Annotated in this window: 67 protein-coding genes, 1 tRNA gene and 2 pseudogenes (1 of these 70 cut by a window edge); 44 read left to right on the top strand and 26 right to left on the bottom strand. The window is 64.4% G+C overall.

Annotated features, from left to right (window positions below):
- Positions 1-1,107: the 5' portion of a molybdopterin oxidoreductase family protein gene (locus ABIE45_RS04890; RefSeq protein ID WP_192709725.1), read on the bottom strand. 930 nt of this gene lie to the left of the window's left edge; 1,107 of the gene's 2,037 nt are visible here — the first part of the coding sequence; it begins with the start codon at positions 1,105-1,107; the stop codon falls past the left edge of the window.
- 150 nt (positions 1,108-1,257) lie between these two features.
- On the opposite strand from ABIE45_RS04890, the gene ABIE45_RS04885 reads away from it, so the two are divergent.
- From ABIE45_RS04885 to ABIE45_RS04870, 4 genes are all read left to right on the top strand, one after another.
- Complete coding sequence (locus tag ABIE45_RS04885) at positions 1,258-1,455, top strand: hypothetical protein (protein ID WP_192709726.1); 198 nt, start codon at positions 1,258-1,260, stop codon at positions 1,453-1,455.
- On the top strand, positions 1,452-2,504 hold the full coding sequence (locus tag ABIE45_RS04880; protein ID WP_373622177.1) for an alpha/beta fold hydrolase: 1,053 nt from the start codon (positions 1,452-1,454) through the stop codon (positions 2,502-2,504). Before ABIE45_RS04885 ends, ABIE45_RS04880 begins: the two co-directional genes overlap by 4 nt.
- Before the next feature lie 135 nt (positions 2,505-2,639).
- Positions 2,640-3,671 (top strand): aldo/keto reductase, encoded by a 1,032-nt coding sequence (locus tag ABIE45_RS04875; protein ID WP_192709728.1) that lies wholly within the window; start codon positions 2,640-2,642, stop codon positions 3,669-3,671.
- A gap of 637 nt (positions 3,672-4,308) precedes the next feature.
- Positions 4,309-5,289: a helix-turn-helix domain-containing protein gene (locus ABIE45_RS04870; protein WP_192709729.1), complete on the top strand. Its 981-nt coding sequence runs from the start codon at positions 4,309-4,311 to the stop codon at positions 5,287-5,289.
- A 293-nt stretch (positions 5,290-5,582) separates the two neighbouring features.
- On the opposite strand, the gene ABIE45_RS04865 is transcribed toward ABIE45_RS04870, so the two are convergent.
- Entirely contained in the window at positions 5,583-6,887 is a 1,305-nt protein-coding gene (locus ABIE45_RS04865; RefSeq protein WP_192709730.1) for a tyrosine-type recombinase/integrase, read from the bottom strand.
- 77 nt (positions 6,888-6,964) lie between these two features.
- Here ABIE45_RS04865 and ABIE45_RS04860 point away from each other — a divergent pair, with 77 nt between their 5' ends.
- The 9 genes from ABIE45_RS04860 (at position 6,965) to ABIE45_RS04820 (ending at position 12,664) form a co-directional block, all read left to right on the top strand.
- Complete coding sequence (locus ABIE45_RS04860; protein ID WP_192709731.1) at positions 6,965-7,639, top strand: hypothetical protein; 675 nt, start codon at positions 6,965-6,967, stop codon at positions 7,637-7,639.
- Between the two features lie 12 nt (positions 7,640-7,651).
- Positions 7,652-7,906, top strand: coding sequence for a DNA-binding protein (locus ABIE45_RS04855; RefSeq protein ID WP_192709732.1), 255 nt, complete (start codon positions 7,652-7,654; stop codon positions 7,904-7,906).
- A complete protein-coding gene (locus tag ABIE45_RS04850; protein ID WP_373622176.1) occupies positions 7,903-8,154 on the top strand; it encodes a DUF6074 family protein in 252 nt (83 codons plus the stop codon). The genes ABIE45_RS04855 and ABIE45_RS04850 overlap by 4 nt, the downstream gene beginning before the upstream one ends.
- The gene (locus ABIE45_RS04845; RefSeq protein WP_192709733.1) at positions 8,151-8,654 is read left to right on the top strand and encodes a helix-turn-helix domain-containing protein; all 504 of its coding nucleotides are present in this window, start codon (positions 8,151-8,153) and stop codon (positions 8,652-8,654) included. Before ABIE45_RS04850 ends, ABIE45_RS04845 begins: the two co-directional genes overlap by 4 nt.
- 161 nt (positions 8,655-8,815) lie before the next feature.
- The gene (locus ABIE45_RS04840; RefSeq protein ID WP_192709734.1) at positions 8,816-9,154 is read left to right on the top strand and encodes a hypothetical protein; all 339 of its coding nucleotides are present in this window, start codon (positions 8,816-8,818) and stop codon (positions 9,152-9,154) included.
- Positions 9,151-9,642, top strand: coding sequence for a hypothetical protein (locus tag ABIE45_RS04835; RefSeq protein ID WP_192709735.1), 492 nt, complete (start codon positions 9,151-9,153; stop codon positions 9,640-9,642). The genes ABIE45_RS04840 and ABIE45_RS04835 overlap by 4 nt, the downstream gene beginning before the upstream one ends.
- A gap of 582 nt (positions 9,643-10,224) precedes the next feature.
- Positions 10,225-10,812, top strand: coding sequence for a hypothetical protein (locus tag ABIE45_RS04830; RefSeq protein WP_192709736.1), 588 nt, complete (start codon positions 10,225-10,227; stop codon positions 10,810-10,812).
- 724 nt (positions 10,813-11,536) lie between these two features.
- Positions 11,537-11,890: an HNH endonuclease signature motif containing protein gene (locus tag ABIE45_RS04825; protein ID WP_192709737.1), complete on the top strand. Its 354-nt coding sequence runs from the start codon at positions 11,537-11,539 to the stop codon at positions 11,888-11,890.
- Between the two features lie 231 nt (positions 11,891-12,121).
- Positions 12,122-12,664 carry a hypothetical protein gene (locus tag ABIE45_RS04820; protein ID WP_192709738.1) on the top strand — a complete coding sequence of 181 codons (543 nt, stop codon included), beginning with the start codon at positions 12,122-12,124 and terminating at the stop codon, positions 12,662-12,664.
- 30 nt (positions 12,665-12,694) lie between these two features.
- Here ABIE45_RS04820 and ABIE45_RS04815 read toward each other — a convergent pair whose 3' ends face one another.
- Entirely contained in the window at positions 12,695-13,165 is a 471-nt protein-coding gene (locus tag ABIE45_RS04815) for a hypothetical protein (RefSeq protein WP_192709739.1), read from the bottom strand.
- Between the two features lie 182 nt (positions 13,166-13,347).
- Between ABIE45_RS04815 and ABIE45_RS04810 the strand changes: the two genes are divergently transcribed.
- From ABIE45_RS04810 to ABIE45_RS04765, 10 genes are all read left to right on the top strand, one after another.
- Positions 13,348-13,500 carry a hypothetical protein gene (locus tag ABIE45_RS04810; RefSeq protein ID WP_192709740.1) on the top strand — a complete coding sequence of 51 codons (153 nt, stop codon included), beginning with the start codon at positions 13,348-13,350 and terminating at the stop codon, positions 13,498-13,500.
- A gap of 225 nt (positions 13,501-13,725) precedes the next feature.
- The gene (locus tag ABIE45_RS04805; RefSeq protein ID WP_192709741.1) at positions 13,726-13,965 is read left to right on the top strand and encodes a hypothetical protein; all 240 of its coding nucleotides are present in this window, start codon (positions 13,726-13,728) and stop codon (positions 13,963-13,965) included.
- Positions 13,966-14,242: 277 nt separating this feature from the next.
- Positions 14,243-14,806 carry a DUF2268 domain-containing putative Zn-dependent protease gene (locus tag ABIE45_RS04800; RefSeq protein ID WP_373622175.1) on the top strand — a complete coding sequence of 188 codons (564 nt, stop codon included), beginning with the start codon at positions 14,243-14,245 and terminating at the stop codon, positions 14,804-14,806.
- A 281-nt stretch (positions 14,807-15,087) separates the two neighbouring features.
- On the top strand, positions 15,088-16,500 hold the full coding sequence (locus ABIE45_RS04795) for an ATP-binding protein (protein WP_192709743.1): 1,413 nt from the start codon (positions 15,088-15,090) through the stop codon (positions 16,498-16,500).
- Between the two features lie 354 nt (positions 16,501-16,854).
- A complete protein-coding gene (locus tag ABIE45_RS04790; RefSeq protein ID WP_192709744.1) occupies positions 16,855-17,412 on the top strand; it encodes a recombinase family protein in 558 nt (185 codons plus the stop codon).
- A 122-nt stretch (positions 17,413-17,534) separates the two neighbouring features.
- Positions 17,535-17,864 carry a hypothetical protein gene (locus ABIE45_RS04785; protein ID WP_192709745.1) on the top strand — a complete coding sequence of 110 codons (330 nt, stop codon included), beginning with the start codon at positions 17,535-17,537 and terminating at the stop codon, positions 17,862-17,864.
- Between the two features lie 26 nt (positions 17,865-17,890).
- On the top strand, positions 17,891-18,187 hold the full coding sequence (locus ABIE45_RS04780; RefSeq protein WP_373622174.1) for a hypothetical protein: 297 nt from the start codon (positions 17,891-17,893) through the stop codon (positions 18,185-18,187).
- Positions 18,174-21,503: a phage tail length tape measure family protein gene (locus ABIE45_RS04775; RefSeq protein ID WP_192709747.1), complete on the top strand. Its 3,330-nt coding sequence runs from the start codon at positions 18,174-18,176 to the stop codon at positions 21,501-21,503. Before ABIE45_RS04780 ends, ABIE45_RS04775 begins: the two co-directional genes overlap by 14 nt.
- Before the next feature lie 18 nt (positions 21,504-21,521).
- Positions 21,522-21,722: a hypothetical protein gene (locus ABIE45_RS04770; RefSeq protein ID WP_192709748.1), complete on the top strand. Its 201-nt coding sequence runs from the start codon at positions 21,522-21,524 to the stop codon at positions 21,720-21,722.
- On the top strand, positions 21,691-22,371 hold the full coding sequence (locus tag ABIE45_RS04765; RefSeq protein WP_192709749.1) for a hypothetical protein: 681 nt from the start codon (positions 21,691-21,693) through the stop codon (positions 22,369-22,371). The genes ABIE45_RS04770 and ABIE45_RS04765 overlap by 32 nt, the downstream gene beginning before the upstream one ends.
- A gap of 147 nt (positions 22,372-22,518) precedes the next feature.
- On the opposite strand, the gene ABIE45_RS04760 is transcribed toward ABIE45_RS04765, so the two are convergent.
- Positions 22,519-22,899, bottom strand: coding sequence for a lysozyme inhibitor LprI family protein (locus ABIE45_RS04760; protein WP_192709750.1), 381 nt, complete (start codon positions 22,897-22,899; stop codon positions 22,519-22,521).
- A 379-nt stretch (positions 22,900-23,278) separates the two neighbouring features.
- On the opposite strand from ABIE45_RS04760, the gene ABIE45_RS04755 reads away from it, so the two are divergent.
- From ABIE45_RS04755 to ABIE45_RS04735, 5 genes are all read left to right on the top strand, one after another.
- Complete coding sequence (locus tag ABIE45_RS04755; RefSeq protein ID WP_192709751.1) at positions 23,279-23,449, top strand: hypothetical protein; 171 nt, start codon at positions 23,279-23,281, stop codon at positions 23,447-23,449.
- Positions 23,450-23,499: 50 nt separating this feature from the next.
- Complete coding sequence (locus tag ABIE45_RS04750; RefSeq protein ID WP_192709752.1) at positions 23,500-23,778, top strand: hypothetical protein; 279 nt, start codon at positions 23,500-23,502, stop codon at positions 23,776-23,778.
- Between the two features lie 63 nt (positions 23,779-23,841).
- Positions 23,842-24,315 carry a hypothetical protein gene (locus ABIE45_RS04745; RefSeq protein ID WP_192709753.1) on the top strand — a complete coding sequence of 158 codons (474 nt, stop codon included), beginning with the start codon at positions 23,842-23,844 and terminating at the stop codon, positions 24,313-24,315.
- Complete coding sequence (locus ABIE45_RS04740) at positions 24,302-24,460, top strand: hypothetical protein (protein ID WP_192709754.1); 159 nt, start codon at positions 24,302-24,304, stop codon at positions 24,458-24,460. Before ABIE45_RS04745 ends, ABIE45_RS04740 begins: the two co-directional genes overlap by 14 nt.
- An 87-nt stretch (positions 24,461-24,547) precedes the next feature.
- Positions 24,548-24,694 carry a hypothetical protein gene (locus ABIE45_RS04735; RefSeq protein WP_192709755.1) on the top strand — a complete coding sequence of 49 codons (147 nt, stop codon included), beginning with the start codon at positions 24,548-24,550 and terminating at the stop codon, positions 24,692-24,694.
- Here the strand turns inward: ABIE45_RS04735 and ABIE45_RS04730 are convergent.
- Together ABIE45_RS04730 and ABIE45_RS04725 are read right to left on the bottom strand one after the other, a co-directional pair.
- Complete coding sequence (locus ABIE45_RS04730) at positions 24,669-24,908, bottom strand: hypothetical protein (RefSeq protein ID WP_192709756.1); 240 nt, start codon at positions 24,906-24,908, stop codon at positions 24,669-24,671. The genes ABIE45_RS04735 and ABIE45_RS04730 overlap by 26 nt on opposite strands.
- A gap of 112 nt (positions 24,909-25,020) precedes the next feature.
- On the bottom strand, positions 25,021-25,389 hold the full coding sequence (locus ABIE45_RS04725) for a hypothetical protein (RefSeq protein ID WP_192709757.1): 369 nt from the start codon (positions 25,387-25,389) through the stop codon (positions 25,021-25,023).
- Between the two features lie 170 nt (positions 25,390-25,559).
- Here ABIE45_RS04725 and ABIE45_RS04720 point away from each other — a divergent pair, with 170 nt between their 5' ends.
- The 3 genes from ABIE45_RS04720 to ABIE45_RS04710 are packed head-to-tail and all read left to right on the top strand — an operon-like array spanning position 25,560 to position 27,242.
- Positions 25,560-26,339, top strand: a complete 780-nt coding sequence (locus tag ABIE45_RS04720) for a TIGR04255 family protein (protein ID WP_192709758.1) — start codon at positions 25,560-25,562, stop codon at positions 26,337-26,339.
- Positions 26,339-26,833: a hypothetical protein gene (locus ABIE45_RS04715; RefSeq protein WP_192709759.1), complete on the top strand. Its 495-nt coding sequence runs from the start codon at positions 26,339-26,341 to the stop codon at positions 26,831-26,833. The genes ABIE45_RS04720 and ABIE45_RS04715 overlap by 1 nt, the downstream gene beginning before the upstream one ends.
- 16 nt (positions 26,834-26,849) lie before the next feature.
- Positions 26,850-27,242: a hypothetical protein gene (locus ABIE45_RS04710; RefSeq protein WP_192709760.1), complete on the top strand. Its 393-nt coding sequence runs from the start codon at positions 26,850-26,852 to the stop codon at positions 27,240-27,242.
- A 177-nt stretch (positions 27,243-27,419) separates the two neighbouring features.
- Here ABIE45_RS04710 and ABIE45_RS04705 read toward each other — a convergent pair whose 3' ends face one another.
- On the bottom strand, positions 27,420-27,680 hold the full coding sequence (locus tag ABIE45_RS04705; protein WP_192709761.1) for a hypothetical protein: 261 nt from the start codon (positions 27,678-27,680) through the stop codon (positions 27,420-27,422).
- A 346-nt stretch (positions 27,681-28,026) separates the two neighbouring features.
- Here ABIE45_RS04705 and ABIE45_RS04700 point away from each other — a divergent pair, with 346 nt between their 5' ends.
- Complete coding sequence (locus ABIE45_RS04700) at positions 28,027-28,773, top strand: Crp/Fnr family transcriptional regulator (protein WP_192709762.1); 747 nt, start codon at positions 28,027-28,029, stop codon at positions 28,771-28,773.
- A 227-nt stretch (positions 28,774-29,000) separates the two neighbouring features.
- Complete coding sequence (locus tag ABIE45_RS04695; RefSeq protein ID WP_192709763.1) at positions 29,001-29,240, top strand: hypothetical protein; 240 nt, start codon at positions 29,001-29,003, stop codon at positions 29,238-29,240.
- 40 nt (positions 29,241-29,280) lie between these two features.
- Here the strand turns inward: ABIE45_RS04695 and ABIE45_RS04690 are convergent, their stop codons facing one another.
- The 6 genes from ABIE45_RS04690 to ABIE45_RS04665 form a co-directional block, all read right to left on the bottom strand.
- A complete protein-coding gene (locus tag ABIE45_RS04690) occupies positions 29,281-29,589 on the bottom strand; it encodes a DUF3761 domain-containing protein (protein ID WP_373622173.1) in 309 nt (102 codons plus the stop codon).
- A gap of 143 nt (positions 29,590-29,732) precedes the next feature.
- A complete protein-coding gene (locus ABIE45_RS04685; protein ID WP_192709765.1) occupies positions 29,733-29,906 on the bottom strand; it encodes a hypothetical protein in 174 nt (57 codons plus the stop codon).
- Between the two features lie 139 nt (positions 29,907-30,045).
- On the bottom strand, positions 30,046-30,285 hold the full coding sequence (locus ABIE45_RS04680) for a hypothetical protein (protein WP_192709766.1): 240 nt from the start codon (positions 30,283-30,285) through the stop codon (positions 30,046-30,048).
- A 146-nt stretch (positions 30,286-30,431) separates the two neighbouring features.
- Positions 30,432-30,659, bottom strand: a complete 228-nt coding sequence (locus ABIE45_RS04675; RefSeq protein WP_192709767.1) for a hypothetical protein — start codon at positions 30,657-30,659, stop codon at positions 30,432-30,434.
- Positions 30,660-31,331: 672 nt separating this feature from the next.
- Positions 31,332-31,583 (bottom strand): hypothetical protein, encoded by a 252-nt coding sequence (locus ABIE45_RS04670; protein ID WP_192709768.1) that lies wholly within the window; start codon positions 31,581-31,583, stop codon positions 31,332-31,334.
- Positions 31,584-31,752: 169 nt separating this feature from the next.
- A complete protein-coding gene (locus ABIE45_RS04665) occupies positions 31,753-32,016 on the bottom strand; it encodes a hypothetical protein (RefSeq protein ID WP_192709769.1) in 264 nt (87 codons plus the stop codon).
- 331 nt (positions 32,017-32,347) lie between these two features.
- Here ABIE45_RS04665 and ABIE45_RS04660 point away from each other — a divergent pair, with 331 nt between their 5' ends.
- Positions 32,348-32,575, top strand: a complete 228-nt coding sequence (locus tag ABIE45_RS04660; RefSeq protein ID WP_192709770.1) for a hypothetical protein — start codon at positions 32,348-32,350, stop codon at positions 32,573-32,575.
- Between the two features lie 1,159 nt (positions 32,576-33,734).
- On the opposite strand, the gene ABIE45_RS04655 is transcribed toward ABIE45_RS04660, so the two are convergent.
- The 4 genes from ABIE45_RS04655 to ABIE45_RS04640 all read right to left on the bottom strand — a co-directional run bounded on the left by ABIE45_RS04655 (position 33,735) and on the right by ABIE45_RS04640 (position 35,651).
- Positions 33,735-33,980: a hypothetical protein gene (locus tag ABIE45_RS04655; protein ID WP_192709771.1), complete on the bottom strand. Its 246-nt coding sequence runs from the start codon at positions 33,978-33,980 to the stop codon at positions 33,735-33,737.
- Positions 33,981-34,042: 62 nt separating this feature from the next.
- Complete coding sequence (locus ABIE45_RS04650) at positions 34,043-34,702, bottom strand: carboxymuconolactone decarboxylase family protein (RefSeq protein ID WP_192709772.1); 660 nt, start codon at positions 34,700-34,702, stop codon at positions 34,043-34,045.
- 178 nt (positions 34,703-34,880) lie between these two features.
- Positions 34,881-35,267, bottom strand: coding sequence for a hypothetical protein (locus ABIE45_RS04645; protein ID WP_192709773.1), 387 nt, complete (start codon positions 35,265-35,267; stop codon positions 34,881-34,883).
- A gap of 307 nt (positions 35,268-35,574) precedes the next feature.
- Positions 35,575-35,651 (bottom strand) — tRNA-Arg (locus tag ABIE45_RS04640).
- A 196-nt stretch (positions 35,652-35,847) separates the two neighbouring features.
- Between ABIE45_RS04640 and ABIE45_RS04635 the strand changes: the two are divergent.
- The 8 genes and pseudogenes from ABIE45_RS04635 to ABIE45_RS04600 all read left to right on the top strand — a co-directional run.
- Positions 35,848-36,372, top strand: a pseudogene (locus ABIE45_RS04635) (IS110 family transposase); the annotation flags it as partial.
- Between the two features lie 638 nt (positions 36,373-37,010).
- Entirely contained in the window at positions 37,011-37,274 is a 264-nt protein-coding gene (locus ABIE45_RS04630; RefSeq protein ID WP_373622172.1) for a hypothetical protein, read from the top strand.
- Positions 37,229-37,483, top strand: a complete 255-nt coding sequence (locus ABIE45_RS04625) for a tyrosine-type recombinase/integrase (RefSeq protein WP_373622171.1) — start codon at positions 37,229-37,231, stop codon at positions 37,481-37,483. Before ABIE45_RS04630 ends, ABIE45_RS04625 begins: the two co-directional genes overlap by 46 nt.
- 237 nt (positions 37,484-37,720) lie before the next feature.
- Positions 37,721-38,779, top strand: coding sequence for a L,D-transpeptidase family protein (locus ABIE45_RS04620; protein WP_373622170.1), 1,059 nt, complete (start codon positions 37,721-37,723; stop codon positions 38,777-38,779).
- Positions 38,780-38,904: 125 nt separating this feature from the next.
- Positions 38,905-39,969 carry a transglycosylase SLT domain-containing protein gene (locus tag ABIE45_RS04615; protein ID WP_192711757.1) on the top strand — a complete coding sequence of 355 codons (1,065 nt, stop codon included), beginning with the start codon at positions 38,905-38,907 and terminating at the stop codon, positions 39,967-39,969.
- Between the two features lie 232 nt (positions 39,970-40,201).
- Positions 40,202-40,624, top strand: a complete 423-nt coding sequence (locus ABIE45_RS04610; RefSeq protein WP_192711756.1) for a cupin domain-containing protein — start codon at positions 40,202-40,204, stop codon at positions 40,622-40,624.
- Positions 40,625-40,861: 237 nt separating this feature from the next.
- Positions 40,862-41,518, top strand: a complete 657-nt coding sequence (locus ABIE45_RS04605; RefSeq protein WP_192711755.1) for an HD domain-containing protein — start codon at positions 40,862-40,864, stop codon at positions 41,516-41,518.
- A gap of 280 nt (positions 41,519-41,798) precedes the next feature.
- Complete coding sequence (locus ABIE45_RS04600; protein ID WP_373622169.1) at positions 41,799-42,764, top strand: NADP-dependent oxidoreductase; 966 nt, start codon at positions 41,799-41,801, stop codon at positions 42,762-42,764.
- Between the two features lie 4 nt (positions 42,765-42,768).
- On the opposite strand, the gene ABIE45_RS04595 is transcribed toward ABIE45_RS04600, so the two are convergent.
- The 8 genes and pseudogenes from ABIE45_RS04595 to ABIE45_RS04560 all read right to left on the bottom strand — a co-directional run bounded on the left by ABIE45_RS04595 (position 42,769) and on the right by ABIE45_RS04560 (position 50,460).
- Positions 42,769-43,173, bottom strand: coding sequence for a DUF302 domain-containing protein (locus ABIE45_RS04595; protein WP_192711754.1), 405 nt, complete (start codon positions 43,171-43,173; stop codon positions 42,769-42,771).
- Between the two features lie 472 nt (positions 43,174-43,645).
- Positions 43,646-44,615 (bottom strand): annotated as a pseudogene (locus ABIE45_RS04590) (IS110 family transposase).
- A gap of 369 nt (positions 44,616-44,984) precedes the next feature.
- The gene (locus ABIE45_RS04585) at positions 44,985-46,889 is read right to left on the bottom strand and encodes an ATP-binding protein (protein ID WP_192711557.1); all 1,905 of its coding nucleotides are present in this window, start codon (positions 46,887-46,889) and stop codon (positions 44,985-44,987) included.
- On the bottom strand, positions 46,886-47,881 hold the full coding sequence (locus tag ABIE45_RS04580) for an ATP-binding protein (RefSeq protein ID WP_192711558.1): 996 nt from the start codon (positions 47,879-47,881) through the stop codon (positions 46,886-46,888). Before ABIE45_RS04580 ends, ABIE45_RS04585 begins: the two co-directional genes overlap by 4 nt.
- A 1-nt stretch (position 47,882) precedes the next feature.
- Positions 47,883-48,287, bottom strand: a complete 405-nt coding sequence (locus tag ABIE45_RS04575) for an anti-sigma regulatory factor (RefSeq protein WP_192711559.1) — start codon at positions 48,285-48,287, stop codon at positions 47,883-47,885.
- Positions 48,268-48,669, bottom strand: a complete 402-nt coding sequence (locus ABIE45_RS04570; RefSeq protein ID WP_147029161.1) for an STAS domain-containing protein — start codon at positions 48,667-48,669, stop codon at positions 48,268-48,270. The genes ABIE45_RS04575 and ABIE45_RS04570 overlap by 20 nt, the downstream gene beginning before the upstream one ends.
- 4 nt (positions 48,670-48,673) lie before the next feature.
- Positions 48,674-49,546 (bottom strand): STAS domain-containing protein, encoded by an 873-nt coding sequence (locus ABIE45_RS04565; protein WP_192711560.1) that lies wholly within the window; start codon positions 49,544-49,546, stop codon positions 48,674-48,676.
- A 503-nt stretch (positions 49,547-50,049) separates the two neighbouring features.
- Positions 50,050-50,460, bottom strand: coding sequence for a response regulator (locus tag ABIE45_RS04560; protein ID WP_373622168.1), 411 nt, complete (start codon positions 50,458-50,460; stop codon positions 50,050-50,052).
- Between the two features lie 163 nt (positions 50,461-50,623).
- Between ABIE45_RS04560 and ABIE45_RS04555 the strand changes: the two genes are divergently transcribed.
- Positions 50,624-51,487 carry a transglutaminase family protein gene (locus ABIE45_RS04555; protein ID WP_192711561.1) on the top strand — a complete coding sequence of 288 codons (864 nt, stop codon included), beginning with the start codon at positions 50,624-50,626 and terminating at the stop codon, positions 51,485-51,487.
- A 299-nt stretch (positions 51,488-51,786) separates the two neighbouring features.
- Here ABIE45_RS04555 and ABIE45_RS04550 read toward each other — a convergent pair whose 3' ends face one another.
- Positions 51,787-52,077, bottom strand: a complete 291-nt coding sequence (locus ABIE45_RS04550; protein WP_373622167.1) for a DUF2252 family protein — start codon at positions 52,075-52,077, stop codon at positions 51,787-51,789.
- A 187-nt stretch (positions 52,078-52,264) separates the two neighbouring features.
- Here ABIE45_RS04550 and ABIE45_RS04545 point away from each other — a divergent pair, with 187 nt between their 5' ends.
- Positions 52,265-52,387: a hypothetical protein gene (locus ABIE45_RS04545; RefSeq protein ID WP_373622166.1), complete on the top strand. Its 123-nt coding sequence runs from the start codon at positions 52,265-52,267 to the stop codon at positions 52,385-52,387.
- The last annotated feature ends 565 nt before the right edge of the window (positions 52,388-52,952 follow it).

Below are 52,952 nucleotides of genomic sequence, written 5' to 3'. Positions count from 1 at the left end.
GCCCTGCAGGGGGTCGGGATCGTCGGCGAGGATGGCGCCGATCCGGCTCATGTCGAGCTCGCGCACGCCTGGCGCCTTGACGTCGAGGCCCTCCGTCAGGGTCTTGTCCCAGTTGAAGATCGCGGCCTGCTGCCAGAGGGCGCCGCCGCCTTCGTGCTGCCACGCGCCGGTGACGGTCGGCAGGCAGGTGACCGCGTGGAGGTTCACGGCGCCGTTGCGGCTCCGGGTGAAGCCGAAGCCGCAGCGGATGTAGCTGCGCGGCGTCCGGCCGTAGAGGGCCGCGAAGGCCTCGATCGCGGCGGGCTCGAGCCCCGTGATCGCCGCCGCCCATTCGGGGGTGCGCGACGCGAGATGCGCCTCCAGCGCCGCCGTGTCCTCGGCATGGGCGGCGAGGTAGGCCCGGTCCGCGTAGCCGTCGCGGAACAGGACGTGGAGTACCGCGCAGGCGAGCGCCCCGTCGGTGCCCGGCCGGAGTGCGAGGTGGAGGTCGGCCGCCGCCGCGGTGCCGGTGCGGTAGGGATCGACCACCACCAGCTTGGCGCCCCGGCTCTTCCGGGCGCGGCTAATGTGGGTCATCGCGTTGACCTGGGTGCTCACCGGGTTGCCGCCCCAGACCACGATCAGGTCGGACGACGCCATCTCGCGGGGATCCGGCCCGGCGATCCGGCCGATTCCGGCGCTCCAGCCCGCGATCGCGATCGCCGTGCAGATCGTGCGCTTGCGCCGGGAATAGCCCATCGCGTGGGTCAGCCGGTGGATGCCGTCGCGCTGGACGAGGCCCATCGTGCCGCCCGAATTGTACGGCCAGACCGCCTCCGGTCCCCAATGTTCCGCCGCCGCCGAGAAGGCTGCGGCCAGCCGGTCGAGCGCCGCGTCCCAGGCGATCCGCCGCCACTGCCCGCTGCCCTTCGGGCCGACGCGCTCGAGCGGGTGGAGGATCCGGTCGGGATGGTGGACGCGCTCGCCGTAGCGGCTGACCTTCGCGCAGATCACCCCCGCCGTGTAGGGGTTGTCGCCGCCCCGGACCGAGACGACGCGGCCATCCGCCACCTGCACGTCGAGGCTGCAGGCGGAGGGGCAATCATGCGGGCAGACGGTCCGGACCAAGCGACAAACTCCCGTGGCGCCGGCAGGGATGATGCAAAGCTCGTGCGTTTTTGAGGCGCGCACGGTCCAGGATAGCAAATGGCTTCGGCAGGCGGACGGATTTCACGGGCGCGAAGGTGAAGGCGCTGTCGCGGCGCCCGGATCCGCACCATGGACGACACCGGCCTGACCGACACGCGCCCGACCTTGACCGACGGCCTGATGCGGCTGCTCATAAGGACCATGCCGTTCCACACCGAGCACCACCGCCTGCCGGACACCCATCGGACATGGCGCGCGCGCCACGGCGTGCGGCAGCGGGGCTACGCCCGCCGGCCTGTCGGCTTCGTGCGGGGGCTGCGCCCGTGAGCGGCTGGCCGACGGCCACCGGCAGCTTCGCGCTCGGAGACCTGTCCCTCCAGGCGGGTGATCTCCTGCGGGGCGCCACTCTGCGCTGGAAGAGCCACGGCACCCTCTCTCCTGCGCGCGACAACGTCGTGCTCTACCCGACGAGCTACGCCGCCCAGCACCCCGACCTCGAATGGCTGATCGGACCCGAGGGGGTGCTCGATCCGGCCCGCTGGTTCATCGTCATCCCGGACATGTTCGGCAACGGCCTGTCGTCGAGCCCGTCGAACACGCCGGACTGGCCCGGCCTCGTCACCGCCTGGGACAACGTCCACGCCCAGCGCCGCCTGCTCGCCGAGACCTGGGGCATCGAACACCTGCACGCGGTCTACGGCTGGTCCATGGGGGCGCAGCAGGCCTACCACTGGGCGGCTTTGTTCCCCGATCAGATCGCCCGGGCGGTGATCACTTGCGGCAGCGCCCGGACCGCCACGCACAACCGCGTGTTCCTGAAGGGCCTGATGGCGGTGCTGGAGGCCGCGCCGGAGCATCGCGGCGCCGGCCGCTTCTCGGCCGAGCCCGCCGCCGCGCTCCGGGCCTTCGGGCGCATCTACGCGGGCTGGGCGCTCAGCCAGGACTTCTACCGGGCCGACCTGCACCGCACCGCCCTCGGCGCCCCGGACCTCGACACCTTCCTGCGCACCGACTGGGAGGAGCGCTTCGCCCGCCGCCCGGCGGCCGACCTGTACGCGCAGCTCCGCACCTGGGAGGCGGGCGATATCAGCCGCGACCCGCGCTTCGGCGGCGACCTCGCACGGGCGCTGGGCGCGATCACGGCCCGGCTGCTGCTGATGCCGGGCGAGACCGATCTCTATTTCCGCGTCGCCGACAACGCCGCCGAACTGCCGCACCTGCGCGAGGCCGTCCTGCGGCCGATCCCGAGCGTCTGGGGCCATCGCGCCGGCAATCCCGCGGGCAACCCGGCCGACACCGCCTTTCTCCGCGACACCGTGCGGGCCTTCCTTGAGGCCGACGCCCAACACTCGCGCGGACCGGCTCAGGGCGCCTAGCACCGGGCGGCCGCGACAGGGCCCGGCCCGTCCCCCGCGCACGGCAGGCTTGCCGGCGTGGGGAAAGCCCGGCCGGGCGGCCGTGTTAGACGGAGAGGCGCGCCGCGCGGCGGGCGTGATCGCAGAGAGGTCCCGATGGAATACAGGCAGTTCGGACGCTCCGGCCTCACCGTGCCGGTGCTCAGCTTCGGCACCGGCACCTTCGGCGGGACGAACGCGTTCTTCCAGCGCTGGGGACAGACCGATGTCGCGGAGGCGACCCGCATGGTCGACCTCTGCCTCGATTCCGGGCTCAATTTCTTCGACACGGCCGACATCTACTCGGCGGGCGCCTCGGAGGAGATCCTGGGACAGGCGCTCAAGGGCAAGCGCGACCGGGCGCTGATCTCCACCAAGGCGACGTTCCGCTTCAACGACGACCTGAATCAGGTCGGCTCCTCGCGCCATCACTTGGTCCGCGCCTGCGAGGCCAGCCTCACGCGGCTCGGCACCGACCATATCGACGTCTACTTCATGCACGGCTTCGACGCGCTGACCCCCGTCGACGAGACCCTGCGCGCCCTCGACGATCTCACCCGCTCGGGCAAGATCGGCTATATCGGCGCGTCGAACTTCTCCGGCTGGCAGCTCATGAAGGCGCTCGCCACGTCCGAGCGGTACGGGCTCGCCCGCTACGTCGCCTACCAGGGCTACTATTCCCTGATCGGCCGGCACTACGAGTGGGAGCTGATGCCCCTCGGGATCGACCAGGGCGTCGGCCTGATGGTCTGGAGCCCGCTGGGATGGGGCCGTCTCACCGGCAAGATCCGCCGCGGCCAGCCGAATCAGAGCGGCCGCATCGCGGCGGGCGGCGCCGAGGGCGGTCCGCCGGTCTCCGATGAGTATCTGTTCGGCGTCGTGGATGCGCTCGACGCCGTGGCGGCCGAGACCGGCAAGACGGTGGCACAGGTGGCGCTCAACTGGCTGCTGACCCGGCCGACCGTCTGCAACATCGTGATCGGCGCCCGGACCGAAGACCAGCTGAAGCAGAATCTCGGCGCGCTCGGCTGGACGCTGGCGCCCGAGCAGGTCGCGCGGCTCGACGCGGCGAGCCAGGAGACCCCGATCTACCCCTACTGGCACCAGAAGGGCTTCGACGAGCGCAACCCGAAGCCGACGACCTGGTAGGCGCCAGCCCCGATGGCGCCCGCGCGGGACGCGGGCCGATCGAGAGCCGTGCGGTGCCACCGGCGGCCAAGAGCGCGGGGCGGGTGAGACGTGGCATGCGGTGGCGGTGAGCGGCCGCGCAGGCCGCAACACGCGCCACCGCGAGCCCGGGCTGTCGGAGAGGTCGCGTCGGCGGCCATTCCGCGCCCGGATCCGTCGAACCGGCAGACCGGCCGCGGCGGCGGAGGTCGGCTATTCGGTGATGAGGGGCATCCTCTCCACCCGCGCGCCCCGACCGATCGCGCTTCCAGGCGACGCGGATGTCGTCTGGCCGTCGGCACCCAGGCGTCCGGCGCTGCTCCCGATCGCTCCTGCCGGCCCCGCCGGCAACGCCCCACATCCAGGTCCTATGGTCTTCGATTGCCGCCGATGAAGGCGATCGCGCAATGAGTATTGATCCGAGCAGCGGCGGTCCTTCGCATCTCTGTCGCGAATCCATCCCCCTGTGTTACAGGCCAGTCCGTTGAGGATTCGCATCGCATCGAAACTGATGATTTCAGCTTATGATCGATCAAGCCTTTTGTGCATAATGATACGTAATCCTCGACGACTTTCCTGACTTGAACATTCGCGGCGGCAGGGGCCGCAGAAATTGCCGATGCAGACACTGTTCTCGACCGAGGGCCTCCCCCCGAGGAACGGCTTCAAGCTGTGGCGCGAGCTCCTGGGCGAGCGGCTCGTGCCGATCGAGGTTGAGCGCCTCGACGACGATGGCCCGTTCCAGGGCAGGCTCGACGTCGCCGAGATCGGCCCCCTCCACATCTCGCGTCTGACGCAGAGCGCCCTGCGGTGCGAGACGACGCCCAGTGCGGCGCGGCGCCACGACCGGTCCGGGATGGTCGTGGTGCTGTTCAAGCTCGCGGGCCTGTCGACGAGTCTCCAGGACGGGCGGGAGGCGGTGCAGCGACCCGGCGATATGGTCGTGCTCGACCATCGGCCCTCCGTGCTGACGACCCACGTGAACAGCCAGGCCCTGTTTCTGGAGCTGCCGCGCGAACGCCTGGAGCGCGTGCTCGGCTCGACGCGCCTCTACACGGGGCTGTCCGTGGGGGCGGATCTCGCGTCCACCAAGCTGACGACGACCTTCCTGCATGAGCTGATCCGGGTGCGCCACCAGCTTACACCCGATGCCGCGGAGCGCATGGCGGCGGTCGGCGTCGATCTGATCCTGGCCAGTCTGGCCGAGCGGCTGGCGCGGGAGGCGCCCCGGCCGCTCCACGGCAGCGTCGTGGTCCAGCGCGCCAAGGCCTATGTCGAGGCCAACCTGCAGGACCCAACCCTCGACCCGCCACAGCTCGCTGTCGCGACGGGCGTGTCGCTGCGCCGGCTGCAGGAGCTGTTCCACGAGCGCGGGCAGCACATCTCCGACTGGATCTGGGAACGCCGGCTGGCGATGGCGGCCAAGCGCCTGGCCGATCCGGCCTGCCTTCACCTGCCGATCGGCACGCTCGCGTATGGCTGCGGCTTCACCAGCCAGGCTCACTTCGCGCGCCGCTTCAGGAAGCGCCACGGCCTGACCCCGCGGGAATACAGGGATGCCTCCGCTCTGAAGGGAGCCGGCACCCTGTCGCGTCCGTGAGCGCTGAGAGGACCGGCAAGGATCAGTCCGAACGCCGCAAGCCGCTCACGTTTTGCGTGTCCGACGCCGGGATCCGACAGGCCGGGGGCTGCCGGCCTCTGCTTCACCGCGGCGAACGGCCAGGGAACGGGACGGCGGAAGACGGCCGCAGTCCGAATCGACCGGCCATGTCTCTGGCCCCGCGCCAGATCCCCGAGGCGGCCGACCTCCGCGGCGTCCGGGAACAAGGGCTGGCGACCCCGGTAGGGCTCGAACCTACGACCTGCCGCTTAGAAGGCGGCTGTTGCGGTCGATTAAGCTGTTGCAGATGTGCCGTTTTTCAGCGCGTTGTCGTTGCCGTGTTGCGTTGGTGTTGCCGGCTCGATCGCGCCGAGCACGGAAAGCTCGCCTGCAGTGACGGCTCGGCGGTCCGTCCGACCAGCTTTGAACAGGTGCCCATAGACGCGCTGGGTGAACTCGGGAGACTCGTGCCCGGCCCATTCCGAGACCTGCCCGATCTTCGCTCCCTCATCGATCCAGAGAGAAACGGCGAAATGCCGGAAGCTGTGTGCCGTCCAGCGTGGCGAGCCATCGGCCGCCACGATTCCGAGGGCGATCTGGAGGGGCCCGAGTTGGCGGTTCACGATGTTCGGGTAGCCGATCGGTGTCCCGGTCTCCGATGGGAACACGAGACCGCCCTCCCCTGTCGTCCTGGCTCTCCAATTCGCCAGGATCGTCGCAAGCTGCGGGCCGATCGGCACGCTGCGCAACGCAGCAGCCGTCTTCACGGTGTCTCTGACGTTATAGCGGTCGACGCCCTCTCGCACCTGGAGATGCTCGGACTCGACGCTCGCCCAGGACAGGCCGCGCGCTTCACCGATGCGCAAACCGGCAAGAGCCATCGTGGCAAGGAGTGGCCGCAGCCAGGACGTGGGGCGGAAGGTCTCGACAGCCATCTCCGGGTGCCGCGCGCGGAAGGCACGCGCCTGCCGGATTGGATACTCGGCCGAGACCCGCTGCACCTCGATGACACGAGACCCCTCTCCGCTTCGCACACGAGCGATCAGAAACAGAGCCTCAGTATCGGCGGCTGCAGCGAGCATCGCCCTGACGACCTCGCGTTCGGGGATACGGATCGTCTCCTCGACCTCACGGATCTCTGCGCGCCGGGTTTTCCGCCGGCTCCGAAGCGAGCGGACGGGATTAGCGTGGGCAAGTCGCCGACGGATCGCCTCATCGAAGATCGCACCCAGCACGATCCTGGCACGCCGACACGTGTCGTCGGTGCGTCCCTCAGCCTTGAGCCGCTCGAGCCAGTCACCGACGTCTGCCGGGTGGAGTTTCGGGAGTAGCCGAGCACCCAGGTAGGGCTTCACATGCCCGCCATAGTAGACGCGGTAATTGTGCAGCGTCGCGCCTGCGGCTTGATCCGCCTCAAGAGTCGCGATCAGCATAGCATAGGCTTGATCGACGGTGCTGGCCGCCCGGTCCGGCACATGGCTGCCGGCTGCCACCTCGCTCCGGACTCGGACCATGAAGGCGTCGGCTGCCTTCCGCGTTTCGAATTGCTTGAACCGCCGCTGGCCGGCACCGTCCGTGTAGGCTGCGAGCCATTTCAACTTCCCACTTGGGAGGGTTCGCTTTCGTATCGAAGCCATTGAAATTCCTCGCGTCGCTTTGGACAACCGCACAGCGGATGAAGCGTCGTGCCATTTTATCTGCTACCGTCGCAGATAACGCTTGCGGGCTTCATTCGCAACGGTTACAGATAAAACGGTCGGAAGCAATGGCCCTGCTTAGTACGATGGTGGAAAGGATAGCAGAGGTCGAAGGCGTCGAAACTGCCTATGCCAGTGGCATAGCGCGGTATCTTCGAGAAGCAGGATTGCTGACGCAAGCTGGCCGCGGTCGCGGAGCAGCACACATGACCAGCCTGGATGCTGCGAGGTTTCTGATTGGCCTGAATGCGTCAGCCACTGCCAAAGACGCACCAGAAGCTGTCAAAGTTTTTGAGGCGATTACGAACAACTGGGAAACTCAGTCTGATGTTTCCGGCGTATGCGTTAAGGGCGAAACCTTCCTGTCTGCAGTCGTTGCGCTTTTGGGTCTCTGCGCAGACCCTTCGCTACGAGAAAAGATTGAGTCCGCCGACCTGGAAATCGAAGTGCAATTCATCAGGCCGGTGGCGCATGCGTACATCTTCATAAGCGTTACGCACTGGGACGATCAGGTGCCAGACACCCGACGCATCGCCAAAGCCTTGTACGGCGATACTATGCGCTTATTCAAAAAAGGCGCACCTGACAGACTGGATACCTGCAAGATCAGTCAACGAACGCTGCTCGTCGCGGCTGATGTAATCGCAAACTAATAAAGGACTGAAATGAGTGCTTCATCAGCGCGCCCCTCCGGCGCGAACGATACCGGCTTGCCTCTTGCCGACGACCTCATGACTGGGGCGGAAGCAATCGCGAAATTCATGTTCGGCGACGCGACCGACACGAACAAGCGCCGGGTGTACCACGCGGCGGACAAGCTCGGGCTTCCGACCTTCCGGATCGGCGCAACCCTTTGCGCTCGCCGGACCACCATTCTGACCTGGATCGCTAAGCAGGAGCAGCAAGGGAGTGCGGCGTGAGTGCCGTCGTCATCCCATTCCGCTTCGCTCGGCGCCTTCCGCAGATACGAAAGACGGCCGCCTTCATGGCCACGGTCCCCGGCAACCACGCCGAGGGCCATTTACGAGAGCAGCTCCGGCGCCTTGAGGAGGGCCTTCGCAAAAAGGGCGTTGCAGAGCCCCTGATCCGATCTGAGGTCGGATCATACGAGGGCGCGATCCGCGCGCATCTCTGGCGCCTCCTGCTCAGCCAGGGGGGCGCCGCGTGAGCAAGAATGGCCACAAGGGCAACGGCAAAAAAGAGCCGCCTCACGTCCGCTTGTACGATTGGCTGACCGACTCGGCTGCTTGGCTCGACCTGAGCACCGACGCACGCGCCCTCTACGTGCTCTTGAAGAAGAAATACCGGGGCATGAACAACGGCCGCATCATCCTGTCGGTGCGGCAGGCAGCCGAGAACCTGAAGGTGAGCAAAACCAGCGCGTCAAAGGCAATCGTCGAATTGCAGGCCCACGGCTTCATAGAAGTCGTGATCGTAGGCAACTTCGATAGCCGAAAGGATGGACGAGCAAGCGAGTGGCGATTGACCGAACACGTTTGCGACGTTTCGGGCGAATTGCCGACCAAGCGCTTCATGAGTTGGGCGCCTGGAAGGAATTTCACGGTCCCTCAGGGCGGACGCTCAGTCCCTCAGGGCGGACAGTCGGTCCCTCAGGGCGGACTGATAGATCAAAGAATTCCTAGAACTGTCCCTCTCCGCGGACCGTGAAGCCCCGTTTCGGCATTCTGGCGGTCCCTCAGGGCGGACACATCTAATATACCAGTGCCAGGAGCGCCACGCGCTCTACGCCAACAGCATCCAGCACATCACCAGAGATCGGCCGCACCTGCGGCTGTGCGACCTCGCGCCATCGAGGAAGGAGTAAAGCTATGTCGAATTGGGCTCAAGTTCTGACGGAGGCATTGCAGGCCGGTGAGCAGGCCTACCGAGCGGCATGGGAGCGTCAGGGCCGCAAGGATGTCGGCACCTGCGGCAGTGCGTTCGTGGATGTGCCGAAAAGCCATCCTCTCGCCAAGCACGCCTATGAGGCCGCCCGCTCATTCGTAGACGGCTTCGAGCCGGGGTTCGCAACCCTGATGCACTCGGACCCTCGGGGCGTTCCGGGGGTCCAATCCATTAATGTGCATCGGGCCCGTGCCGAAGCGATTCTAGCTTGCCTGAAGGACGCCGGCATCAAGCGCGCTCGCATGCACGCATTCGTCGATTGAGCCGCATCGAAAACGAAGCGGCCGAGGAAGCGCTTGCCCGCGCCCCTCGGCCTGATCAGCCTCACCCCCGAAAAGAGATGAAAGCCATGCCTTCGAATAACACGAATCGGATCATTGCCAATGGCGGCCCCGTCACTGATGCGCTGAGAGCGGCGCAGAGCGCAGTGGATATCCCGTGGCTCTCGGACGGCTCTGACGCTCAGGAGAGGCGTGCCGCCGCTTACCAAGCAAACGAGGCCCTGCGAGAAGGTTTCCACGATCGAGCCCAACTCCTCGACCTGTCGACGGCGGCATATCGGGGCCCGGTCGAATTGGCTCGACGCATGCGCGAGACGGGATTCGGTAGTGAAGGATTCCCGAAGCGGAGATCGTTCGGCGCTTACCTCGCGCACCTATTCGGCGAGGACCACGGCCCCGACGGTGAATTCGCGAGCGCCTACACCTACGCGCTGCAAGCCATCCGCCCTTTCATTTGCAACGTGCATTGAGGAAGGCCGCTATGACATATCCGAAATCAACATGCCCCGAGACCGCCGGTCCGATCGGGAAACCAGGACAAAGCATCCGCGGCGGCTACCTGATCGCTCGGCGTCACAAAGAGTCCGGGATTTTAATCCGGATCGCGAGCCGACCTTTCGAGCACGCCAGTCTCGCCGAAGCGGAGGCTCAAGCACGTGCCTTGGCTGAGCGGCACGATGACGAGTTCACCGTGTTCGCTCAGGTCACCTCGGTAATGCCTCCCGTCCGAGAAGTGGGCGAGCCATCGCCGGCAGCGCCACCGCCGCCGGTTCTCCAGCCGGCGCCTCGCCCAGCTTTCATTGTCGAGCGCCGCGTCTCGCGCAGCCGGAAGCCTGTAGGAGCCGCCTGATGCCTTGCACCATATGTTCGGTGGCGCTCGGGGCAGCACCCAAGGCGACTATGCGTCCGGGTATTTCGGGGCAATCGCTTCCGTCGAGCAACACGTGCGCTCGTTGAATTGAGCAGCGCAGCTAGGTGCGGCCGCCTCTCACGGGGCGGTCGTTCCTGTTTACCGCCTTCGTCGGATCGGCCCCTCAGACAGAGAGCGCTGCATGACTGCCGCCCTGAAGACATTCGCGAAGGTGCGCACTCTGCACGACAGCACCACCAACCCGGGCGAGAAGGCGTCTGCCGCCGCCCGCATGACGGCGCTGGCCAGCAAGGCCGGGACGACCGTCGCCGAGGCAGTGTCCAAGTTGGACACCCCACAGCCGAAGATACCGGCTCAGGCCATGGCCGAGTCGTTCAATGCGTTTTTCAACACGCCGGAGATGCGAGCAGAACGGGCGGAGCGCGAAACCCGCCGGCGCATTGAGGCAGCCACCATCGTCCAGCGGTACGGCTCGGAGGACGCTGTATTCGCCGACACGCCCATAGAGGCGGCGCTGCGCGCGGCATGCGAGCCGCTTCTTGGGCTCGGCGAGACCTGGGAGACCGGGTACAGCCTTGCTGGCTGGGGAAGCCTCGGATCTCGCCACCAGATGCCAGCCAGCCTGCGGGATGCAGTCTCGAGGGCTTGGCCAATGCCTGAGACCGTCGCCACGGCCTGGATCGAATACGAAGCCACCGACCGCCTCACCCATGAGCGCTACGTGGTCGACGACTATTACGAGCCGCACCTATTCAGCGAGGCGAGGTAGCAGCTCATTGCAGAAATCCTGAATACCATGCCGGCGCGGTCCCTTCGCGATATGCGCGCCCGTGGAGCGTGGCTCGGCCATTGGGCAGACGGCGAGTCAGAGCAGAGCCGAGACGATCACCGCGCCGTCGTGGCCACCCTGCGCGCCGATATCGAGCGCATGGGCCAGCGGCTCGGGAGCAGGATGCAGGCGCCGCTGGGAATTCAGATCCGAACCCTGCGAGGCCCGTCCAGAATGGACAGCTGTACCGTCCAAATCGGGCAGAGCGGCACGCGGCTATTCGTGTGCTCTTGGCCGAAGGTCTCGGGGATCGAGAGATAGCGCGTCGCCTCGTCATCTCGCCGACGACGGTCGGCACCGTCCGGCGCGCTACCCAGCCGGAAGGGATGGCCGGCTCCGATTAAGGAATGCGCCTTGGGAGGACCGGACCGAATTGTGGGAAAAATCCCGAGGAATGCGCCGAGAAAAAAAATGGGGTCGCCGGGAATGGGGGCCGTGCGGTGGTCCTCCGATCAAAAGCATCAGGCAGCCGGCAGCTAATTAGCGAAATGCACGGGCTCGAATTGGGCGCGCCGAATTAGGTCAGCTTGAATTAAATGCGGATTGAATCGGAATTGGAATTGCGCTCGGCAAATGAATTAGAGTCGATCCCCAGAGCGCAGCGCGACAGCCATTGGTCTGGATGGTAGGTTGGTGCCTCAGTTGTGTACCGAGGACACAGACCATGGCACGGAAGCCGCCGAAAGTTCGCCTGATCCAGCCTCGGTTGAAGGCGATGGACCATCGAACCGTGAAGCCAATGGATACCAGGACCTATGCGGCGAGGCGGAAGGCTGATCCCGCAATGGCGTTCTACGGCACCAGCGCGTGGCAGACGATGCGTGCCGAGGTGGTTGCAGAGCGCGGCTACCGCTGTGAGGACTGCGGGGTCACGCCGTCGCGTATCTTCTGCGACCACATCACGGAGCTGAAGGACGGTGGCGCGCCGCTCGACAAAACGAACATCCGCCTAAGATGCGGCAGCTGCCACACTTCGAAGACGCTGCGGGCCCGGGGCGAGCGCATGGGGCTGCTGTAGGCAGTGGGGAGGGGGCGGGCAAAAAGTCCAGAGATCCTTTTAGGGCCCCATCACACCAGGTGCCATGCAGATTTATTTTTTGGGCGGCTCGGAATTTTCAGGCCTAATTCGAATTCCGGCCGCTGCCTATTTTGCCATTTTTCCGATTTGCACGAATTCCGGAATTGGCCGACGAACCACTCCTCGCTACGGCAATTTGTGTCGTCGCAATGGGCCTGAGGAGATCCACCGGTGGCCGAGCTCACAATCGTAGCGGGTGAATGCGGCCGCGGCTCAGGGGAATACGACACCGGCCTATTCAAGCTGCCAGCCGGCGGCGACCGCGGCGCTGAGACCATTGCGGCGATCACGGTTCATGGCGGCGTCGGAGAGAAGCAGTCTGCCCTCAGCCAGGTTCTGGGCGGTTTGCGCGGCGGCTTGGCTCTGGCGCAGCAGATGGACCTCACTATGCCGGTGACAGTGGCCGCCTCTGCCCTCGGTGCCGGCCTCGGGGCACTCGATAGCGGCCCGAAGCAGCGAGCCTTGATCGAGGTGGCTTTTCAGGATGGCGCGACCCTCCTGGCCATGACCGACGTCGGCATAGCCGCCCTCATGGAGAACGATAGGCGCGTTATCCAACTCGCAGCGAAGCGCCTTCATCCGGAGCCAGTCCCGATCCAGTCGCCCGAGACCGGCATTGCTGCGAAGGCGATGGCCTCGGCAGGGGACGCAGCCCAAGCCGCCGGATCCGCCGTATCGGACGCCTTCAGCTACATCAGGAAGACGCTCGGCTGATCCGGTAGCCACCATCCAGGATCGAAGCAGTCAGCAACTCACATCTGCCCCGCAACGCGACCGGCTAAGGGTGACCACCAACTTCCGATCAAGGCGGCTACACGTCAGCAGGATAGAGCCGTCAGAGGCCGGAAGGCGCACCATGCGGACGATGTTGGTCTCGACAATGTTGATCGGTGCCTGACCGGAGACACCTCCCGCTTCTGCTAGGAAGCCAAGGCATTGGCCGAATTCCATCTCGTAGCCGCGAGACTCGCCCATAGCGAGCGTGTTGAAGGGAGCGAGGCCTGCTGAGGCAGGAGTAGCTCGAGCGGGCTCTGCGGCCACGGCTGCTGCTGGCCGACCTTTCATAAAAACCGGCGCGATCACCATGCCGAGCCCGAACACCGCCAAAGCCGCATAGGCGGTGACGTGGTTCTCGCGGCCGCTTACATGCTCATTGATGGCATGGGCCACGCCTATGGCCATCAGGAAAAAACCCAGGATCCCGATGAGTAGCATGGCCGTGCCTCCGCTCCGTGAGCGTCGGGCATTCGGCTGAGCGACCGGTAAATCGGACTGGTGCTTTTCAGCTTCAGGTTAACCGACGCTACGCCGTTCCGCTGAGTTGAATTTTTATTCGGAACATGGGATAGGTTGTAAAATTAATTTGAGGCCGCCGCGTAGCGTAAGGGTGGGCTCCCATGTTCGACATCTACCGAGACGGCGTGTGCCTCGGGTCCCTGACTCCGATCGGGACCGGCATCATCGCACGTGACGCCAGCGGAATGCCGGTCGGCCAGTTTGGGGACCTCGCGGCAGCCATCGCACGCCTGCTGCGCTTGGTGACCGCATGACGTACCTCCAGGTCCGCGCAGTCCGCCGCATGCCTCCCGGCGACCGTGCGCCATTCCTGGCAGGCCTCGCCCGCCGCCATCTCGCCGTGCTGGAGGAGATTGGCCCTCAACCGCGCCCCACAGAGCCGGCATCCGCCGCGCACCAGCGCCGCCGCCATCGTCGTGAGCTCGACCAACTTCAGGCCCTCGCTCGACGTCTCGGCCTTACGGTCTCTGGAGCCGCCGATGCCTGACCAAGCAGACCGCATTGTTGCGGAAATCCCGAAGAGCGCACGCGAGTCTGTCCGCGTGATCCTGCGCGAAAAGTCCGGGCAGCTCGGTGCTGATCTCCGCATAGCCAGCACCACCGGCCGGGGGCCTATGCGCGAGACACAGAAGGGCTTGCGTATCCCAGCCTCTCGGCTCGGCGATGTAATCGATGCCCTTCGCGAAGCTCAGCGCCTTGCCGGTCAACCGGACAGCTGACGAGGTTCGGCAGGGCGGCCGATGCATCTCAGCCTGCAAAGCGCCGACGGGCAGTTTCTCAGAGTCAGATCCGGATGCGCGACCTCATCCAGGGTGGTCCAACTGCTGACTTCCACACCGTCAGCGTCGTAGACTCGCAGCAGGATCAGGATGTGAGGCCCAACGAGGTGTGGCGATGCCATGGCGACTACACTGGCTTGAGGCGTCCGGCGATCTGGGTCCCTGGCGTAGCACCATCGCTGAGGAGGTCGAGATCACTAGAGAGGCCGTAGCGGGCGTGCTGCCGGTGTCGCCGCTCGACATCCTTGTGCAGCGCCTGCCCGGCGCGGTGATCCCAGAGACGGGTACGACGGGACAGGCCATGCGCCCTGGCCTGTTCTCCCTCACCATCGACCCCGACAACTCCAACTTCGCGCGCGCGCTGCGTGATGGGGATCTGCGCCGGACCGTGGCGCACGAGGCTCACCACTGCATGCGCATGGCTGGTCCCGGTTACGGCTGGACGCTGGGTGAGGCCCTCGTGAGCGAAGGCTTGGCGGGGCAGTTCGTCAGCCGCCTCTTCAACTCGCCGCCTGAGCCATGGGAATGCGCCGTGACGGACGAGGTGCTTGCGGCCAACTTGCCGGACAATGCGATGCTCGTAGGCAACGGGCACGACCACCGCGCATGGTTCTACGGCCTTGGGGGACGATATCCGCGCTGGCTCGGCTACACCCTCGGCTACCGAATTGTGGGCGACTGGCTGGAAGCGGGGTCGGACATCAGCGGCGATGCCTGGGTCAACATCCCCGCGCACGAAGTCATTAAGGCAGCCCGCGGACGCACGCTGTCGAACCTCTAACCACCGACCAGCAGGGTCCGCTTCTGACCCTCCTCAGCCGCCGGAAGCCCTGTCAGCGTTCCCCGGAAGCGGACATTCGCTACCGCCGCTTAATAGAGTTCATCTGACATGCAGCAGTGACCGCACGGAGCAGTCCTGCACCAAATCGCCCCTGAGGCAGCGTCGATCGTAATTACTCGTTGTTTCCGCCCCATCCTTCGTTTAGCTTCGAAGCAACAGCTTGCGGGTTCAGCGCTCGCGCCTAAAGCTGATTTTTGCGCTCATCATCTTATGTGGTTTCAATGCCAATTGACTCCTCCGTCGCCCAACAGCTCGTAGATCACCCTAGCGAAAGTTTGAGCACCGAATTGAAGCGATGGATTTACCCCGACGAATTGGAAGGCAGCGCAAAAATTGTGAAGGCCTGCTTGGGGCTTCGCAATCGCGACGGAGGATATCTTGTTATCGGTATTGATGACAAAAGTCATCAGGTCGATCGTCCAAGCCGGACATTCAAAACAGAGGATATGTTTCATATTGACATAATTCAGACGCTGATAGGAAGGTACGCGTCGCAACCCTTTGAAATTGAAATAGCCTACCCAGTTCGAGACGGACAGACGTTAGTCATCATCCGGGTCCCTCCTGGCGTTCGTGTTCCGGTGGCCGCCAAAAGAGATCTTGAAGACGCAACGAAAATAAAACTCATCAAAAATGGTGACGTATATTTTAGAACATTGCGTTCTAACATGACCGTCAGTACCGCCGCTGCGCAAGCAACCGACTGGTCAGACATCATCGAAATCTGCTTAGAGAACCGCGAAGCTGACCTAGGTAGGTTCGTTCGGCGACATGTCGCAGCGGGATTGGCTGACCCATCTCAACTGGGCGCTCTGAGATCCGCGTTCAGTCCACAAGTATCTCCGCCAACCTTAATCGAACAATCTAAGAAATTTCTGGATGCCGGATACGATAGATTTCAAGAAAGACTTAGACTTGGCGGCCTGGGCGAAACCGCGGTTCGCCACGCACTTGGTGGCTGGGAAGTGGCATGCGTTACCTCACCTCCGTTGTCGGGCTATAATGCTGATGAAAATTTCTATAGTCTATTAATGAGCAATAATCCTCAGCTCAGCGGTTGGCCTATTTGGATGGATACACGTGGATTTGAGGATAAAGCGGATAGGCCCAAAGTTTTTGCTGGAGGCTGGGAGGTCGTCATAAGCGAGCCCTTGTTGTGGGACCACCTCGATTTTATGCGTTTTGAGCCGACTGGACGATATTACCTGTGGCGCGCCCATGACGACGATGCAAGTGCGCGAGCACGAGAGGCGATCCCCGGCAAGTTTTTCGATCCGGGACTTATGGCAAGGAGAGTTGCTGAGGCTCTGATAGCGGGCCTTTCCTTTGCCAAATTGTCTGAACACATCTTACCTGATGTTGAACTCGCTTTATCATTTCGATGGACTGGTCTTAGGCACCGATCTCTTTCAGCTTGGGGGAGTTCGATAGCTATGTTTGGACCTAGTCGCTATGTGGCAGAGGACGATGCTGTCGATGCCACAATAACAATTAGTGGGGATACGCCGTATAGTGCTCTTGCGCCATATATTACAAATGTCATGGCTCAGGTCGTTTCTGTATTCAATGGATACACATTCAAAGAGGTATTCTCAGAAAATGCTTTGAAGCGTGTACTCAGCCGGGAGAGTTGAGGTTGCGCATGCATTCGCGGTCCAAGACAGTTGTCGCGCAGATCTGCAACCTGCCACAGGCGGCCTCATCGAAAGCCTTATATGGGTCGTGAGCAGGTACGGAGGCTATGCCTGCTTTCATCGGTTACTGCCCAAAAACAGACCGGCAGCAAACCACCCATAGCCGCCGTCGCGCTCGCCTCGGGCCCTGTTGCTCGTAGCTCATGTGTCAGGCGCAACGTCGGGATCGGTCCAATAGGGCAAGCCCCAGTGGAACGTTCCGCCATTTCGGCTTCGCGGTTCCAATTAAATTCAATTGCATTTCGGAACGCGCGCGAGCACCACGCCTAAAAGCCTATTGGAACGGATCGTCCCGTGATCGTCGGATATGCGCGCGTCAGCACCCTGGAACAGGAGGCCGGCCTGGAGGCTCAGGTTCGAGACTTGACCGCGCTCGGCTGCGAGAAGCTGTATCGGGAGCAGGTGTCATCGGTGGCGCCCCGGGCCCAGCTCAACGCGGTGCTCGACTTCGTCCGCGAGGGTGACACCCTGGTGGTGACCAAGCTGGATCGGCTCGCTCGGTCCGTCTCCCATCTAGGTAGGATCATTGAGGTCCTCGAGGCGAAGCGTGTTGCCCTACGCATCGTCAACCTCGGCGTCGACACGTCGACTCCCACCGGCAAGCTGATGCTCAACGTCATGGCCGGTGTCGCCCAGTTCGAGCGCGAGATGATGCTGGAGCGCCAGCGCGAGGGGATCGCGAAGGCAAAGGGCGAGGGCAAATATCGAGGCCGGAAGCCAACCGTCCAGGCGAGGGCGGCGGAGATCGAGGCGTTGGCCGGCCAGGGGCTCAGTATGGGGGCCATCGCCGCGCAACTCGGGATCGGCAAAGGGTCCGTGCATAGAGTGCTCAACCCGAAGGCTTCAGCTTGATCCGGGACGAAGCGGCGCGATATTCTGTGACGTCGCTGCTGGCCTGAGCCGGTACCGTACATGCCATAGGGCCCCTGAGAGGGTGGCCGCGGGCACCTCACCGGATCACCGGAGGCCCGCGCATGTCGACCGAGACCCCCACCCGTTCGAGACCGGGCCGCAAGCCGAGCATCGCCATGCATCCTGCATGTGCCGAGATCGAGCTCGCCCGCGCGGCCGGGGATTCCCTTCAGACGATCGCGGACCGGTTCGGCGTCGGCCGCGCATCCGTCGATCGCCATTGGCATGCCCTGCCGCCGGAGCATCGAGCCCGCCTCTCCGAATTGACCACTGAGCTGCAGGAGTACGAGGCCCGCATCCGGGAGGCCTACGCCGCCCTCGTTACCCTTCCGATGCCCCCGAGCGCGGCGGCCCGCCGGCGCATGGTCGCCGACACGGTAGCGCGCTCATGACCGTGCCGAGACGGACCCGCGGCGATTTGAAGGCGGCCGGCCGCAGCATGGCCATTGAGGCCGTGGACGCGATCGCGCAGCACGTCGCCAGCCTCACCCCGGACGAGATGGCCGACAATACGCGCATCGACGCCCTGACAGATCGGGCGGCCGATGCCGCGGTGAATATGGCCGAGACCTATCTGGAAGCCGGCATTCCGGCCCCGTGGGTGAAGGCCTTCCTCAGCACATTCCACCGCACGGCGACCGACCGCCTCGACGCTTACGCACTCGCCGCCCGCGCCGCGAACGGCAACGCAGGGACACCCCATGCCGTCCATTGAGAGCATCCGCCGCGTCACGATCGCGTACCAGAGCACCGGCGCCGACAAGGTTCGAGCGGATGCCGACGCCGTTGCAGCCGCTCAGACCCGCATGGGGGAAGCGGCGGAGGCGGCCAGCATCACCACCGACACGGCGAGCAAGCGCACGCTGAGCATTGCCGGCGCCTATGATCGGATGGTGGCTAAGATCGACTCCACCGCTCGGGCGCAACAGGCCATGGAACGAGGGATGCGTATCGCGAACGCGGCGTTTCAGCAGGGCGTTGCCGATGCCGCCAGCTATGAGCGGACGGTGGGCCTGCTTCAGTCCCGTTTCGGCGGCTTGGAACAGGCGGCGATGCGCGCGGGACAGGCGCAACAGCGGATGTGGCGCGACCTCGGGGACCAGGGATCGAAGGCCCTGGCGAATGTAGAGGCGGCCCGGAAGCTGTCCGGCCTCGGCATGCCGGCGGCGGCCAACTCGAACGGCGGGCACAGCCAGATCAGCGACGCCTACCGCGGACAGCTTCTCCAGGACCTCGCATTCCAGGGGAAGGATTTCTTCGAGCAGGTCATTTCCGGCGCCTCCCCGATCCGCGCCGCACTCCAGCAGGGTCCGCAGGCGCTCGCTATCGCCCAGATGGGAGGCCTCGGCCCGAAGGACATCGCCGCCGGCTTCGGGGAGAAGCTCGGATCGATCGCGGATGGCGCCACTTCGGTTGCCTCGAAGCTCGGCCCGGTCGGTCTGGCGGTCGGTGCGGTCACGGCTGCCCTCGGCACCGGTGCTGCGGCGCTGGCGGCCTATGAGCAGCAGCAGAAAGACCTATCCCTGTCGCTCGCCGGCATGGGGCGCGCGTCCGGCACGTCCCTCGGCCAGATCAACGCCATTGCAGCGGCATCGGCCGGCCCGGCGGGGCTCAGTGTGTCGGCGGCGCGGGATATGGCGGGCGAGTTCGCCTCGACGGGCCGGATCGGCTCGGAAATGTACGGCAAGCTCCTGAGCGCCGCCCGGGATTATGCGACCACGACCCGCCAGGAGCTTCCGGAGGCTACGAAGGCGCTGGCGGAGGCTTTCGCGGATCCCACGGCCGGCGCCGCGAAGTTGAATGCGCAGCTCGGCTTCCTCGACGCGGAGGCTCAGGAGACGATTTCCCGCCTCGACGCACAGGGCAACCGGCTCGGCGCGCAGCGGGCGCTATTCGATGCCTTTGCGGGCTCGGTGGAGAAGGCGGACGCCCGCCTCGGGTTCTTCTCCCGTCAATGGCAGGAGTTCAGCAGGAACACGAGCAACGAGTTCGATGCGATCGGCAAATTCGTCGACCGCGGGCTCGGTGGCGGTGACGCTGAGCAGCGGATGAAGGCGCTCCAGGGGCAGCTCGACTTCCGGCAGCGGAATAAGGGCGCGGCCGGCGGGCTGTTCGATAGCCTTCTCGGGTTCGATGAGGGGCAAATCCGGGCTGATATCGCGAAGGTGCAAGGCGAGATCGATCAGGCCGCGCAGCGCAGCCGCACCTCCGACCTGGCGCAACGTAGCCTCGCGGTGAACCGGATCGTGCAGGGCGCCAACCCCGAGGGCGAGGCGCTCAAGAAGGCCCAGGACGCGGCCACGAAGATCCGGACCGACCTTGCCGCCGGCGTGATCGACCCGAACGGAGAGAGCCGGCGCACCATGGAGGGTTTCGAGGCATCCGCCCGCCGGATCGCGGAGGACCTGAAGGCGGGCGGATCGGCCATGGCAGACAGCCTCCGCCGGGCACAATTCGACGCCTCGCAGGTCGGACGTTCCGGGCTCGGCCGTACCTCGGCGGAGATCGAGTTCGAATTCGCCAACCGCCAGCGGGACCTTGAGGCCAAAAACCTCGAGCCGTCCAAGCGGTTCGAGCAAATGCAGACCTTGGAATTGGAACGGGTCACCCGGCTCCAGACCGCGCAGCGCGAGGCCACGATCGCGGAGACGCAGCGCTCCGGCCTCATCAACACCGTGCCGGCGAACCTACGGCAGTTCTACCTCGACGCGGCCGCTCAGACCGGCGTCCCGCTGGATTACGGAATTGCGGTGTCGAAGGCGGAGTCGAGCTTCAACACCTCCGCCCGGCCGAATGACGCGCGCAGCCATGCCTATGGCCTGATGCAGCTTCAGCCAGGCACGGCGCGGGAAATGGGGGTCGACCCGTCCGACCCCGCGCAGAACGTCTTGGGCGGCTTCCGCTACCTCCGGCAGCAGCTCGACCGCGCCAACGGCGATCAGGCCTTGGCGTATGGCTATTACCACGATGGCCCGAACAGCTCCGGGGACTCGGCCGCGGCCCGGGCGGCTTATGCCCGGATCCAGCGCACCATGAATGCGCCGACCACAAGCCAGGAGATCGCTGGGACCGACACGCGGGCCCGGGCGCTGGAGAATGAGAACCGGCTTGTGGAGCTCAATTCGCAGTTCCTCGGCCGCAACGGCGCGGCGCTCGATGCCGCCACCCGTGAGCAGCAGCTCCTCAATGAGGCGATCAGTCAGGGCCGGGACATCACCCCGGCGCTCCGGAAGGAGTTCGCCGAGACGTCGGCGGCCATGGCGAATGCCACCCGAACCCTCGCAGGCACCCGGGCCGGCCGCGATCTGGAATTCGACCGCGATCAGCTCGGCCGGGATCGATACGACCAGGGAGCCTTTGCGAAGGCTCGCTCGACCTTCGGCGATACCACCAGCCCGCAGGCAACCGCATTCATCGGTGCGGCCCGGGACAACGCCATGTTGAGCGATGCTCGCACCACCCTGACGGATGCGGCGACGTCATTCGCCACCAGCCTCAGCCACGGCACGAACGCCGCCAGTGCCTTCAGCAGTGCCCTATCCCGGATCGGGGACAAGATCCTGGGCGGCGCGATCGACAGCCTGATCGGGAGCGCGTTCAAATCCGGCGGGGGGCTCGGTTCGTTGTTCGGCTTCTCCGAGGGAGGTTACACCGGTCCGGGCGGGCGTCTACAGCCGGCCGGCGTCGTGCACGCAGGCGAGGTAGTGTTCTCGCAGAACGACGTTGCCCGATGGGGCGGCCCCCACGTGGTCGACCGGATGCGGCGCGGCTTCCCCGGCTATGCCGATGGCGGCTTGGTGACGATGCCAGCCATTTCAGGTCCCGTCCCACCTGTGCCGGCGGCTAACGTGAATGCGCCGGCGCCGAGCGGCCCCGTTCAGATCGCGATCGACGCCCGCGGCGCTCAGGGGAACGCAGAGGTGCAGGCCGCCATCTCGCGCGGCGTGTCTCAAGGCCTTCAGACCTATGACACGCACCTGCAGCGCAGCATTGGCGGATACGTCGCGAACCACAAGCGCCGGTACGGCTGAGCCTGAGGAGATCACACGATGCCCCAAGCAGTCGGAACCGCGGTCCTGGGCGAGGTCGGACTCGCTTCTGTGGCCGCTCTCGACATCGGCTTCGGCCTGACCGGCGGAACGATCCTTGGCTATTCGATCCTGACGGCGGCGACCGGCAGCCTGACCTTCACCCTCACGACAGCAGAGGAGCGGACCGATGACAGCGGTGAATGCGATCCTCAGGCCTGAGGCCGGCTACATCATCTCGGACGGCCAGACGTGGGACGGCTTTCTGGGCCAGCCCGGATGCGAGGGCGTCTCTCGGCCGAAGGTGCTGCCCCTGCCGCACATGAATGCGGCCATTGGCGTGCGAGGCTGCGCGGCGCTTCTCGTGGCGCTCTATTCCCGCATCGTCCACAACCGGACCGACCTCGGCGACGTTGTGGCCCATCTCGGCGACGATCTGCGGGACACTGTGACCGCCATGCGGGCGAGGGCGCCCGATCTGACAAGCCACGATGTGGTGGTGGTGGGCTGGCGGTTCGGCGCGAACTATCCGAGCTGTTACCTCGTCTGCGACCATGCCAAGCATGGGCTCCAGCCTTTCGAGGTGGCCTCGACAGAGGGCGTTGTGGGGCCGAATGACGGCAGCCTCCTCGCCCGGATGGGCGGTGTGAACTTCCTGCGGGACGACTCGGGCTTCGATCCTGAGACCGGTGCGGCCTCGCTGATCAGGGCTCAGCAGCAGATGCCTGGCAGCTTCGTCGGTGACTTCGCGCAGATCACGGCCGTGTATCGGGACCGCATCGAGACCCGGATCCTCGACCTGCCGGACGATGAAGAGCCCCCGCGCGTTTCACGGCGTGAGGAGCTATTCGCTCTCATGGCCGGATCCTGACGCGATCAGAAATCACCTGCCGAAAGGTCCGGCGGGTGAAGGCTCGGCCCCGGGAGGACGCCCGACATCGGTCCCGGGGTCGGGCAATTCCAGGTTGGATCGGAGCCACCAGGGCCACGCGCATTTCCAATAGAGCGCGCGCCAGCCTCAGCGGCGCAATTCGTTGTAGCGATTCACGAGGTGGCGGATCATGCAGTTGCCCGCCTCCAAGTCCCCACCATTCCCGCCGTTCCGCTCAACCTGTGCGGCCGCCTCATCACATACGGCCTTCGTGTAGGCTTCCCACGTGGCCTGTCCCTTCAGAACGGCCCGCTTCTCCGCGTTGGCGCGCTCAGCCCCCGACATCCCCCCTATCGAGCCATAGGCGACCGTAGCCTCGGCGTCGGCGAGGCGCTTCTTCAGCTCCGCCTTCACGCGGATGCGGAGCGCCTTGGTCTGATCGTAGAGGCAGTCAGACTTGCCGACGTGCGATAGGTCGCCCTCGCAGCGCCCGACATACGTTGCGGTACGCTCTTGGTACGGTTTCAACGTGGGGTCGTCTGTCGGCAGGCCTTCGGCTGCCATGGCTGTCGACAGGCTAGCACCGGCCAGGAGGATCGATAGAAACGCGACTCGCATCCCTCAGACGTACCCGAATCCTGGGACGGGCAGCAGGCTGTGTCGGCTCCGCGACACTGCCGAACATCGTGCTGTGGACGACGCTGTTTGCCCGTGCATGATCAACGTTCGAGCGCGATGAGGATCAACTGACACCCGATCCGATTGCCATGCTCGCTCTGCCCCAAGCCTTTGTCCACCGGCACCGTGAAGAGGTTGCCGTACTCGTTTCCTCAGCCATGTTCTTGGCTGGCGCGATGGTCATTGTCTGGACAATGAGTCTCTGAACCCTCTTCCACCCGGTGAAGGCATGAGCCAAGCCAGCGATCCGATACCCGAAGCCGTGTCATCCCTGATTGCGGCTGGTTATATGGTTGAGCCGTTCGTCGAGGATCCTTGCCTTTGGCGTGTGAACGGTGAGGTGATGACCGGCGCCGAGCTTCTCGACGAGGCGACGCGAATGGGTCTCATGGACGGCTGAGGCCACCTCCAGTAGCTCTCATCCGGTGAGGGGGTAGCACGATGAGAGAAGTGCAGAGGATCGTCGACGCGATCGCCACCCTCAAACGTGCTCTCGCGCGGGCCGGGATCAATGCACCTTTCGCCATTGAATTTGACGAGGCGGCCGCCGGCTCTCGGCTGGCGGCCATCATCACGCGCGATCTGCCGTTAGAGGTCATTAGCTCGCGGCAAACTGGTCTCGCTCCGGAGCTGTCTGGGAAGCGGCGGGAGCAGGCCGAGATCAACGGCGTTAAAGTGCGGTGGCCGGGCCGCCCTGCTCGGTCCGGACCGGCCTCGGTTGACGAGTGACCGTCACGTAGCCCCAGGCTTGTCCCGACACCCGCCACGACCTCGGCGCCGAACGACAAAGCCATGAGCGACGATCCTGAAGCCACGCATGAGCGTGCCGCGATCCAGCACATGATGCGGCGCTTGCATGGATTCGCGGGCGGGCTCGGTCTGGACGAGGCAGCCACGCGGCGCATCGCCGAGGCGGTAGCCGCTGATATGCCCATTCGGACCGACGAAGAACGGGTCGTGGAGGCTCAGACTCGGCTGGCTGCGGCATTGATGGCGTCGCGCATGGGCGACGAAACTGATCCGGTCCTCAAGGCCGTCGCGGCCCTGAAAGCCGCCGGCATCGCCGTCGAGCCGGTTGGAGAGGAGATGGACCGGTGGCGTATCGGCGACCTGCTGTTCAGCGATGCGGAGATTGTGAGGATCGCCATGAGCCGGGGGCTGATGGAGGACCCCGATGCCTGGCGATGCTTCCAACCCCTTCGGCCTGACCCTCCCGCTGCGGATCGTGCAGCTGGAGGAGGCCGTGAAGGTGATGGATTCGGGTGACGTGGTCGCGGCCTACATCTACGTGGCGGCCGGTCGGGAGCGGCAGACCCAAACGAGGCGGGTCTCGCCCGCGGAGGGACTCGCGGCGGCGAAGGTGATCGCACGCGCGCTGACCGATGCGATCGAGCGCGGCTCCACGTCGTGACCGACGAGCAGGGCGGCTACCTGCAGGCGCTCTCGTCTGCGCTCATGGCACCGCTGGCAGATCGGGCAGAGCATCGGCGACGTCCGCGTGATGCAGGCCCACGAGGATGCCATCGCCTACCTCGACCTGCTGATCGCCACGAAGAAGCAGCATGCGGCAGAGGATGAGGCGGAGCGGCGGGCGACCGGAGGAGCCGGAGGGGCGTCGTTCAACCGCTCGGGATCGGGACGCTGACGCTCACATCGACCCGGCAAACGACCCCGTCTGCGCCATCCAGAACATCTAGATGCCACGTATCACCGAGCATCTGGCGATACCCCTCGTCCTTCAGGATCTCGCCAGCGAGCTGGACGCCCATAAGTCGCGCAGCGTCCTGATCGGCCAGTTCTGTGCCCTCGGTGTCGATCTCGCTGCGACCATCGTGGACGTTGAAGAAGTAACGCGGCACCCGCGCCTCCATCCTGGCTCCATCATGGGCGAACCCACGCCCAGGACGATAGTTCGGTCCAGTTTCAGACAGAGGTTAAGCGTTGCCGAGCGAGACACGTGCCACCGGCGCCTCAACGGGCGCGAGCAGCAAATTCCCAGACGGGAGGCCCCCAGGTCTGACCCGGCTTCGTCCGGTAGCCGGAGAAGCGGTCGAACACGATCCGGTCAGGCTCGACACCGACCACCGGCCGCTCGTTCACCATCAGCGCGCCGGCATATTCCACGCGCAGGAAGCCGTGCTCCGGATGGACCCCGAACAGCTGCTCCGCCGTCCAGCCGAGCCGGTGCGCCTCGGCGCCGTGCTGGTCGAGGAAGGCCAGCGCGTTCTCGCGCATCACCTTCCACTTCGCCGGCAGGAGATACCGACACGGCGAGGCATGCTCGGACAGGCGCTCGATCTGGTCGCGCCAGGAGGCGACGGTGGGCTGGAGGTCTGACATTGTCGTAGAGGTAGGCATACTGCGTTAACGAGGCACCACCCATCTTAACTGGGAGCCACGAGGCGCCTTGGTCGAGCCAAGTGTTGCTGCTACAGGTTGGGCCTGACGAAATGGGCGCTGCAGAATCGATGATCGCGAGTGCGAGCGACCAAAGGGGTGACGAGCCGCTTGTGTCGCCGCTGATCGAAATGCGGATGTCGCTTCAATTTGCGACGTTGGGATCGCTGCGCACACCCTACATAGGCCTGCTGTGGAGCAAGCTTCGGGACCGCTACTTTCAGGGTATTGAACAACCTCCTATCCCGCCTGTTTTCGAGACCTTCGGCGGTCCTCCCAACGCTGGCGTACCGCAGCTGAACATCCAGTTTAACGCACCAGTCCCCCGCATCGTGTTCGAGGGAAACGATGCCGGCATGTACCTGCACGTTCAGCAGGACCGGCTGATGCTCGTTTGGAGCCGCTATCCCACGGAGCAGCCTTATCCTGGCTACGAAGCCATGCGCGATAGGTTCGCGTCAGAAATTCGCGTAGTCCAGGATTTTCTCGAGGCCGAGAACCTAGGCGAGATCCAGCCGAATCAGTGCGAGCTCGTCTATATCAACGCGCTCCTGCTCCCCGGTGACGCCGCTGTCCATGAGCACCTGGATCGCGTGACGCCGCTCTGGCAGCCCATTGACACCGGCCTGCCGTTCGAGTCCGCGCACATGCTGAATCGGTATATTATCTCGTCTGGCGGCAAGCCGACCGGGCGCTTACATACCTCATTCTCGCCTGCGGTGCTCACCGCTACCGGCGAGCCGAATTACCAACTTGAAATTGTAGCTCGCTGTCGCCCGGAAGGCGTGGCAATTGCCTCAGCATTCGCTACGTTCGACGAAGCGCACGATCTGATCGGCCGCGCGTTCAAAGGTGTGACGTCCTCAACGGTACGGGCGTCGGGAGGAGATTGATGGCCGCGAGCTCAGCGATCGCTCGGCAATATCGCCCCGATGGCTTTGGGGTGCCGGTTTCTGGCGCCCTTGATGCGCGGCCGGCCATTGGCGAAGCTATGAGCTTCTCGCGCATGCGTGCGTATGAGAGCAGCTTCAATTCGAATTGGCAGCGCGAGGCGATGAGCAAGATCATCTCGCTGATCGAGATGCCGCAGAATTGGGACGGCTATGGCTCGTCCCCACTGCGTCGGGACACCGGCATGTTTGCGCTGCAGGTCCTTCAGGATGTCATGCAGCCGCGCACGCCCATGCCCGCAATCGTGCCGTCCGCTACGGGAGTGCAGTTTGAGTGGCACGAGCGCGGCATCGATCTTGAGCTGCACGTGTCCGCACCATACGCATGCGAGATCTGGTTCGAGGATCACACCGGCCAGCACCAGCCGGTTTCGGATGAGCTGTCCAGCGATCTCGCTCCTGCGCGTAATGCAGTAGCGGTTCTGACAAGACGCTGAAGCACCGCCGCGGCGCATGTCCAGCAACATCGCCGGGCGCTTGATTGAGGATGCGATGGAGCTTTACCGTCGCGTCCGTCCTGATCAGGTCGTGGAAGACAAGAACACGGGGGAGCTACGCCCATCCTCCGCTGTCTTTCGAGATCCGAGCATGTCTGTGGACGTTGCGGAATTCCTACGCGAAGACGGACTTGACCATAATTGGTCACTTCGCGAATTCGCTGGTTATTCACTCGCCCGGTTCACAGCCGCCTACGCCCGCTCTAAGCAGCAGACTGTGGTGCATACGCCAATTATTGAGGATCCGGCTAACCCGTATCATGCTGAGGTAGTCGGACATAAGACTCCTGGCACTGCACGGCAAATGAGCAAAGATGTTGCATGGGCTCATCTTGAGCCAAAATCATAAGCACACCTCTGCTGCTTGGCCCACGAGCGCCACGCCCGCTCGGCCCCGCCCCGATCTGCTCACGGGGCGGGGGAGCGCCCGATCTCACCAGCGTGTGAGCCGAGCCGATACGCAACTTGGCTCGGCGGCTGCTCGCGACCCATTGCGGAGGTCGGAAACCTTCGCTGAGAAACGGTGCTACTCGATCGCCTCGTTGGCTTTCCTCTCCGGCGCCTTCTCAATGACGATGAGCACAGAGCCGCTCAGGATGCTCTTACCGGCTGCGTCGCGAACTTCAGCCCGGTACTGGGCAGCGGACCGCCCCTTGTGCTCGAACCTGAGCATGTCGGCCAAAGTCTTGCGGACAACCGCCCACACGGCAGCCTCGTCCGGCAATTCGTGGCCGACGTCATCTATGGCGACGATGCTGTCGAACGTGTCGATGAAAAAGCGAGGCATTAGGCCCTCCGCGCCGCAGGCGGGAGCACGCGCCTCTCCCAGCCGCCAGCGCCTACGATCAATCGGCCGACAGTTACTTCCTGTGCCACATGCAACCGAAGAGCGCTATAACGCACGTTTGAATTGCACGTTACGTGGCTGCGAGAGCTGAGTTAATTGAAGCCGCGCGCCACAACTGCTGATAGAAGCTTAAACGCCTCACATATGTAACAAAGCGGAACTTGTTTTGGATTGGGGTTTTGCCCCGCGCGTACAGGAGAGCGGTATCGGAGCGACGATCGGCTGATGGCGGGAGGAAGCCTCACGGTTCCTCGGTTTCAGCATGGCCGAGCCGCGAGGGGAGCAAATGTCCAATCCGCTGATCATGAAGCTGGAATACGGGGCGCGTCTGACAGACAACGACCGTGCCGTCCTCCAGGACCTCACCAGAAAGACCCGCCGTGTCCCACGGCGTTCGGACATCAGCACCGAAGGCGAGCGGCCCGAGAACGTGCACCTCGTCATGGAAGGCTTCGCCTGCCGCTACAAGACCCTTGCCGATGGACGGCGCCAGATCATGGCTTTCCTGGTGCCGGGCGATTTCTGCGACCTGCATGTCGCCATCCTTGGCGAGATGGACCACAGCATCGGCACCGGCTGGGGCTGCACCATCGTAGACATCCCGCGCTCCGCGATTGAGGATCTCACAGCCCACCATCCCCGCATCACGCGAGCGCTGTGGTGGGCCACCCTGGTCGACGAGGGCACGCTGCGTGCGTGGCTCGTCAACATGGGGCAACGCGATGCCGACCGGCAGATGGCGCATCTCGTCTGCGAGTTGCTCGTGCGCCTGCGAATGGTTGGCCTCGTAAGCGACGGTAGCTTCGCGTTCCCGATCACCCAGGATGATCTCGCAGACACACTGGGTATCAGTGGCGTGCACGTGAATCGGGTTCTTCAGGACCTGCGTTCCCAGGGCCTGCTCGAATGGAAGAGCAGGCGCCTTTACATCCCGAACGTAGAGCGGCTGATGGCCTTTGCGGAGTTCGATCCGAAGTACCTCCACCTCAAGCGACGCAAGAACGACGAACGTGTGCTCTCGGGCACGTCGTAGACCGGCTTCTCCGGAACGTCCGCGTCCGCAAGGCTAAGGTCTGTTCGCCCCTCGCTCCGAACCTAGCGCGAAAGTACTAAGCGGCAGACCTGATCGACCGACATAAACCGACCCGATACGCAACGCGGATCGAGGAGTAGGATGGGCAGCGACGGTGACCGGGCCGTGACGGGACGGCCAACTCCGGCGTCCCGCGCGGGCCTCAGTCTGCCCGAGAGGGACAAGCGATGTCGAACTTCCAAGGGCGCGACGCGCGTGAGATTTCAATGGCCAGCGGTATGGTGGTCTCCGGGCTGGGCGAGCTCATGATCACCAAGGGACTGATGACCCATAAAGAGGCTGCGGCCCTGATTAAGGCCGCGCAGGGCGGCGCCACGGTTCATCCGACCGTCGCGACCCCTGGCGCCTTTCTGGTGATGCACGAAATAGGTCAGCTCTGGGCGGCGACTGACGCTCGCAGGCCTTGAAACGAAAAAGCTCGCGCCGGCGGACCGGGCGAGCTGAAGGTTACGGGCAGCAGCTGTTGCTGGCTGAAACCCAGCATCCTACCCCGCCGTGCCGCGAGCAGGTGCCTTGGCGATGTTGGCTGAAGCTCCAGTCCCCATCCCGGCAGTGAGCTGTGGCATCCTGCGGTTTGGAGCAGCCCGGTCCTTTGGCATGCTCTGGGCGAGGAACCACGCAGCCATCGCGGTTGGAATAGGTGCCGCCCTTCAGCTCGTCCGGTGTGAAGAGCTTGCACTCGCGGGCCAGGGCGGCAGGCGCGTGCACAAGGATTCCGGCGCCGAGGAGCGCAAAGGTGACCAGCCTGAACTTCATCTGCATGCTCCGAGGCGTAATCGCGCCGGAAAATGCAGTATCCGTGATCGCTTCGGGCGTCCGTTGTGCCGACTACACAGCCCGGGACGAAAAAGCCCCGCGCGGCGGTGCCGGCGGGGCTTCAGAGGGTAGTATCCTGGAAGTCAGACAGTCACAGCCTCAGCCGCCATGTCGGCTCGCACATCAGCCGGCAGCTCGGCAAAAGCATGATACCCGGCTGCCTGCGCCGCAACGTCGAGCGCCCGATCGGCGCTGTCGGCCTGCCCCGTCCAGAGGACCGCGCGGCTGCTCTTCTGCCTCACCTGAAAGATGGTCATAGATACCTCTTGCTGAGCCAATCGGGCTTTGGCAGATCAAGAGGTGATCGCTGACGTAGGTTCCGCGGATTGTCTCCGCGTCCAGCAAGAGGAGATGAAATAGCCCCGCGCCCGGTGCCAGCGAGCGCTTCGAAGGAGCCTACCTGTCCAGCCTGGTGCCGGTGAATGTGAGCGTCCCCGCATAGACTCGGCAGCCCTCCTCATCACGGACTGTCACCGTAACCGCTTGATTGTCGCCGTAGCCCGAGGTGATCAACTCCGCGACGTCGGACAGGCTCGCCATGACCTTCTCACGAGCCGCTTCCACATTCTCGCATTCCAGGCCTTCTCCATCGCGCTGGAGCTCGCCATCGTGGATGTCGAAGTAGTAGCGAGGCACGCGAACCGCTCTCCGTCCGTTGGCTGGACGTGGTCAACTCACGGCTGGGCACCCAGTTCTGCGGTATATTAAATTCAGTTTGTGCCTCTGGCAGATCGCGGCACTGAAGAGGGTTGCTAAACCCAGTTGAGGCACTACCGAGTCATTCAAGCCGCAGTGTATTTCATGATGCCCGAGTATACGGTGCGGTCGTCTTCACTCCTAATCAATATCTCATGAGGGCAGCTTTCGCCAACTTTGCGTACTTCATCAACAATAATTTCACAGAGTGCACGCTTGGCATGCTGAACCGCGGCCTGAAGATCAGCGCAATCTATGAATTTTTCATCGAGCGTATTGCGACCCTCGTCGATTTCAAAGAAGTAGCGCGGCATATCGCTCTCCGTTGATCTGAGAAGGAGCGCACGCAGCTTCCGGTCGCTGGCGCGAAGTCCCAATGTAGCCGCTGGGCTCGCTCTGCCATCACCCGATTGAATGATCGCGCGCACGAAAAACTGCTTTGACTGTAGGCTAGCGCCAGCGGCTCCCGCATGGCACCTCAGTGACATGACGAAGTCCACTGCTCAGACCTGCGAAGCGAAGATCGACGGCGTCTGGCGCTTGATCAGCAGCGCTGAAGCGAAAGGCGTCTACGTCATGGCACTCAAGCGCTGCCCGTCCTGCCACGGCGCCGTGGTATTCTCGGGGTCATACGCTGATAATGGCACTCGGCAATTTAGCCACCGCAGGGTCCATACCGGCTGCCCTCTGGACCCAAAGCGATATTCCGGAACGCCATCGCCGCATCCGCAGGCGCTCACCTGAGGCGGGCCGACGTCGTTGCCTTATCAAATGATAGAAGCCCGCCCGGATGGGACCCGGGCGGGCTTATGCGACTGCGGCGGCGAGGCCGCACCGGTGTACGGGAACGATGCTGCTCTGCCGCCGCTCAACCGCCCGGCTGATCGCTGGTTAGAACCTGCTTCGGCTTGGTTGACGTTCCGTATCTTCAGTTGAGCCTGAGGCCGCAGATACAAAAAGCCCCACACGGCAGCGCCGGCGGCGCCTCACGAGGACGTCAATCCGTCCAGCCTAGATCCGGCGAACGTCAGGGTCGCCGTGTATACCGATTCTCCTGCCTCATCACGCACGGTCATGGAGACGGTTTTGCTACCCCCGTCCGAGGGGATCGCGTACCGGGCCATCTCGGATAAGCTTAACGTCGCCTCTCGGCGCGCGCGAGCGAGATCGGTGCATTCGATCCCATCCTCGTCAGGGTAGAATTCGTCGTCCTCATAATCGAAGAAGTAGCGCGGCATTCGGCACTCCCCGCGACGTGGTCTCAGAGGGCAATGCCGTGCAGCTTCGGCCTCACGCGGATTGGGTCCACATCAATTGAAGAGTTTGGGTGCAGCGGCCGCGTCTTCTGCCGACCGCGACCGACACGAAAAAGCCCGCGCCGGCGAACCGGATGGGCGTGGCGCTAGCCTAAGAGAAGGCCGGCTGACGAGTGTTCTGCGGTGCAGCAGGCAGCGCATCTTCGGTAGACGCTGCCCCGGAGCCCTCGATGCAGCCGATCAGGTCAGCTTCGGACATCGGTCTGCCATCTGGGTCCAGAGCAGTGATGTTGGCGTCGCCTCGAGCGGTAAAGTCCCGCAGCTTCTTCAGCGCCCACTCAGCGGTCGGACAGTTGTAGGTAACGTTGCCGTGAGGCCGCATGCTTCGAACAACGTAGATGCGCGGCGAACTCATCAGACCTTTATCCCTGCGGCACCGAGTATGGCGCGCTGTTTTATGATACCGACACGATTGTTTCTAATCACACGCTCGACATCAACCGCGCTGGGGTCATCTGCCTTGCGTAGCATGTCTGCAGCAACTGCAAGAGACGCGAGTAACTGCTCATCCAAAGCTATGCTGAGCGCCATCCTGCGATGGAGGCGATCGCGTTCAAGATCGGTAGGCTTCCTAGGCTCCGACATGGCTGCCTAACGGCGCAACTCGAAATTCGTTCGCTGCCAACGGTTGTCGTAGCGAGATCGGCCCTAGTTGGGTCCCCGGCTGCGGATGCTGCGGGGAGCCGATGTCGGTCCACATCACGAAAGGTGCTCAGGAGAATGCCATTGCGGCAGCGCTTCTGGTCAAGCATCTCGGGAAGTTGCTGATCAGCACCGGAGTGGTGACGAACACAGAGGCCGCGAGAGTGGTACGGGCGGCCGAAGCGGAAGCTGCCTCGCTTGGACCGGATTCCGGTCCTGCGATCGCCGAGGTAATTCGCGAGACTGGCCAGGAGTGGAAAGCTTCCGAGTAGATACGGCACGAAAAGCCCCGCGCGGCGGTGCCGGCGGGGCTGAAGTGGTCTTGAGAGGAACGGCGGACGAGTCGCAAGCGGCGGGCCACCCGGACGTCGCGCACGAAAAAACCGCCTCGGCCGGGGCCGGGCGGTTCGAGGTTGCTGCCTTGGGATGCTGGTAGACGCGCGGGCAGCGACGCGGTTCCGATCAGGGCGGCCGCTGCCGGTCCGCGACCCAGCCGCCGACGAGTAGGCCGATCAGCACGATCATATCACCACCGGGAAGCGATAGGCTGCTCAACGACGATCGGATTGCCACTCGCTGTCTATGTGGCGGCAGCTCGCAACACCGGGAGAGATGATGCCTCGCGCACAGAAGCTGACCGGACTGCACCCAAGCTGCCTGTTTCCAGGAGAGCCCGAGATCGCAAAACTGATCCTCGGGCCGACGCGCGCGAGGTTGTGGCCTTCGCTCGCCATTGTGCTCGAGCGCCGGGGCCTGCCGAAGGTCGACCCCCAATTCGGCGGCCGCTACTGGCCTAAGGTGTGCGCCTTTCTCGACCGGCTGCAGCTCTTGGACGAAGATTTGCGAATCACGGTCGAGCATAAGGCCAGCTCAGCGAGCCATCGCACAGGCGGTGCTCGGGCGCGCAGGCAAGATCCGCAATGACAGGCCAAGGTCGCAGCCTATCTCGTATCGATGCCCCCTGCCTCCTACCTCACCAAGTCCGCCCTCGCAGCCGAGCTGATGATCAGCGAGAGCACCGTGGACGATTACGTCCGACGGGGCCTCCTGCCGCCGCCGATACGCATCTCGCCCAGCTGCGTGCGCTGGCGCTGGGCTACCTTGGACGCGATCCTGCGGGCCTCAGAGAGCCCGAGATGGTCGGTCGAGGATTCGAGCCCGGAGGAGCGCGCAGCTCGGGAGATCGAGGCTTCTAGGCAGCCTACGCTTCAAGACCGAGCAGCGGCAGAGGGTGTCGCCCGGATACTCGCCGCCGCGCGGGAGCGGCGGAACAAGGGTCAAGTTATTGATCCAGGGGCCGCCCAAGCGATCGCAGCTTCGAAGGAGCGGTCACGCCCGGTGAAAAAGCCCAAGGGTGAGAAGAGCTGAGGAACCAGGCTGCTATGCCTTGCGCAGCCGCACGCCTAGCACCTCGCTGTGCCCGAACACGCGTCAGCCAATGTGCTCGGCGGCCCACTCGTCGAAAGACGGTCCGTTGTCAGCGACTAAACCGGAATGGCGATCAAGCGCGCGGTCGATCGCCTTACGATCCCAGCGGTTCGTACCCTTCATGGCTTTAGGCACGATCCCCTTCCGGACCCAATCGTCGAAGGCAGACAACGAATCGCAGCCGCAATACTCCGCGGCTTGCTCGCGACTCAGCCCTCGAGGAAGCATGCCGAGCGGTAGCTTTGTCATTGCGCCAATGATCCAGTGTCATGCAGGCCTCAGCCCGTGCTCAATGGGCCGCCCCAATCAGCTCACCGTTCTCCGGGTTTGAACGGCGGCTCCTTGCCCGGCGGCACGCTCTCCTCGGCCATGCTCAGCAGCATCGCGACCGTCACGTAGGTGCCGGTGAGCGTGGTCAGATCGACGACGCCTTGGTCTCCAAGCACGGCCTTGGCGCGTGCGAAGGTCTCGTCCGAGACCGCCTGCTTCGTGGAGAGCTCCATGCAGAAGTCGTACACGGCGGCCTCGTCGGGCTTCATGCCTTCCGGCCGCTTGTTCGCCTTAAGGTCGGCTGCGACCTGCTCGGAGAGGCCAGCTTTGATCGCCAGAGGGTAGTGGGCATACCATTCGACCTGGGAGCGCCAGAGGCGCCCCTGGATCAGGATAGCGAACTCATTCAGCCGTGTGGGCACCGAGGTATGCCAACGCAGGTAATCGAGAAGGTCGTACATCCGCTGGGCCATCTCGGGGCTACGGATCATCGGGTTGTACGGGCCTCCGATCCCGACGCTCGAAACCTTCATGATCTTCTCGCCGACCGGACGCTGAGCCGGCGTGAGTTGATCCATCGTCAGCTGAGGGAAGCGAGGTTCGCGACCGAATGCGCCCGAGGATGATTGAGCCGCGAACCATCCCCCGGCGGCCGCCACTATAGCGACGGCAGCGATGCTTTTGGTGCTGAGCAGGCTCATGGATCCCTCCCTGACGCGGGCGCGCTCAGGCGCGCCTCTGTGTTGAGGGATAGTCCGTCATGCCTCCGCAGAGATCCAGTGCCTCGACCCAGCTCGCACAGTCCGACCTGGTTGCTTCAGCCCTGACTTTCTTCGGCTTCCTCGTGCTGCTGGGTCGCCGTGAGCGAAGGGAGCTCGGTCAGAGGGACCTCTTACCGCACACTCGCTCGACAGCGTCCCCGCTATCTTCAGGCCGGGTGTTGAAGGCGATCGGGACCCTCGGCGCAGCCTCCCGGGCTGTGTTGATGAGGGTCTCGAACACCGGCAGGTGCCGCGGCCAGGAGCGTATGCCGGCGCCGATCACGAGGCAGTCGTAGGAGCCTGATGTAAGCATCTGCTTCAGGATTGGGCCGGCCTGATCGTCTGGCCGGATGAAGCACTGCTCGGCGGTCCAGCCGCGGCCGCGCATTTCCTCCAGTGCCACCTTGATCCCGTGGTGGATCTTCTCGGCGTTCAGCCCGGGCGGGAGAGCTGGGTCCGAGAAGTCGACCGCCTCCGGTTCATAGCCCACCATCAGAACGCGCATAGGACCCTCCGGCGCAGGGCACCGGACTGAGCCGGCCACCTCGTCAGCTAGCAGCCAAGCGGGCGCGCTCAAGCCTCAACGCTCATGCGTCGGACTAGCTGTCTGAACCCTGGCAGACATCTCACAGAGTGCGCTCGGCAATGCCCTTCGTGTTGCGCCCGTGTTGCTTGGAGCAACCGCAATCGCGTCGGCTCACAGCGTAACCCATTGTAAAACAAGGATCTGTGTTGCGACGTGTTGCGGACGCAGAAAAGGCCTTCGTCGCAAAGAAAAACCCGCCAAGTCATTGACAGGGCGGGGTAAATTCTGGCGACCCCGGTAGGGCTCGAACCTACGACCTGCCGCTTAGAAGGCGGCTGCTCTATCCAGCTGAGCTACGGAGTCAGGAGGTCAGGAAGCCCCAAAAGCCACGGGTTCCGCCCTCGGTCAAGCGTTTCCGCCACCACGCACTTTCCGTCTTGGAGAGAGGCTGAAAATGCCAAGCTCATAGCGGTGAACCGGTTTTGGCGGTGGATCCCCGTTTTGCCGGTGAACGATGTCCCTGGCCGTCCGAATACCGTCCGAGTTACGCATTGGCCGGAAGCGGGAGGTGCCGCCGTTAGCCCAGCGCGTGGTGACCGGGTTGGCCGATCAGATCGGTGCCTTGCAGATCCAACTCACCCGACTGGAGAAGGAGTTGCTCGCCTGGCATCGGGACAGCGACCTGTCGCAGCGCCTGGCGACGATCCCGGGTGTCGGCATCGTCTCGGCCACCGCGTTGGCCGCCTCGGTGAGCGAGCCCGAACGCTTCCGCTCCGGTCGGCAGTTCGCGGCCTCGTTGGGCCTGACACCACGGCAGAACTGCAGTGGCGGCAAGGACCGCCTGGGCCGGATTTCGCGCATGGGCGACCGCTACCTGCGCCGGCTGCTCGTAGTCGGCATGACCTCTCTGATCCGGCGTGCGAAGACGACACCGACCTCGGTCGACCCGCGGCTGCCGGCGCTGCTGCAGCGTAAGCCGGTGCGTGTGGTGACTGTTGCGGCGGCCAATCGCACGGCGCGGGTCGCCTGGGCGATCATGACCCGCGGCGGCACCTACCGCGCACCGGCGGCCACGGCCGCCTGACAGCACGCAGGGGAGACGTTTCCAGGTTGCGAGGACGATGAGAGTTGATGGCGAACCGGTCAGACCGGGAGCCGGGACACCCCGCCGCCTGTCCAGGGCATCATAGCCCGCAAAGCAGAGTGGGACCCAGCTCGCGGATACCATCAGGGCCAGCGGTCAACATGAACGACTGCATCAACAGCCGGACACAAGACTGCACCCGACCAACGCGTCAGAAGCTCAATTCGCCACTTGCAATGCGGGAGCCATCCACACAGGACAGGCCGCTTACGGCCAGATTCCGACATTCATGGCCGCCCAGATTGTCGGTTAGCCGACCTTCCGGTAGCCCGAGGAGGGCCCTACGCGGCAGCAAACGCTTCCCAGCATCATTGGGGGCAGCTCGGCCGTAGATCCGTGAGAGCCGTAAACATCATAAAATACAACTTTTATGATGTTCGGGGCTAAGCTGCTTGGATTGTTGAACTAATATCGGCGCTCGCTTCGTGCTCAATCTGGAAACATCATGCTTTGCTGCGATGGCGCACAAAGTGTGAGGTTTCGGTGAAGCAGGCGCGCGTACCCACGGAGGCTGAGTTCAAACGCTTGGTAGCGGTGGTAGGGCAGGGAGGCACGGCCGAAGAAATCGAGCCGCGCTGATGCTCAGCTACCTTGCTGGCCTACGCGTCGGCGAGATCGCGGCGCTCCGTTGGGGCGATCTCCTCGATGCCCAGGGGAGGGCGCGCGAGCAGCTCCGGCTGAGCGCGGCCGTGACGAAGGGCGGGCACGCGCGGGTGGTGTTCATGAACGCTCGACTGCGACGTGAGATCGAGCAATTCCGGTCCACGCTGCCGGCACCGCCCCCGCGCACCAGCCCGTGCTCGTCACCCAGAAGCGCACGGCCTTCAGCCCGAACACGCTGAGTCAGCTCATGCGCGGGTTCTACGATCAGGCCGGCCTGGATGGCGGCTCAAGCCACAGCGGCCGGAGATGGTTCATCACCCGCCTCGCACATGCCGGGATTTCGCCTAAGGCCATCATGATGCTCGCAAGTCACCGCCATCTCTCGACCACGCAGCGCTACATCGACGTCAACGACGAGATGATGCGTGCGGCTGTCGAGGTGCTCTGACCACGACCGCGGTATCAGCCCATCGCGGTTGCGACCACCGTCAGCCGCCTGCGGTACGAGACAGGAATCGGCGCGTTTAGGACCGTAGGTGGAAGTCGAGTAGCGCTCCCTGCTCGTCGCGCAGATCGCCACTGCTAAGCTCCCGATACCACTTTGTCAGACCGTGCCCGGAACCTTGGCTATAAGGGCCGATTATCCCAACACGGCCACGCTTGGTGTTTCAGCCGGAGAAAAACGATGCGCGTTGTTCAGCTGCTGATCGCATCGTGCATACTCATGACGGCCGGCGCGAACCTGGCCTCCGCCCAGTTCGTCGATCCCTTCAAGGTTCTTGAAGAGGCAAAACGTGATCGCCTGGAGCTAGATAAGCGGCTCGCACGGGAAGCGGCGGAACGACGGCAAAAGGAGAAGGCGGAGCAAGCTGAGAAGCTGAACGCGCAGCGCAAGCTCGATCAACAAAGAGCTGCGGCCGTGAGCGCTTCCCCTCCAGTCGCGTCAGCAGAACAAGCTTCGGCTTCCCAGAAGCCTGCACCCAGCCCCGAACTGCGAAACCCGCTCACTGTCTCCGGCGATGCTGCAGGAGGGTCCTTAGAAGCTACCAAGACAAGTGCCCCAGCGGCTCCTGGGACCGTAGCGGTTGTAGATCCATCACCGGAGCGGTCGGACAGCACCACCCACGCGGCTCCCGTCGCGAACTCCACCACAGCTCCACCGATCACGACAGGCGCTCCAGATGTGCCACTCTCAGCAACCCTGTCTCCCGATCCTTCGAGCGCTCCCCCTGTTGCCTCTGAACCCCCGCCAGGAACGCCGCTGGTTGGCGAGGTCACGAGGCCCGTTGTTGCGGCTCCTGCACGCGTACTGATCACGGTCGACAAGGCCACCCAGCGCATGCGGGTGACGGTAGATGGGAAGCTGCGCTACTCGTGGGCGGTCTCAACGGCACGAGCGCCCTACAGGACCCCGGCAGGCACGTTCCACCCTTTGTGGCTGGCAAAGGTGCACTACTCCAAGGAGTGGGATGACGCCCCGATGCCCTATTCGATCTTCTTCACAGCAGCCGGGCACGCCATCCATAGCAGCCGCGCCACACGCCAGCTCGGTCGACCGGCTTCGCACGGATGCGTCCGACTTGCGCCGTCCCATGCTGCCGCGCTGTTCACGCTCGTGCGGGCTGAGGGTGCGGGCACGACCAAGGTCGTGGTCACCAACGGTGCGGCGGCAGGAAGAGCAGCACGGGGCCGCACGGCCGACGCGCGTGCTCATCATACACGGCGCGCATCGTCTGACATTTAGCCGATGGGATCTGGCGGTGGCTGGACCCGGTAAAGCGGCTCTGGGCACGCCCGCCCGGCTGTAGAGCACGTCAACGCGTAACGGATCGCAATTCCGGCGGGACGCGTTACAGCCGCGTCCTGATCATGCCGAAGCTGCTCCTCACACCAGCGGCGGCGCTCAGCGCCGTCGTTCTCGCGACGCCCGCCTGGGCTGCGCCCTCTGAGAGTTCGACCGAGACCGTGGAGCAGGCGCTCTGCCGTCTCATCGAGGGCTCAGCCAAGGCTCGCAATCTGCCGGTGCCGTTCTTAACCCGGCTGATCTGGCGCGAGAGCAGTTTCCGCGTCGGTGTCGTGAGCTCGGCCGGTGCGCAGGGGGTGGCGCAATTCATGCCCGGTACTGCACAGGAGCGTGGCCTTCTCGATCCATTCGACCCCGAACAGGCGATCCCGCACGCAGCGCATCTCCTCGCTGACCTCAAGCGACGGTTCGGAAATCTCGGGCTCGCAGCTGCGGCCTACAACGGTGGCGCGCAACGCGTGACGAACTGGCTTGCGGGCAGCGGCGACCTGCCGGCTGAGACCCGCGCCTACGTGCACTGGATCACCGGCAGCCCGGCCGAGGAATGGCGTGGCGGCAAAAGTGATGAGATTGGCCCACCGGAGGCTAATCACGCGAGTGAACAGAACAAGCTCAGCAAGCCCACCGGAGATTCGCGAAAGGCCGGTCCCCCGGAGATAGCTGCCGCGAAAGCGAACGATGCAGAGCGCAAGGTCGAAGCTGCGGGGAAACCGAGAGCCGCGCGGCAGGAAACGCCACAAACCTGCATGCAAGTGACCGCGGCTCTGCAGATCCCGTCCCGAGCTGATCGCTTCGCCGAGCGTCCACCGTCGGGCGAGAACCGGTATGCCCGCGATCACGGTACCAGCCCTGTCGAGAAGCCGGTCCCACCGCCCTGGGGACCCTGGGGCATTCAGCTCGCCGCGAACTTCTCGAAGGCGCTCGCCCTGCGGAGCTTCTCACAAGCGCAGGCAACCTACGCCAAGGTCATTGGGCAGACGCGCCCGATGGTCATCGGCACGCGAATGCGCAGCCGTGGTACACAAGCGTTCTACCGGATCCGCATTCCGGCTCAGAGCCGGGAGCAGGCTGATGCGCTATGCGCTAAAATCCAAACCGTGGGTGGTGCCTGCCTCGTTCTGAAGACCTGAGTACCCGGTTCCTGTTCAGCGCGGAAGCTTAACCTAGGCTGCCGTATTGACCAGCTTTTGCTCACGCAGCCATCAGAAATCCAACCTGCTACACGGAACGAGATTGGTGCTCCGCGGCAGGGGTTCATCCGCCGCAGGTACTCAGTTTGTCAGCAGCATCGATGCTGACGCCTGTCGTCCTCGATGAGCTCGCCGCCCATGCTATCCTCAGGCTCGAACCAGGAGGCATTCCATGTTCCCGAACCTCAGTGTCTACGCTGCCGCGATTATTCTTGCCTTCGGAGTCTCGAACGCAGATCCAGCCTGTGCCGAACAAGTCGAAATGGTGACCCCCAAGTTTGAGCAGGTGGTTCCCAACCTACCGGGCAAGTCGCTGGTCGTCGTGGAGGTAGATTATGCGCCCGGCGCAGCCTCTCCGCCGCACAAGCATGCGCAATCGGCGTTCGTCTACGCCTACGTGATCTCCGGTGAGATAGAGTCGCAGGTAAACGGTGGCCCGGCCCGCATTTTCAGAGCTGGCGAGAGTTGGTCAGAGCCGCCGGGCGCAACCCATACTATCAGCCGCAATGCAAGCAGAGATGTTCCCGCAAAACTGCTCGCGGTCTTCATCGTCGACACCAACGACAAAGCTCTGACGACACCGCTTTCGAAATGAGCCGGTGAGATCTATTAAGATTTGATTAATTAATTGTGCGTCGGCTGCGTACATATCATTTTGCTGCAGAACGTTCGGTGTCAACGCTCCATAGACAGTATATTTGTGTCCTAAAATTTGTTTTTATATGAATTCGAGTCTCTGTCCGATAGGACATGAGCTTTCAATATATACTGCAAGCGCCACGGCGAGCTCAACCTGGGCGCCTGCAATGCATCTAGCGCAGAGGAGAACGCGATGACCCGTCAATCTGACCTTATGATTGTCGTTCCGGACAGCAAGCTTGCAGCGGCGGCGACTGAACTCATCCGAGACACTGAGAGCGACCTGCTGTTTCATCACTCGACCCGCGTGTACTTCTGGGGAGCTCTCATAGCGGCTCGAACGATGATGCGGTTCGACCCTGAATTGCTCTACGTCGCGGCCATGTTCCACGACATCGGCTTGACCGCCCGTTTTCGGGATAGTCAGCTCCGCTTCGAAGTCGATGGTGCCAACGCGGCGCGTGACTTTCTCCGGAGCCAGGGCATCACTGAAGAGGACATCGAGACAGTGTGGAACGCCATCGCGCTTCACACGACACCAGGCGTGCCCGAGTTCATGCGTCCGGAGATTGCCCTCGTCCAGGCAGGAGCTGGTATGGACGTGGCCGGTCGGGGCTACGACCAATTCACAGACGCTGAGCGTGAGGCCGTCGTCTCTGCCCATCCCCGAGAAGCGGACTTCCAGCATAGGATTATCGACGCTTTCTATCAGGGTATGAAGCACCGGCCCGACAGCACCTTCGGCACCTTCAACGACGACATTCTGGCGTACAAGGATTCGCACTTCCACCGAACGGACCTGTGCAGCGTCATCCTCTCCTCAAGATGGTGCAGCCAACCTCAAACCTGATGCAAGTCGAAAGCAGCCAGCATGTGTTCGGCGCCGATCTGGCCGGCAGTAATAGGCCGTATGCAGTTGTGGGAGACCGAGCCGCGCGTCGCCTGAGCAGGACAACCGCTTGTTCGGCTCGTCTGATTCACGGCACGAATGACGGCAATCGGCGAGCGATAAACTGCGGGCCCTTGGCCTGAGCTGGGGGTATGGGCCGCACAAGGGAGAGGAAGCGATCACTCGCTTGGGGCCAGCCTGACGGCCGGCCGCACCTCAATTTCACGATGAGGTACTAGCTATGACCTACGAAAGCTCGATCCCGACCACGCCTCCGATGACCGCGGCGCGGGTCCATGCCTTCGGCGACATCAATGCCATCGTCGTGGAAAAGATCGACCGCCCGATCCCCGCCGAAGGCGAGGTGCTCGTGCGCGTCCAGGCTGCTGGTGTCGGTCCGTGGGACGGCTGGATCCGGGCGGGAAAAAGCGTGCTCCCTCAGCCTTTGCCGCTCACGCTCGGCTCCGACATCGCCGGCGTTGTTGAGGCGGCCGGGCCTGGGGTGAAAGATTTTCAGACAGGAGACGCGGTGTTCGGCGTGACGAACCCACAGTTCACTGGCGGCTATGCTGAATACGCCGTCGCTTCGGCGAACATGATTGCTCTGCGCCCAGCGTCGCTTGAGGCGGTCGAGGCTGCAGCCCTACCCGTAGCTGCGGTGACTGCCTGGCAGGCTCTGTTCGACCAAGCGAAGGTCGATCCCGCTGATGTGGTGGTCGTCCACGGTGGGGCCGGTGCTGTCGGCGCCTATGCCGTGCAGTTCGCGAAGCAGGCCGGCGCGATGGTCATCGCCACAGCCGGCGCGCGCGACAGAGGCTTCGTTGAAAGTCTCGGTGCAGACAGGTTCGTGGATTATCGGTCCGAGCGTTTCGAGGACGTCGCGGCCAATGTCGACGTTGTAATTGATCTCGTCGGGGGAGCGACGCAAGACCGATCCTTTGCAGTTCTCAAAGCCGGCGGCGTGCTGATCTCGGCGGTGTCGCAGCCTGATCAAAATCTCGCAAAGATACATGGCGTTCGAGCCGCGTTTTTCCTCGTCGAGGTGACCAAGACCGAATTGGAGGCGCTCGCGACATTGATCGGCGAACGTAAGTTGTCGGTCGACGTGGGTTTGGTGCTCCCGCTCTCAGAGGCTCGGAGGGCTCACGAGATGCTGGAGGGAAGGTCCGCCAAGCCACGCGGCAAGATCGTTCTCACTGTCAGCTAGACTGCTAAGGCGATGTCGTAGCTTTTGCAGCAATCGCCTTCAGCGCGGCCGACATGGGCATAACAACGGCATCAGCGGACGGACCTAGGCCATGGCGGCCGGCCAAATTGGCTGGTTCGTTGTAGGACAGGAAAGTCGTTCCGGCCTCATCCTGCCAAACCAGCGCTTTCAGAGGTAGATCAATTCCAATGGTCTGGGCCGCTTGCATCAATGGCGTGCCGCTCTTAGCAGCACCGAAGATCAGCAGATCCGTCGGTCGCAAAGGTAAGCTCACGGTGGCGGCGCCGGCCGCATGGTCTATACGCGCGAATACCGTCAACCCTTTGGCCTTCACCTCGCTCTCGAGACGGCTCATTGTCTCAGCCGGTCCGAAGGCGCTTTTGATCGTCACGAGTCCATCAGCAGCCATGGTATTCGCTCCGAACACGCTGAGAGTTGCCAGTACCATGATTGCGGCGAATTACGCCAAGCGTCCCATCGCACGTGCCCTGAAAGGGCGAGTCACTGTGATTCGGTTGAGGTGCGAGTTTTAGAAAGCATCCAAGCCGGATGATATCACGTGCAGCGATCGAGCAGCGTTCGGGAATAGGTCGCGAGAACGCGTCACAACGGCGTCCGCTTGTCCTGTGTGGATGGCTCCCGCATTGCAAGTGGCGAATTGAGCTTCTGACGCGTTGGTCGGGTGCAGTCTTGTGTCCGGCTGTTGATGCAGTCGTTCATGTTGACCGCTGGCCCTGATGGTATCCGCGAGCTGGGTCCCACTCTGCTTTGCGGGCTATGATGCCCTGGACAGGCGGCGGGGTGTCCCGGCTCCCGGTCTGACCGGTTCGCCATCAACTCTCATCGTCCTCGCAACCTGGAAACGTCTCCTCTGCGTGCTGTCAGGCGGCCGTGGCCGCCGGTGCGCGGTAGGTGCCGCCGCGGGTCATGATCGCCCAGGCGACCCGCGCCGTGCGATTGGCCGCCGCAACAGTCACCACACGCACCGGCTTACGCTGCAGCAGCGCCGGCAGCCGCGGGTCGACCGAGGTCGGTGTCGTCTTCGCACGCCGGATCAGAGAGGTCATGCCGACTACGAGCAGCCGGCGCAGGTAGCGGTCGCCCATGCGCGAAATCCGGCCCAGGCGGTCCTTGCCGCCACTGCAGTTCTGCCGTGGTGTCAGGCCCAACGAGGCCGCGAACTGCCGACCGGAGCGGAAGCGTTCGGGCTCGCTCACCGAGGCGGCCAGCGCCGTCGCCGAGACGATGCCGACACCCGGGATCGTCGCCAGGCGCTGCGACAGGTCGCTGTCCCGATGCCAGGCGAGCAACTCCTTCTCCAGTCGGGTGAGTTGGATCTGCAAGGCACCGATCTGATCGGCCAGCCCGGTCACCACGCGCTGGGCTAACGGCGGCACCTCGGCCGCGTCTCCGGCCGAGAGCCGGGCCGCCAGTTCGAGCGCGTGCCGCAGGCCCCGCGCCATCTCGATCCCGAACTCGGCGAGCAGGCCGCGGATCATGTTCACCAACTGCGTGCGTTGCTTGACCAGCAGGTCGCGCGTCCGGTGCAGCGCCAGCGCCGCCTGCTGCTCGGTCGACTTCACCGGCACGAAGCGCATGCTGGGGCGCGTCACCGCCTCGCAGATGGCAGCAGCGTCGTTCGCATCGGTCTTGCCACGCTTGACGTACGGCTTCACGTAAGCCGGCGGCATCAGCCGCACGTCGTGGCCGAGCTTCATGAGTTCCCGGGCCCAGTGGTGCGCCGTGCCGCATGCCTCCATGCCGATCAGGCTACGCGGCAGCTTGGAAAAGAACGGCGTGGACCTGAAAGATGCTCTTGGCCAGATCGATGCCGACGGTGGTGATCTCCATGAGAATGGCTCCTGCATCTGCGTGGCTGCTGTTCGACAGCAACCACATCTTGGCACCGAGATGCCGTCAGTCGGAGCGGGAGCCATCCACCCCATCTGCTTTTGCAGGTGCGCTTCTCCGAAGCGGACGGGCCGCTTTCGGCCAGACTACGCCACGCCGGATCGCCTGGCCGGGCAGAACCGGACCTTCGGCTTTGCGCCCTTTGCCGCCGTACAGCCTCACTTCAGCGCATCTCGGAAGCAGACGCCTCTTCAGCCGTCGACACGCCGCGGGTTTGGAAGCCGCGTGCACGTACGCACTCTGGTCGAGACCATGAATGTGAAGGTGGCAATGGCCGGCTGCGAAGAGCGCGTCATCGGTGAGTGAGCATCAGCGGTTGTGAGGCGAGGCGCCGATGATCCGACGCAAAACCCGGCCAACCTGCGCGGCCGAATAGGGCTTGTGGATTAACTCGAAGCCGTGGCTGTCCTCCTGGGCCAGGACATGGCTGTAGCCCGAGGCCAGGATCACCGGCAGGGTCGGAATGCGCATGCGCAACGATTTGGCGAGCTCGATCCCGCCCATACCTGGCATGACGACGTCGGAGAAGACGGCCTGAAAGCCTGCACCGTCCGTCCCGAGACGCTCGAGCGCCTCTTCGGCGTTGACGACCCACTCGGGTGCGTATCCGAGATCCTCCAAGATCTGGGTGCAGAAGCCTCCGACCTCCAGGTTATCTTCCACGAGCAGGATGCGCTGGCCGAGACCGGCCGGCGACAGAGCGGCGTCGGGGTCAGAGACAGGGGCTTCGGCAGCCCGGGTCGAGACTTCGGGCAGGTAGAGGGTGAAGACTGTCCCCTGGCCGCTCTCGCTTGTCACGTCCACGTCGCCGCCGGACTGCTTGGTAAACCCGAACACTTGGGAGAGCCCGAGACCCGTGCCGCGCCCGACATCCTTGGTCGTGAAGAACGGCTCGAAGATGCGCCCGAGCACCTCCAGGGGGATGCCAGAGCCGGTGTCGGCGAGCGAGACCGCCACGAACGGCCCCCGCGAGCCGGCGTGCCCCCGGATCATCGGCATGGCCCGCCCGGCCGCCACCCGCATCGTCAGCGTACCGCTGCCGTCCATGGCGTCGCGGGCGTTGACGGCAATGTTCACCAGGGCCGTCTCGAACTGGTTGAGGTCGGCGCGTACCAGGGCGGGTCTGTCCGACATCTCGACCCTGACTTGGATGCGCGCGCCTGTGATGGTGTCGAGCATCTCGGCCACGCCGCGCAGGCGTTCGCCGACCTCGAACACCTCGGGCTTCAGGGACTGGCGACGTGCGAAGGCCAGGAGCTGTCCGGTAAGCTTGGCGGCGCGGTCGACGGTGTCGGAGACGGCGTCCATGTAACGCTTGCGCCGGTCTTCCGGCAGATCCGGGCGACGGAGGAAGTCGACGGACGAGCGGATGATAGTAAGCAGGTTGTTGAAGTCGTGCGCGACGCCGCCGGTCAATTGCCCGACCGCTTCGAGCTTCTGGGATTGCCGCAGGTCCTGCTCCATCCGCTCGCGCTCGACCGCCTCGGCCAGGAGCCGGTCGTTCGCCTCAGCAAGCTCGGCCGTGCGGGCCGCCACTTGGCTTTCCAGGAGAACGCCTGCCTCGCGCAGGAGCACGGCTTGCGCCTCCAACTCGGCGTGGAGCGCGACCACGCCCCGGTTCGTCTCGGAGAGTTCCTGATTCAGGCGCTGGGTTTCCTCCTCGCGCTCGGCCAGCGCGGCGAGGCTGCGCAGAAGCTCCCGGTTCTGCTCGCGCAACGCGACCAGCGGTTCCTCAGTCCTGGCCCGGGCGACATCCTCGGCCAGGGTCGCGAGACTCGGTCCCGTGAAACGTCCGGTCCCGGATGGGAGCCGCTTCCCGAACGTCACGACAGTGCCGTTGCCGGCCACCGTGTCGACCTCGAAGCGGTCCATCAGCCGCCGTGAGCCGGTGATGCCGATGCCGAGGCCCGTCGTCGAGCGGAAGCGACCTTCAAGGATGGCGTCGAGTTCGGCGATGCCCGGTCCCTTGTCGCTCACCCTGATGACCAGGAACTGCTCGCCTCTGTCCCGATCGAGCTGGTCGAGGCCGTACTCGATGCGACCGCCCCCAGCGTAGCCGTAGGCGTTGCGCGCGATCTCGGACACTGCCGTGGCGATGCGGGTCTGGTCCTGGATCTCGAAGCCCAGGCGCTCGGCCAGCCGGCGCACGCGCTGGCGCACCGTCGCGATGTCGTCCTCGTGCTGGATGGCGCTGGTGAGGAGCGGCCACCTCATCGCGCGCCCTCCCGCACGACGAGCACGGTGGCATCGTCCCGGGCCCTGGCGAAATCGCGATAGATCACCCCGGCCACGAGCGCCGGATGGGCGGCCGCGAGGCCGGGGTGGGCGTCCAGCGACCAAGCCGTGGCGATCCCGTCCGAGCACAGCACGAACAGGTCGTCCGGGCGCATAGGGTACTCGAACTCCTGGATGCGCCGAGCCGCGTGCCCCGCCGTCCCGGCGAGGCTGACCGTCCGCTTGGTCACGGTGCCGGAGACGACCGCACCCAGCACGTTGCCGATGCCCGCAAACGCGAGAGTGCCCCGGTTCCGCTCATACCGCGCGACGGAGATCGCACCGCCTCGCGTGTGCGACAGGCCTGCATGGATGGCGGACAGGATCGCGGCGGGCGGCTTGTCCTGGTGTCTCCGGAACAGCTTCAGCGCCTCCTCGGAAGCCTTGGCGGCCTCCGGCCCGTGGCCGAGGCCGTCCGACACCACGGCGGTCCAGCCGTCGGCGCGCTCGCGCACGGCGTAGGCGTCGCCGTTGGCGGTCTCACCCTTCAGGGGGACCGCCACCGCCCCATAGCCCGGCACGGCGTCCGAAACGGTCTTCCTATCGATTGACAAGCGCGCCAACACCGCCGTGCCCAGCCCGGGGCGGGACACGATGTCGAAGGCGTCGGAGATGCGGCGCACCGCGCCAAGGCCCTCGCCCGCGCTGCCGCCCGTGGAGTGTCCGTCCGTCAGGGCCAGGCCGAGATTTGAGAATCCTTCGCCCTTGTCGAGCACGAGGATCTCGACGCCCGAGCCGGTCCCGTCCTCGTAGGTGCCGACCAAGACCTCGCCCGGCACGCCGTACTTGACCACGTTGGTGGCGAGTTCGGTCACCACGAGCGCGATGCGGCCGGCCGCGGTCTCGTCGAAGCCGATGGACTGAGCCACGGCCACCGCGCGTCGTCGGGCCTCGGCCACCTGGCTCGCTTCCGTGACGGTAACCCGGTCCATGTCATTTCCACCGGGCGATCATGACGCGCGTGCCGACGCCGGGCGTCGACTCGATATGGAACTCGTTCGAGAGGCGCTTGGCCCCGCCCAGGCCGAGGCCGAGGCCCTTGCCGGAGGTGTAGTGGTCCGTCATCGCCTGCTCGATGTCGGCGATGCCGGGGCCCTGGTCCTCGAAGGTCAGGCGCAGGCCCTTGCGCGTCCCGGCCTGGACGCTCTCCGCTCGGACCTCGCCGCCCCCGCCGTAATCGAGGGTGTTGCGCGCGAGCTCGCTCGCAGCGGTGACGATCTTCGTCTGATCGACGAGCCCGAGGCCGATGTCGATGGCGAGCGCACGCACGCGCTGCCTCACGCGGACGACGTCGTCACCGGACCGGACGGGGATGGTCTCAGTCTTCGAGACCGTCACGGTCGCTCCCATACCCAGCGCCGTCCCCGGCCAAGCGCGCCTTCAGCAAGGCCATGCCGCGCTCGACGTTGAGGGCCGTCCTGATGCCGGTGAGCTCCAAGCCGAGCTCGACCAACGTGATGGCGACCGCCGGCCGCATACCGGCCAGGACCGTTTCCGCGTCGAGGACGCGCGAGACGGCCGCGATGCTCACCAACATGCGCCCGATGAAGGAATCGACGATTTCCAGCGCCGAGATCTCGATGAGCACGCCGCGCGCGCCGGTGCGCGCGATCATCGCCGTCAGGTCCTCCTCCAGGGCCAGCGCGAGGCGGTCGTGCATGTCGACCTGGATGGTGACGATCAGTGTGCCGCCGAGCTTGAGGATCGGGATGCGGTCCATGGCCTCAGCGGCGCTCCTCAGCCGCCTGCTGGCGCACAACCTTGCGCCCGGTCCGCCTCAGGGCGAGCGCGAAGGCGTCGGCCAGCGTCGCCTTCGAGATGACGTTCAGCTCCACGCCGAGATGGACCATGGTCTGCGCGATCTGCGGCCGGATGCCGGAGACGATGCAGTCGGCGCCCATCAGGCGGGCGGCCGCCACGGTCTTGAGCAGGTGCTGCGCCACCAGGGTGTCGACGGTTGGCACGCCGGTGATGTCGATGATGGCGATCTCGGCCTCTTCGTCGACGATGGCCTGGAGCAGGTTCTCCATCACGACACCGGTGCGGGCACTGTCGAGGGTGCCGATGAGCGGCAGCGCCAGGATACCGTCCCAGAGGCGAACCACGGGCGTGGAGAGTTCGGCGATCTCCTGCCCCTGGCGCCCGATGACCTCTTCGCGGCTGGCCAGGAACACCTCCATCGTGAGCAGCCCGAGCCGGTCGAGCACCTTCCCCGCCGCCCATACGCCGGCGGCCAAGGCCGAGGCGTCCGCGGCCGACTTGCGCCGCAGCGCCTCGAAAATCGGCTCTTTGAGCGAGAAGACGAAGTTGGCGGTGTCGGTCGGCGTGAACCCCTGGATCGCCCGCGAGCGGGAGATATCGGCGAGGTTCTCACGCAGCGGGGTATAACTTTCCGCGTCCGCGTCGACCCCACCGGACGAAAGTCCGTCCCGAAGCTGGCCGAACACGGCCTTGGCCTGGGTCTGGAGCTCTGCCTCTCGGATCCGACCGCTCTGCAGGGAGGTCCCTTCCCGGAGAGATATGTTCCAGGCTTCGAGGATGGCGGCCTCGTCTTCCGTGAGCGTCCTTTTCAGGACCTCGGCGCCGTCCATTCGCATCAGGTTTTTCCCATCGTTATGATGCAGTCTCTATCCCGATACTGAGCCTCTCGATAGGCGGCATCGCTACAAAGGAGCTGACCGCGGCAAGTTATTTCCCGCCTTCGGCTCTACTTCTTGTCTCGTTGATTTCGGCAACAGGGATCGCTGCATTGCCGCCGCGGACGCCTCATGTCCCCTGGGCGCGGGCCCCAAACCAAGATAACTTACACAAAGGTGAGGCCTGACCGGTTATCGAAGATTTTATCAATGCGGCGGCAGCGGCGGCGACAGGACAGCGCCAGCATATGAGAAGGCGGCTTCCTGGATCGACAGGGACTATCCAAATCGAAGCGGTTGCTTGTGGAGCAGCGCCTCTGCTCTCCCGTCCGACCTCCTCTAGAACTTTCCAGCGGCTGACGCCAACTTCAGGCGATCAGATAACCCGAGGACGGGCGTCTCCAAGAGCTACTTCCGGTCGCGAAAGACTCTCGCATCAGGTACGAAACGCCAGGTTCGAAAGACTACGTTCTCAACTGTTTCGGGTGCCTCTCGTCCGGCAGTGTTTTGCGGACATGATGCCGGACGATCTCGGCGCTGAACGGTTTGCCGATGAACGTCGCGCCCTCCGGCAGGTCGCCGGGCTCAGGCGCGGCCCGGCCCGAGGCGACCACGACCGCGATGTGTGGCCAACGCTCGTTTGTCTGCCTTGCCAACTCGAAGCCGTCAGCGCTCCCTGGCATGTGCACGTCAGTAAAGAGAAGTTGAACCGCGTCGTGATGCTGATCCAATATTCGCAGAGCCTGAACGACGTTCATCGCCTCTAGCACCTGAAACCCCGCATCCTCAAGGATACTGGTCGCCTCCATCAGGATCAGGGCGTCGTCATCGACGACAAGGGCGTGGGGCGCATCGCCCTTGGAATCATGGGTCACACAGCTAAAGCCCGCTCGGGAGTGGAAGGTTGCCTCCCGATGGAACCGGAATCTGGCCAAATCGACCGATTTTCAGGTCCAGTACGTGGCAGGATCCATGCTACGCTGCCTCGGGGCAGCCTGCGTCCCCTGTACAGCCGGGCCGGACCGAAGGGATAGATCTTTGATCGACCTGCGTATCCGCCACCGGACGACGTACCGCTATCGCCAGCCCGTCAATCTCGGACCGCACCGGCTGATGATGCGGCCGCGGGAGAGCCGCGACCTGCGCCTGCTGTCGAATGCCGTTACTCTGTGGCCTGACGCCACCGTCACCTGGGCCTACGACGTCGCCGGCAACGCCGTGGCGACGGCCACGTTCGGGGCCTCGACCGATCGCCTCGTCGTGGAGAGCGTATCTCGGGTCGAACTCTCGGCCGAGCCTTATCCCGTCTTCGCCATCGCCGCCGGCGCCATCGCGTTCCCGTTCCAGTACACCGATGACGAGTGGACGGACCTCGGCGCCCTGACGATCCCACAATATCCGGAGGGGGAGCCGAGCCTGCGGGCCTGGGCGCAGGGGTTCATGGCGTCCTGCCCAACCGATACCCTGTCGCTCCTCAAGGATCTGAACGCCGAGGTCGGTGGCACCATCGCCTACCAAGGTCGAGAAGACGAGGGCACGCAGTCGCCGAGCGAGACCCTGTCCCTGGGGATGGGGTCGTGCCGGGACTTGGCGACGCTCTTCGTCGAGGCGGTGCGCAGCCTCGGCTTCGGAGCCCGGGTCGTGTCCGGCTACCTCCACGACCCGTCGCGAACGCTGCTCGGCTCCGCCGATGCGGGAGCCACGCATGCCTGGGCGGAGACCTTCCTGCCGGGTGCCGGGTGGATCACCTTCGATCCGACGAACCGCAGCGTCGGCGGCGCGAACCTGATCCCGGTCGCGGTCGCACGCGACATCAGACAGGCCATGCCGCTGGTCGGAAGCTTCGCCGGGTCGGCGGACGCCTTTCTGGACATGTCCGTGGAGGTCAGCGTCGGCGTGTAGGCTTGATGCAGCCAGAATTCGTCGCCTCAGGCAGCGGTCCGTCTGAGCCGGGTCCCCGGCATGGGGATCGACATCGCAACGCTCCGGCGATCCAGAGGCTGGCACGCCGGACGGGGCGCATGCGTACGGGAGACGGTTCGACCCGTCACAGCGCCCTGGCCCGGCGACGGCTCGGCTCGTGCGGCACCAAGTTCGGGTGTACCCGCGCGGGCGAACGATGCCGTCGGTGCCCCCTCGACCAGGGTCCCCTACATCGTGAGCAGTCCGCTGTGTGGGCGATCGCGACCACACCCGTAAGGTCAGAGATGCGGATCGTCGGCCGCTCGAAGCCTGACCGCCGCGATGGCGTCCCGAAAGGTCCGATAATCCTCCGCGTTCCGTTCTCCGTAGGCCATGGCCCAGACGGCCAGGGCCTCGCGCAGATCGGCGCGGCCGTCATGACCGCAGTAACCCGCGATCGCTGCCGCATCCCCGGTTCGTGCGTGCGCCTTGGCGAGCAGCGCTCCGTACGCGTGCGAGAAGTACAGGAGTGACCGACCTGTCATGCGCGAGACCGGGATCTCGCCCTTCATGTTTTTTATCTGCCGCACGTAGAACGGCCGCCCTTCGATTTTCGTCCATCCCAGCAGCGGATCACCTACGACCACCGCTGGTGCGGTCGCGTTGCCATCACCCGGAGATTACCTGCCCCGCCTTCACGAGCCGACGCCCGGTCTGCTCATCGACCTCGGCGGCCAAGGCCGCGGCGTCGGTCTTCAGTCAGCGCTGGGACGCGCTATGGCGGCGTATATCGCTACCGGCGATGCTCACAGCCTTCCGCTGCCGCTGCATGCCCTTCATCGCCTGTACGTCTCGGCGATCATCGCTTGGTATCGCCTGAGCGACGGCGGTGTTCGCTGACAGGTCGGGGTTATCCAAGAAAAAGACGTTTGGCCGGAGTCGGCCGACCGTGGACCTGCCGCAATAAGGCGAATCCGGCAAGGGCTCGATCCAAACTCAGGAGCTTCGACACTGCCGCGCCCGCTTCCGGAATGCGCCCAACCAAGACATTCAGCTGGCCGTGGCGACATCCCGTAAGCGGACGCTACTGGTCAGATCTTGGCCCACGCGATGGCTCGTATATTCGTCCCAATCCTATGGGGTAGCAGTGGAGCCACTCTCAATCGCGACGGCATCAGAGCGGCAACGACGACGGTAGCATCAAAGCTTACGGCGCAACGGACCTCGCCTCGCTTGGTCTCAGCGCGTGATCGTGCCATGGCAGGATATGCAAAGCGATTATGACCACGGCGAGAGCCTCGAATGCCTCGCCTGCGGCGCCGTCTACGCGGCCTCGGCAGAGAGGAGCTTTGTCCTGACGGAGGACGACGCTCGCTGCACCTCTTGCACCAACGTCATGACGCACTGGCCGCAAAAGGTCGGGTTCGAGATGACCGAGACTGCCTTCGAGGCTCGGGGATAGGCG

The sequence above is a fragment of the Methylobacterium sp. OAE515 genome, assembly GCF_041806315.1.
Taxonomy (GTDB): domain Bacteria; phylum Pseudomonadota; class Alphaproteobacteria; order Rhizobiales; family Beijerinckiaceae; genus Methylobacterium; species Methylobacterium tardum.
This window is presented reverse-complemented; position numbering and strand designations above follow the sequence as displayed.

Excerpts from the sequence above, each read along its gene's own strand:
- ABIE45_RS04645 (WP_192709773.1), bottom strand. The coding sequence starts at position 35,267 with ATGCGCGTTCTGATGGTGGGCTATGAACCGGAGGCGGTCGACTTCTCG.
- ABIE45_RS04615 (WP_192711757.1), top strand. The coding sequence starts at position 38,905 with ATGCCGAAGCTGCTCCTCACACCAGCGGCGGCGCTCAGCGCCGTCGTT.
- ABIE45_RS04785 (WP_192709745.1), top strand. The coding sequence starts at position 17,535 with ATGTCGACCGAGACCCCCACCCGTTCGAGACCGGGCCGCAAGCCGAGC.
- ABIE45_RS04695 (WP_192709763.1), top strand. The coding sequence starts at position 29,001 with ATGTCGAACTTCCAAGGGCGCGACGCGCGTGAGATTTCAATGGCCAGC.
- ABIE45_RS04585 (WP_192711557.1), bottom strand. The coding sequence starts at position 46,889 with ATGAGGTGGCCGCTCCTCACCAGCGCCATCCAGCACGAGGACGACATC.
- ABIE45_RS04765 (WP_192709749.1), top strand. The coding sequence starts at position 21,691 with ATGACAGCGGTGAATGCGATCCTCAGGCCTGAGGCCGGCTACATCATC.
- ABIE45_RS04705 (WP_192709761.1), bottom strand. The coding sequence starts at position 27,680 with ATGCCTCGCTTTTTCATCGACACGTTCGACAGCATCGTCGCCATAGAT.
- ABIE45_RS04855 (WP_192709732.1), top strand. The coding sequence starts at position 7,652 with ATGAGTGCTTCATCAGCGCGCCCCTCCGGCGCGAACGATACCGGCTTG.
- ABIE45_RS04860 (WP_192709731.1), top strand. The coding sequence starts at position 6,965 with ATGAAGCGTCGTGCCATTTTATCTGCTACCGTCGCAGATAACGCTTGC.
- ABIE45_RS04745 (WP_192709753.1), top strand. The coding sequence starts at position 23,842 with ATGAGCGACGATCCTGAAGCCACGCATGAGCGTGCCGCGATCCAGCAC.
- ABIE45_RS04565 (WP_192711560.1), bottom strand. The coding sequence starts at position 49,546 with ATGCGAATGGACGGCGCCGAGGTCCTGAAAAGGACGCTCACGGAAGAC.
- ABIE45_RS04610 (WP_192711756.1), top strand. The coding sequence starts at position 40,202 with ATGTTCCCGAACCTCAGTGTCTACGCTGCCGCGATTATTCTTGCCTTC.
- ABIE45_RS04685 (WP_192709765.1), bottom strand. The coding sequence starts at position 29,906 with ATGACCATCTTTCAGGTGAGGCAGAAGAGCAGCCGCGCGGTCCTCTGG.
- ABIE45_RS04725 (WP_192709757.1), bottom strand. The coding sequence starts at position 25,389 with ATGTCAGACCTCCAGCCCACCGTCGCCTCCTGGCGCGACCAGATCGAG.
- ABIE45_RS04740 (WP_192709754.1), top strand. The coding sequence starts at position 24,302 with ATGGATTCGGGTGACGTGGTCGCGGCCTACATCTACGTGGCGGCCGGT.
- ABIE45_RS04870 (WP_192709729.1), top strand. The coding sequence starts at position 4,309 with ATGCAGACACTGTTCTCGACCGAGGGCCTCCCCCCGAGGAACGGCTTC.
- ABIE45_RS04805 (WP_192709741.1), top strand. The coding sequence starts at position 13,726 with ATGCCTGACCAAGCAGACCGCATTGTTGCGGAAATCCCGAAGAGCGCA.
- ABIE45_RS04700 (WP_192709762.1), top strand. The coding sequence starts at position 28,027 with ATGTCCAATCCGCTGATCATGAAGCTGGAATACGGGGCGCGTCTGACA.
- ABIE45_RS04840 (WP_192709734.1), top strand. The coding sequence starts at position 8,816 with ATGTCGAATTGGGCTCAAGTTCTGACGGAGGCATTGCAGGCCGGTGAG.
- ABIE45_RS04815 (WP_192709739.1), bottom strand. The coding sequence starts at position 13,165 with ATGCTACTCATCGGGATCCTGGGTTTTTTCCTGATGGCCATAGGCGTG.
- ABIE45_RS04825 (WP_192709737.1), top strand. The coding sequence starts at position 11,537 with ATGGCACGGAAGCCGCCGAAAGTTCGCCTGATCCAGCCTCGGTTGAAG.
- ABIE45_RS04775 (WP_192709747.1), top strand. The coding sequence starts at position 18,174 with ATGCCGTCCATTGAGAGCATCCGCCGCGTCACGATCGCGTACCAGAGC.
- ABIE45_RS04545 (WP_373622166.1), top strand. The coding sequence starts at position 52,265 with ATGGCGGCGTATATCGCTACCGGCGATGCTCACAGCCTTCCGCTGCCG.
- ABIE45_RS04885 (WP_192709726.1), top strand. The coding sequence starts at position 1,258 with ATGGACGACACCGGCCTGACCGACACGCGCCCGACCTTGACCGACGGC.
- ABIE45_RS04755 (WP_192709751.1), top strand. The coding sequence starts at position 23,279 with ATGAGCCAAGCCAGCGATCCGATACCCGAAGCCGTGTCATCCCTGATT.
- ABIE45_RS04830 (WP_192709736.1), top strand. The coding sequence starts at position 10,225 with ATGACTGCCGCCCTGAAGACATTCGCGAAGGTGCGCACTCTGCACGAC.
- ABIE45_RS04580 (WP_192711558.1), bottom strand. The coding sequence starts at position 47,881 with ATGGACCGGGTTACCGTCACGGAAGCGAGCCAGGTGGCCGAGGCCCGA.
- ABIE45_RS04810 (WP_192709740.1), top strand. The coding sequence starts at position 13,348 with ATGTTCGACATCTACCGAGACGGCGTGTGCCTCGGGTCCCTGACTCCG.
- ABIE45_RS04690 (WP_373622173.1), bottom strand. The coding sequence starts at position 29,589 with ATGAAGTTCAGGCTGGTCACCTTTGCGCTCCTCGGCGCCGGAATCCTT.
- ABIE45_RS04715 (WP_192709759.1), top strand. The coding sequence starts at position 26,339 with ATGGCCGCGAGCTCAGCGATCGCTCGGCAATATCGCCCCGATGGCTTT.
- ABIE45_RS04570 (WP_147029161.1), bottom strand. The coding sequence starts at position 48,669 with ATGGACCGCATCCCGATCCTCAAGCTCGGCGGCACACTGATCGTCACC.
- ABIE45_RS04875 (WP_192709728.1), top strand. The coding sequence starts at position 2,640 with ATGGAATACAGGCAGTTCGGACGCTCCGGCCTCACCGTGCCGGTGCTC.
- ABIE45_RS04670 (WP_192709768.1), bottom strand. The coding sequence starts at position 31,583 with ATGCCGCGCTACTTCTTCGATTATGAGGACGACGAATTCTACCCTGAC.
- ABIE45_RS04770 (WP_192709748.1), top strand. The coding sequence starts at position 21,522 with ATGCCCCAAGCAGTCGGAACCGCGGTCCTGGGCGAGGTCGGACTCGCT.
- ABIE45_RS04795 (WP_192709743.1), top strand. The coding sequence starts at position 15,088 with ATGCCAATTGACTCCTCCGTCGCCCAACAGCTCGTAGATCACCCTAGC.
- ABIE45_RS04650 (WP_192709772.1), bottom strand. The coding sequence starts at position 34,702 with ATGAGCCTGCTCAGCACCAAAAGCATCGCTGCCGTCGCTATAGTGGCG.
- ABIE45_RS04660 (WP_192709770.1), top strand. The coding sequence starts at position 32,348 with ATGTCGGTCCACATCACGAAAGGTGCTCAGGAGAATGCCATTGCGGCA.
- ABIE45_RS04630 (WP_373622172.1), top strand. The coding sequence starts at position 37,011 with ATGCTCAGCTACCTTGCTGGCCTACGCGTCGGCGAGATCGCGGCGCTC.
- ABIE45_RS04605 (WP_192711755.1), top strand. The coding sequence starts at position 40,862 with ATGACCCGTCAATCTGACCTTATGATTGTCGTTCCGGACAGCAAGCTT.
- ABIE45_RS04675 (WP_192709767.1), bottom strand. The coding sequence starts at position 30,659 with ATGCCGCGCTACTTCTTTGAAATCGACGAGGGTCGCAATACGCTCGAT.
- ABIE45_RS04710 (WP_192709760.1), top strand. The coding sequence starts at position 26,850 with ATGTCCAGCAACATCGCCGGGCGCTTGATTGAGGATGCGATGGAGCTT.
- ABIE45_RS04620 (WP_373622170.1), top strand. The coding sequence starts at position 37,721 with ATGCGCGTTGTTCAGCTGCTGATCGCATCGTGCATACTCATGACGGCC.
- ABIE45_RS04600 (WP_373622169.1), top strand. The coding sequence starts at position 41,799 with ATGACCTACGAAAGCTCGATCCCGACCACGCCTCCGATGACCGCGGCG.
- ABIE45_RS04665 (WP_192709769.1), bottom strand. The coding sequence starts at position 32,016 with ATGAGTTCGCCGCGCATCTACGTTGTTCGAAGCATGCGGCCTCACGGC.
- ABIE45_RS04655 (WP_192709771.1), bottom strand. The coding sequence starts at position 33,980 with ATGACAAAGCTACCGCTCGGCATGCTTCCTCGAGGGCTGAGTCGCGAG.
- ABIE45_RS04595 (WP_192711754.1), bottom strand. The coding sequence starts at position 43,173 with ATGGCTGCTGATGGACTCGTGACGATCAAAAGCGCCTTCGGACCGGCT.